Genomic DNA, 57,671 nt, shown 5'->3' on the forward strand with positions numbered 1-57,671 from the left:
GTTAGGCTGGATCATTCTTTGTTCGGCCATTATGGGAGCTTTGCTCATCGTGTTTGCCGATCTGGCGGCCCGTATGATTAATGCAACGGAGGAAACACCAGTAGGCGTGCTGTTAGTGCTTGTGGCGGATACGATTACACGATCCTTACCTTTACAGAAGAAATCCCGACAGGTTTGATCGTGGCGATCATTGGTGCTACATATTTCCTGTATCTGCTGAGTCGCTCCAAGGGATAACATCGCGAAGAAATCATAACTTACTCATACAAGCTATACACGACAAAATAACCTTCAACACCACTAAGGAAATGGGGCTGAAGGTTATTTGCATTTAAAATTTAAATATTCTAATGAGAAAATCAGTCAAAATAGCGGTAGACAAGGATAGGGAGCATTATTTATACTTAAAAAGTGACGAAAAAAACAGCGTATAATATAAATTATACGCTGTTTAGGTTTAAATCGACTTTCATTAGCCCCCACGCATAAGTTGTCGATTGGATTGTCGATAAAAATTAGGCGAAAATGGACGTTTTACAGCATTTTTGGTATTTGGGAATATGAATCGAAACGGAGGTAATCGGGATGAAAAAAGGGGTACGGCAAATGGAGCAGGATACAATAGATGATATTGATGAAGTGTATGCTGAGGAGCTGGAAGCTTTTTTGATCTGGATGAAGGATGCGGGATATACGATACATACACAAAAAAACTATACAGGGGATGTGAAGCAGTTCTTACGTACGCTGCGTGAAAAGCCACTTGATCAGGTGAAGAAAATTCATGTTATGTCGTATCTGTCTAAAGCACGGGAAGGTGGAGCAGGAGATAGTACACGGAACCGAAAGCATGCAGCGGTGAGTAGCTTTTACAAAGCGTTGCAGGAATTTGAATTGTGCAGCACAAATCCGGCATCCGGAATTAAAAAAGCAAAGACCGAAAAGAATCGTATGCCCGTCTATTTGGATGAAAAGGAAATCCAGCCGTTTTTGCTCGCAGTGGAGGGGAAATATGCAAATCGCAACATGGCAATTTTTCTGCTCATGGTATATATGGGATTACGGGTGGGAGAGGTTCATTCTTTGAATGTCTCGGATTTTAGCAGAGAACGGCGCACACTAGATGTGTTTGGTAAAGGGCGCAAGTGGCGTACGCTTCCGGTGCCGGAGGGTGTGTGTGATATTGTGGAACGTGCGTTGGAGGAAAGATTAACCCCGTGGAGGGGGAAGGAGGACGCGATGTTCGTGTCGCAAAAAGGCCGCCGTTTGGCGGTGCGCTCTATTCAGCAGATTGCTACAGAAACGTTCGAGCGATTCCAACAGGATAAGAGTGTGGAACGTCGGGTATCCTACTCCAGCCATAAGCTGCGACATACGTTTGCAACGATGCTTTTACGTAAGGGTGCCGATCTGCGTACTGTGCAAGAGCTACTGGGGCACTCATCCATCCAGACTACCACCGTATACACGCATGTCACGGATCGGGAAAAAGAAAAAGCGATGGACAAGCTGGATATTCAGGTACCTATGATGGAATTAAAGAGGTATGGGCTAACAAGAGAAAAAGGGGAATAAAGTGTTCAACAGTGAAAAATAAAATATTGACAGGGATATGATAAGTACATTAAGGAGAATAAAAAGATTAAGTTTACATAATAATTATTATGTAAACTTAATGGAGTGAAACCCAATTTCATAACTTCATATCAACGAAAAATACCAACATATTAACGATTATATAAGCTTAACTAAAAATGTACTTGGAAAACGGAGGAGGAATGATGCTACAAGAGAAGCACCATCCGTCTGCGAAGTGGCACGATAGGTAACTTTTAAGTTCAGCTTATATAGCTTTGCTTTTGATCTATTTGTTCCAAATGATGTCGCATATGTTGAATATAATCGTTAATTAGCCATCCCAAAGTTTCATTAGTCTTTTCGTCCTTCTGAAACCTTTATTCATAGATGCCTAGTATTTCTTTTTAGACCATTTCTCCGGGAGTAGTTTGGAATTAAACTCAAGTTTTGAGATTGAAAGGGATTATTTTTCTTGATTCTTAACGTGAACCTGCGATTGATTTCAGTTATTAAAGGGAGACTTGAGGGAGAACATACTGTTCAGGAGCGGGTAAATTACGGTTTTGGAGTATTTATCATGTCTAAAAATAGAGGAAGCAGATTAAGTTAACATAATATTTATTATATCAACTTAATCTGCTTTGCAAATTCTGATCATAAGTTGATATGATTGGAATTTGACCTGCAATTGTTTTTACACTTTATCTTCCGGAGGAGATTCAATCATCAGACCTTCAACATGTTTCCGGCTCAGAAGCTTTCGTTTTTCGCGGTTCTCCTTAGTTTCCAAAACGATGTCCAGATCATAGTCGTCGGGATACAACTCGGTAGCTGCAATATGAAGAATTCTTCCAGTAGCGCAATAGAGAGGCCCAACCGTGGCGAATGAGTGCAAGGCTTCGGTCGCTTCGTCAAGACGGATCTGATCGTACGGATGTCAGTAATTGGTTGCATGGAAGCGGCATGGCGCTTACCAAGGTAAGAAAAAGCACATTCGGAAACTCTTGTTTTGATCCGGTCATATTCCAAGCGCTACATTGTGGTTTCATTCATGAATAAATCCCTCCTTTAGTTGTGTAGTGTCAGGATTGTTTAGAACCTTCTCTGTAAAATAAAAAAAGGGCGGAGAATGAACAAATCGTTCATTCTCCGCCCTGAAGGAAAGAGGGAATTTATCGTCAAATAAGCCTATAATTCAGCTTTTGCAGCTCCAATTTATGCGTCCCCAAATCATCCATGAGTAAACCAATTTGTAAGCTAATTAGCCCATGAATAGGAGGTGTTAAAGGAAGTTCACAAAAAATCTGAAAACAAAAAAACCGCGCTGAACACAGCACGGAATAAGGCCTAGAAGAAAATAATCCCTGAGGCAATTTATGATATCCGCATGTTCTTAACTAATGTCAGGGTAAAACACAGTAGCAAACAAACCTGTCCCCGGAGGGCACAAGCGCCTGAACAGTCTTCCCTGAATATGAAGTTGCTTAGTTAAGAACATTCACCGACATCAAAATCTTCTCTTGATTACAGATAAATCCACACTATACGATCAGTCAGCACCGAAGTCAAGCCTAGCTTCTTCAAAAAACAGTAATTAGATTACGTAATATACATTATGTTAACTTAAAAAATCCCAGTGAAAGGATGTAATCATATGGAATTTTTGACTACCGAGCAGGCCATTACAAAAGTTAAAAATGGATTAATATTCCATAAAATATAAAAGCAGTTTAAACTCTATGAGCCATGAAAAAGACCCCATTCAGGCGTCCACGAAACATGAGCATATTTATCATATACCTGAGCAATGGGGAGACGGTGTGCATCGTACGCATTTTTTGCGCAAAGGCTTCGAGCTTTCTTATATGAACGAAGTGAAGATCCATCCGGAAATGCCGGGAAGTAAAGCGATGAATCATATCTAGCAGCGTTTTAATCCTTCGTTGTGGGGCGAACTGTTACAGGAGCTGGGTATCCGTCTGGGGCAATCGTTTGCTTGTATGGAAACAGTGATTACGCCCGGTATGAAAGCGATCTCAGGAACTGTCGTCTCATCCTTATCAGGGCCTGACCCGACAGCTTTTTTTTGGAGAGCAGGGCACTGGAGCTAATGGCACTTTTTCTGCAAGAAACACGCACCGCTTCACCTAAACCGACTATGACGATCAAACCCAATGATGTACGTGTATTCACGAAGCGAGAGACATTTTGCTACGTACGCTGGTTCAGCCTCCAAGTCTGATTCGGCTGGCACAGATGGTACATATTAAACGAAATGCGGACCGCATCGTTGTACTGGACAAAGGAAGGGCTATAGAGCAGGGACGACATGATGAACTGCTGGATGACAACGGTCTGTATGCATGATTGTGGAAAAGACAGCATGAAGGAAGAGAGACATAGGTCGTATGAAATTATGATGAGATCATAAAAAAACCGACCTTAGCGGATAGCAGGATACACCTCCATTCCAATAAGGATCGGTTTTTTGCGTTACTTAGATTCCCCGGATATGACAGCTTGCACAGGGGATTTGTCTCGGAGTAATGGTACCAACAGCATTGCACCAATTAAGAATAATCCGGTGCTGACAGCAAATACGGCAAACAGGGAGGACGCATGCTTGAGCGTCCCGCCAATACTCATACCGACGACCATCATCCCTGTGAACAGGGGAGAGAGGGCTCCGCCGACGCGACCAATGAAAGCTGCTTCGGCATTTTTCATCATCATGGTGTTGATACCGATATAAATGCACGGATAAAATAAGCCGCTGAATACTTGTAGTGCCAGTGTCAGCACAATATTGTGCGACCATCCAATTCCAAAAGTTGACAGTGTACTAACCAAAAGTCCGGCAACCAGCAACATTTGTGGCTGTACTTTTTTGGAAACACCCATAATCATGCTGCCTCCAATCAGCATGGCCGCTCCGTTCGCCATTAACAGCCATTGTAGAAATTCCTTGTTTTGTCCAAGGTTCTCTAAGGCGACAAAGAGCATTAGAGGCTGAATAAGTCCGACCGCCAGCCCAATTACGGTAAAAGTCCCCCCAAGCTTGCGAAGTGTACGGTTATTCCATACATAACGAATTCCTTCTTTAAGCTCTTGAATGAAATAAGTTGGATTATTACCTACCTGAAGCTCTCGTTCATCTTGTGGAATACGAGTCAAAACAAGCGCTGAGATGAAAAATAATACTCCTGTTACAGACAATGAAACGAAGATTCCAAAGTGTTGATAGATAAATGTACCGATGACAGGGCCAATGACCATGAATAAAGCCATTAGAGACTGAAAAAGGGCCATGACTCCCTGAAGCTGTTCCGGTTCTACATGCTGCTTAAATAACTTCATCGCAGATGGCTGAGAAAATTGAGAAAGAATTGCCGAGAAAAAAGTGGACAGTAATAGTACCTGCCATGAGCCGTACCACAACGCCAATAACACGATGAAAATGGAAGCGGCGGACAACAGATCACAACTGATCATGGTCCGTTTGGGCCGCCAACGGTCTGCGAATGTGCCCCCAACGGTCTGCGAATGTGCCCCCAATGATGGCAAACAGAAAAATGGGCGTAAATTCTGCTACCGAAATGAGCGACACGTATACCGGATCATTATGAGTCAGATCAGTTACATACAGCAGGATGGCAAAATTCCGCACCCAAATGCCTAAATTCAGCAGTGCATTGGAGGCAATAATGGTCCTTATATATGGATTTCTAAACAACAATAAACTCTCCTTTCCTGATTTCAGGGTGTCAAACCCTTAAGTTTATTTTTTATATAAACAAAATATATTTTTGTCTATATAATAAATTAACTACTATTTAGTCATTTTTTTTTTTGAATTCAGATGAGATCTTAGCATAGAAAATGAATTCGTTCATGATATTTAAGGATGTGGATCAGAATTATGGAAAATTAACCCAATATAAAACTGTCATTAGGAAATTATATCTAATTGCAAATTAAGTTCCATAATAAATATTATGTTAACACTTATGAGTATCTTAACAATGAGGATTTGCATCCGATGTACGTTTTAAATCCATAGTGATATAATTACGCGTACATGCCTGAAAAGGAGCGTATGGAACGCAAATGAACTTTCAAGTGGACTTTTTATCTTTTTTTGTAATTCAGGTAGACGGAAAAGAAGGACAAGGCGGTAAGTCCTACAAGCATTACGCTACGATGGATGACTATGATTATGACGAGAGCGATGTTAAAAAATTTCTGGACGGGGAATTTGCCCGCATTAGCAAACGGAAGGTCGAGAAAAATCCGAGCACAGAGCAGGCACCGACCAAAATTGGCCGCTTTATCGTCGAACCGGAGCATGAACTGAGCAGTAATCCCAATTTCAATATGTTCGCCCGGCTACGGGCAGCAGAGGATAAGGAAGATTTTAAAAATGCCTGCGACGATCTGGTGCGGATGTATCTGGATACAAGCGCGGTACGCGGTGGAGCGCTGATCATTATACAGGCTACCTTGAATACACACTCCGATGATCCGTTTATTTTTGTGCTCAAATGTGATTTTGAACCTAAAATTGCCCGTATTACCGAAAGCAGTCTGGTCAGCGAGGTCGAAATGGCCATTTCAGCCCGTAATATGAAATCTATCATGTATCCTTACATGCTGGAGGAGGGGATGAACGATGAGTGGGAGCTTAAAATTCACCAGTCCTCGCATGCACGATATTTTGAGGATTTTCTGAAATTTGTGACCTATGAGCAATCCATGCCAGAAATCGTCAATGAGCATGTCATGGGCTTCGTACAGAACTATGTAGAGACGAAATGGCCGGATGCTACCAATGAGGAAAGACAGCAAGAGGAACGTGATCTGGAGTTGTGGGCGGCCAGTGAAAAACGGGATTTGCAAGGGAAATGGGAACCCCTTCAGGTCGTAGAGGCTGCGCAGCATATTGTTGAGCTAAAGCCGGAAATTGAAGTTCGCTTCAAGCTGGATGATACGGCTGTACGTGGACTACTGTCCGACTTTGGGGCCAAGCTGCATATTACGAAACTGCACGATAGATACGCGCTTATCATTGAAGGCGACGCATTTACATTTGAAAAAGGCTTTTCACCGATTGAGTTGCTTCAACCTGAATCGTTCGAAACGGTGGCTGAGCGGCTGAAAGAGAAACGCTTCCAAGAAGACGAATTTGCCGATGGCGATACGCCGCCTTGGTAATCTGAGTAAACTGTTTACGATAAGCTGAACTCTTTATATGACATAATCAAAGGGCCTCTCAACGGTATTTTCGCCGCTGTAGAGGCCCTTTTTGTCTACAATTTCAGTTTGTTCATCTACAAGTTGAGTTTACTGATTTGATCTTTTAGCTTGTCCGCAGATTGATGTAGTCCTTCACGTTCCTTGTCATTCAGCGGAAGATCCAAAATTTTACGTACACCGTTGTGATCTACGATACTCGGAACACCCAGATAAACGTCAGACACTCCGTTATAATCTTCCAGCAAGGTGGACACATTAAGTACAGCCCCTTCGTCCCCCAGAATGGCGGCTACGATTCGGTCCAGAGCCAGCCCGATGGCGTAAGAAGTCGCGCCTTTGGCATCTATAATTTCATAGGCTGCATTTTTGGTGCTTTCAAAAATCTCATTTTTTGCTTCTTCACCCAGCTCCAATGGAGTTCCTGCGATGTTGGCCGTGCTCCATACAGGCAGTTCGGAGTCGCCATGTTCTCCAATAATATGGGCGTGGATGCTGCGAGGGTCAATGCCCTTTTGCTTACCAATCAAATAACGGAAGCGTGCACTGTCCAGCAGCGTTCCCGAACCGATAACTCTGCTCGAAGGCCAGCCACTACGTTTCCAGGAAATGTAGGAGAGAATGTCCACTGGATTGGTTGCGATCAGCAAAATGCCATGTGTGTTTACCTTGACGATATTATCAATAATGCTTTCAAAAATTTCGGCATTACGCTTGAGCAGATCAATGCGTGTTTCTCCCGGTTTTTGTGATGCGCCCGCTGTAATAATGATGATATCCGCATCACGACAGTCTTCATAATCACCCGCCCACACTTTGACACCGCCGAGAAAAGGAAGCCCATGATTCATATCGAGCATTTCCCCCTTCGCCTTTTTGACGTTGACATCAATAAAGACAAGTTCTGACATGCGTTGGCGCAGTAGTAGGGTATAACCGGTCGTTGTACCGACCGCTCCCATGCCGACAATGGCCACTCTGCTTCGTTTGTAAGGTTTTAAGCTCATAAAATCCTCATCTCCTTCTCGGGTTGAATACCTTTTGATTTTAGACTAATTAATTTAAAATTTATCTTTCCAACTAAGTTTACCGTATATGTGTGCTCGACTGCAAAAAAAATATGACATTTCTCCTTGACTTCTAAGCGATACTCGCTAATAATTAATCAAATGATAACATGCACTAAAGCGTTGCAGTAGCGATATTCACTTATGAAATTATGGAAAGAGGATTATGTATATGGATTTATTTCGAAAAAAGACAGGACTACTCGAGTATGAAGAAAGCGGATCTAAAGGACGCTTAAAGAGAACGATGAGCGCCTTTGACCTTACTATACTAGGTGTAGGTTGTATCATCGGTACCGGGATTTTTGTTATTACTGGCAAGGCAGCAGCAGAAAATGCAGGTCCTGGATTGATGCTCTCTTTTGTAATTGCAGGGCTTGCCTGTGTACTGGCAGCCTTGTGCTATGCAGAGCTTTCTTCTACAGTTCCCGCTGCCGGCAGCGCTTATGCGTATGGCTATATTGTGTTTGGGGAAATTCTGGCCTGGGTACTGGGTTGGGACTTAATTCTTGAATACGGGGTGGCGGCCGCCTCAGTGAGCAGTGGCTGGTCTGCTTATTTTCAAGGCTTGCTGGCCGGCTTTGATATACATTTACCACTGGCTTTAACCGCAGCCTTCGATTCAGCCAGGGGAACCATTATTGACCTACCTGCTGTGTGTATTATTATGTTGATCACACTGTTACTGAGTCTCGGAGCCAAGGAAACGGTTCGGTTTAATTTCATTATGGTTTGTGTAAAAGTCGGGGTCGTGCTGCTGTTTATCGGAATCGGAATCTTTTATGTTAAGCCTGCCAACTGGACACCGTTTCTCCCTTATGGTTTCTCCGGTGTTTTGAGTGCCGCGGCAATCGTATTTTTTGCTTATTTGGGCTTCGATGCCATTTCAACAGCGGCAGAGGAGGTGCGTAATCCGCAGCGGAATATGCCAATCGGTATTATTTCCTCGCTTGCGATTTGTACAGTGCTGTATATAGCGGTTTCTGTTGTACTTACCGGAATGGTGCCTTATACGCAGCTGGGGGTAAATGATCCTGTTGCGTTTGCTTTGCGCTTTATCCATCAGGATTTTGTGGCCGGACTCATTTCTATCGGTGCTATTGCCGGGATGACCACGGTTTTACTCGTACTGTTGTATGGTCAGACACGGTTAATTTTCTCGATATCGCGTGACGGTCTGTTACCGGTATTTTTATCTAAAATCAATCCCAAAACTCAAACACCCATCCGAAGCACTTGGCTGGTCGGAAGCATCATCGCATTGGCTAGTGGTTTTTTTCCGTTACATGCTCTGACGAACCTGACGAGTATCGGAACCCTGTTCGCTTTTGCCGTTGTATCGGTTGGGGTGATCGTTCTGCGTAAGAAACGTCCGGATTTGAAAAGAGGCTTTACCGTGCCTTGGGTTCCGTTGCTTCCGCTTTTGAGTGCCCTGGTTTGCGTCGGTTTGATGCTTCAGCTTCATATCAGCACGTGGATTGGATTTATCGTGTGGCTCCTGCTGGGTCTGCTGATTTATTTCTTCTACGGATATCACAAAAGCTTGTTAAACCGTAAATCCTAATTTGTTTAAATGTTAAAAAGCCGGCATCCTGCACTTATGTGAAGGGTGGCCGGTTTTTTTGTATGAGCGCGCGAAAAGTGTCACTTAGAGTCGTTTATGGTATAATTCTGTTTCAGATAAGCTTTTGGCACGGGATTACCGCATGCCATCGAGGGAGGATCTTTATATGAAACTGCGCTGGCGTGCGCTCCTGGGGGGAGTATTGCTGCTGACAGGCATCCTGCTGGCTGGATGTTCTCCCGAACCCGCAGAAACCGTAACCAAACCTCAGATTGAGGAACCGGATGACCAGGGACAAACGATAACTATTAATCCACCATTGACTCCGAAGGTGGGCGATCCCAATACCAAATATGTAGTTCAGACGCGAATAGCTGATTTCCACCTAATTGATGAAAATAAAGGTTTCGTTTGGGGAGTTACTCGTAATGAGCTTCGGCTCTATTATACGCATGATGGCGGAAAGACCTGGAATAATATTTCTCCTTCTGAAAACGTTCAATTTCAAGACAAGCTTGAATATGGGAAGGATATTAGCTTTACCGATTCTCGGCACGGATGGGTTGTCCGTCAAAATCTGGACAAAACCGCAACCGTCATCCTCAGAACCGCTGATGGGGGACAGAGCTGGGATATTTCAGCGCTTCCAAGCGGGGAACATGTGAGCGTGATTCAATATGTAAATACGTCTACCGGATGGATTATGGCTTCTACAAACCTGAATGAGCAGGATCAACAAAAATTGTTGTATCATACCACTGACGGAGGAGCCACATGGCAGAAGGTTGCGCAAAGTTCTGGTATGTCATCCAAAGAGTCAAGCTCGGGCCTGCCCGAACAGGGCAGCATGGCGGGAATGTGCTTTGATGGCAACAAGAAGGGTTTTGTTGCGATTAATCTGGATAACAGTGTTAAGCTTTATAAGACTTCGAATCAAGGGAAGACCTGGACCCCGGTAGCCAACAAGATCCAGGGTTGCCCCCAGGCAAAAGCTGAAGCTCCGCAGTCTTTTAAAGGAAATAGTTCTTCGTACTTGATTCCTGTTCTCTGTTATTTGGACAGCGGTACAAAGTATAGCGGACTGTTTACTGCTGATGTAGGCACGCAATGGAACAATGTGTCTTTGGGGCTGAGCAGTAAAAAGAACTCCATTATTCCCGGACGCACCTTTCTAAGTGATAAGGAAGGGTGGATCGTAACCCCAACCGGAATGAGCCGAACGATGGACGGGGGCAGGACGTGGACAACCCTTACTGGCAGCAAAGTGCTGCCATCGAAGCTTAAGGATTACCCGCGATCGGTCAAGCTCCGTTTTGCTTCTTCTACGGTAGGTTGGCTGCTTCTGGAACGATTGGACGACAAGAAATCACTGTTGCTTAAAACGACGGACGGTGGTACCAACTGGAGGATCCAATAACCTTCACCAGGGCGATTGCCCTGTGCTTTTCCCCTAATTTTGCACGTCCTCAACAGGCCATGCAGATCAGGGAAGAGGCACAGGGCGTTTTATTTTAAAAAAACTTAAATTTTATACGATAATATGTGAAAAAAATCACAATATACTGGATGAACCCCTGTTATACTGAACCTGTAAACAACGATAGGAGTGATAATCATGAGAGCGAATCAAGATCATATGTTAACCCAATACTACCTTCAATTTTGTTACACTTGCCAGGATGCCTACGGTTGCACGACTGAAGAGGATTGCAAGCAGTGCGCAGAGCGTTACGCCGATACAGAAGAAAATGAAGTTCTGGATGAGACACAGCGCTATCTCCAGCTTGTACATGTATAAACAGATGCACCATTCTGATATCGCCATATGTTGAGCCTCCCGGATCATTCCGTGGAGGCTCTTGGCGTTCTTGAGGTTGCTATCAAATTTGGGCAGGAACGTACATATACTATTACAGAAAGCTTAGGTCATGTGAGGATGCCCGGCGGTTTCCCTGTGGAATGCCTGGCGGAGAGGAGTGCGTTGCATGGGATTTGAGTCATTATGGATGTTCGATTGGCTGGGTACGGTACTGCCCGTATTTTTCGTAGTCGTGTTGGGTATTGTCCTATTGTCTGCGGGCAGGGAAGTCATGGAATGGAACCGGAATAAAAGGCAACCTGTATTGACGGTCGGTTCCCGAATTACGGCCAGAAGGACACATCTCCAACAGAGGCGGCAGGAGGAACAAGGGACTCGTACCTATACTTTCTATTATGTAACCTTCGAGGTGGAGAGTGGCGACCGAATGGAGTTCAAGGTAAGCGGGGAAGAATATGGTCAATGTGCTGAGGGAGATGAAGGACGGCTTACCTTTCAGGGTACACGGTATATCGGGTTCCAGCGTCTTAATCGCTATAGCTTGGAACAGGTTAAAATGTAGACAGCAGCTTATGACGCGTAAAATGATTAGCGAGCTATAAGCTGCCTGAACAAATAGTCCCGAATTTCGGGGCTATTTTTTTATCCTTTTTTTCACTGGAAGCTGTCACCCATTGGGCATTTGTACCATAAGATATGGTATGTGATGAAGAGCGAGGAGGGGACGCGGTGGCTGTTATTAATGTCAACTCAGGGGATGTAAGGACACTCGCCCGGCTTATGCGGGCAGAGGCCGAAGGAGAAGGAGAGCAGGGAATGCTCATGGTCGGCAATGTTGGTGTTAATCGGATTTTGGCCAATTGTCTGGATTTTCAGGGAATTCGCCTCATGAATGACATGGTGTTTCAAAGTCCCGGCGGATTTGAAGCTACGCAAAAGGGGTATTTTTATCAAAGAGCCCGTGACCGTGACATTCGTCTTGCCCGGCGTGTCATTAATGGGGAAAAAATACGTCCGGCTTCGAATGCATTGTGGTTTTTCAGACCTTCCGGGGACTGTCCGGATACCTGGTATAACCAGACTAACACGGGGCGTTTCAAGGCGCATTGCTTCTTCAGCCCGACTGTACAGGATTGTCCTGCCGTCTATTAGAGCGTTTCAACAATGAGTTTGGATGATTTAAAACCATTTTAGGAGGAATTCACATGATTTCACAGCAAGCTTACCGTCCTGTCTCTTATCCTACTGGTGGCGGGTATCCCGAATGGCCAAGAGGGATGAATCCAGTCGGAACCATGCAGCCCATCAGCAGCTTTCCCCCTCAGGTTAACAGCGGTAGCGCGATGACACCGGCCGGTATGGTGGTGCAAAGCCAGACTCCGCAATATGAGCAATCATACATTGAAAATATTTTACGCTTGAACTTGGGTAAAACAGGAACCTTTTACATGACGTATGAAAATAACCGGGAATGGAATGCAAAAATATTCAAAGGTATTCTGGAAGCAGCGGGTCGTGACCACATTATTATCAGTGATCCGGCTACGGGCAAGCGAACGATTTTGCTGATGGTGAATCTAGACTATGCTACTTTTGATGAGCCGCTGTTGTATCAATATCCCGGTGTCATCGGTAATCCGGTTGTTTCCCCGGTTCGCTGATGCCTTCATATATATTAGTCCATATCCTCTGCCTGATGGCGGAGGATTTATTTTATTTATATTCTTTCTCGAATATAGTTGCTTCCTTTGTGGTAAGAGGCGAAAAATGAAGTTTTCTGACCTAAATGATAGGGGAAACTGATTTTTCTGACATTGCTTGTGGTTTGACTGTGTAGTGTATAGCTATATAATTGAATATAAGCTAATGATGATTTGATCATTCATGCGGAATATGGCTTTTGGAAGCCGGAAGGAGTGAATGTGTTGGGAAGTTGACGCTGCTTATGATGTGTTATCGTTCTGTCTATGATGAAACTATCCGAAGGAGGTGCGCCTGTCTGCCGTAATGACGGCTGACGGGGAGCATATTGAGTGACCCTTTACCGAGTATGTTCAACTTATTTATTGTTTTTGCATTAGTATTATTAAACGGTTTTTTTGTATCTGCAGAATTTGCAATGGTGAAAGTCAGAAGCAGTCGTATTGAAACATTGGTAGAGGCGGGCAACAAAAAAGCCGTGTACGCCACGAATATGTTACACAACTTGGACGCTTATCTGTCTGCCTGCCAGTTGGGCATTACACTGTCTTCGCTGGGACTTGGGTGGATCGGAGAGCCGGCCATTGTACATTTGATCAAACCTGTATTTACCGCAGCCGGGCTGGGACCGGTATATGTACACGGTACTGCCGTGGTCATTGCATTTATTGTAATTACGATTCTGCATATTGTGCTGGGTGAATTGGCGCCCAAAACGATAGCCATTCGTAAAGCTGAAACCATTACGCTATATTCGGCCATGCTGATGACTTGTTTTTACAAGCTGATGTATCCATTCATATGGGCGTTGAATGGCATGGCAAACAGCCTGCTGCGTTTATTCCGTCTGGAGCCGGTATCCGAACATGACGATTCCGCGCATACGGGGGATGAAATACGCATTCTGATGAAAGAAAGCAATAAGAGCGGACTAATTGATAATACGGAATTGGCGCTTGTTGATAATATATTTGATTTTACCGACACGACCGCCAGGGAAATCATGATTCCGCGTACCGAGATGATCTGTTTGTACAGCAATGAGTCCACAGAGGAAAATCTCGCGATTGCGACGGAGAGCATGAGAACGCGTTATCCAATCTGTGCCGAGGACAAGGACCATATTATTGGCTTTATCCATATTAAGGATCTTCTGCGGGCGAACAAACTGGATACCCGTACGATGATCCGTCCGATTCTTGCCGTTCCTGAATCAACGCAAATTAGCGATTTGCTCAAACGCATGCAGCGTAGCAAGACACAAATTGCGATTCTGATTGATGAATACGGCGGTACATCGGGTATGGTAACGCTGGAGGATATTATGGAAGAGATCGTTGGTGAAATTCAGGATGAGTTCGATCAGGAGCGTCCTGGTTGTGAGCAGATTAATGACGAGGAATTTTCCATTGACGGTATGCTGTTAATTGATGAAGTGAATGATCGCTTTGGACTGGATCTGGATCATGTAGATTATGACACAGTCGGTGGATGGCTGTATTCCCGTGTCGAGGTCATTCCGCCACAGCCGGGTCAGTCTGTAGAATTTGAAGGTTGTCAGTTCGTTGTAGAAGAAATCGAGAACAAGCGGATTTCACGTATTCGGCTGTTGAAGCAGCCAATCCTTTTGGAGAAAGCGGGAGTTTCGTAAATTAGGATTCGCCAAAATAAAAGAGTAAGACATTCTATAATTGAATCATCCCTGAAGCGACCCTTGAACGATAGAGGGTCGTTTTTTTGATTTTGGCTGCTTTACACATAAGACATGAATTGGTATGATGTTTGTATTATTGTCAACCTGTTGTATTTTTATTAGGTTGACAATTAATAAGTAATTTATCCTGAGAAACGTATCTATTTACATGCTCATTTAAATTAGGGAGGTATAAAGTATGAAATGGTCCAATGAGGTTACAGATTGGTACTCGCTGGCAGAGAAAGCGATCCACGGCGGCAATGTAACGCTGGAAGAAGGCTTGGCGGTGCTGGAAGCGGACGATGAGGAAATCTTACCGATTATGCAAGCTGCATTTCGTGTGCGTCATCATTTTTACGGTAAAAAGGTAAAGCTCAACATGATTATGAATGCCAAAAGCGGCCTGTGCCCGGAGGATTGCGGCTATTGCTCACAATCAATCGTATCCACGGCACCTGTCAACAAATACAGTATGCTGGACAAGGAGTCTCTGCTAGCCGGAGCCCGTGAAGCGTTAGCAAGGAAAGCAGGTACATATTGTATCGTAGCTTCCGGCAAGGGCCCAACGAATCGAGAGCTGGATCAGGTAATTGAGGCGGTACAGGAAATTACCAGTACGATGCCACTTAAAATTTGTGCATGCCTGGGAATTCTCAAAGGAGATCAGGCTCGCCGGTTGGCAGAGGCGGGAGTCCATCGCTACAATCACAATTTAAATACGAGCAAGACCAACTATCCGTCCATTACAACCACACATACATACGATCAACGTGTCGAAACGGTTAAAATGGCTCAATCTCACGGGATGTCACCATGCTCCGGCGTGATTATCGGAATGGGAGAAACGAATGAGGAAATCGTCCAAATGGGTTATGCGTTACGAGAACTCGGTGCCGACTCCATTCCAGTTAACTTCCTGAATCCGATCCCTGGAACCCCGCTGGAAGGTGCAACGCGCATATCTCCGATCAGAGCATTAAAGGTACTGGCGCTGTTTCGGTTCATTTGTCCATCTAGGGAAATTCGTGTCGCAGGCGGACGGGAGCTGAATTTGGGGACACTGCAACCCTTATCCCTGTATGCAGCCAATTCGATTTTCGTAGGAGATTATTTAACGACAGATGGACAAGAAGTCACAGCCGATCATCAAATGATTGAAGATCTGGGGTTTGAAATTGAGATGTGTGCCCTTTCATCCGTATAATAAGAATTGTACAAACTTGGAAGGGAGAGTTGAACGATGAGCGAAAAGGTATTATTAGTCCAGGTGAATATGTCTAGCCATTAGGTCATACTGCTCTGGTTATTGCCGACAAACTGGTATGGAGACGAGTTCATGACTACGATACAGGAAATCCACAGCTAGGTTGGATCGAGAATGGATTAATAGAAAACTGCTACGATTTAGCCGCTGCATCTACGACGGGATACTTCTTACGTATTCTCGCCGGCGCTTGGGTTGGGACAAAAGGCTCCTCCGCATGAAAGCGGCGTGAGCCTTTTTTGTCTTTTTAGATCGCCCAGTTTCCTTTGCGGAAGATAGGTTCCTCGGTACCGTCCTCGGTGACGCCGTTAATGTCCATTTCACCTGAGCCGATCATAAAATCGACGTGTGTCAGACTGGAATTCAGGCCGTTGGCAGCCAACTGCTCCAGAGTCATGTCCTTGCCGCCCTTGAGGTTAAATGCATAGGCATTGCCGATGGCCAGGTGGTTGGAGGCATTTTCATCAAACAACGTATTATAGAACAAAATGTTCTTATCCGAAATGGGGGACTGATGAGGCACAAGAGCAACTTCGCCCAAGTAGTGGGAGCCTTCATCCATTTCAATGAGATGCTGAAGAGTCTCCAAGCCTGTTTCAGCCTGCACATCGACAATGCGTCCATTTTCAAAGGTCAGCGTAAAGTTGTCGATAATATTTCCGCTGTAGCTGAGCGGTTTGGTGCTGCTTACCTTGCCGTTCACTCCGGTTTTGAGCGGGGCAGTAAACACTTCCTCAGTAGGCATATTGGCTACGAAGGTATGTCCCTGCTGATTGACGCTTTCGGCTGCAACCCACAGGTGATCTTTAGCCAATTCGATAGTGAGATCCGTTCCTGGGGCCAGATAATGCAGCTTTTTATAGCGCTTGGCATTCAAAATATCTGATTTGCTGGAGAGTGTTTTCAAATGCTCTTTCCAAGCTTCTACCGGATTATCAAGATCTACACGCACGGTGCTGAAAATGGCTTCCCACAGCTTATCCATTTGTTCGGAAGCTGGCAAATTCGGGAATACTTTGGCAGCCCACTCTTCAGAAGGATAAGCAATCAGAGCCCAACTGAATTTATCGGCCATTTGAAGTTCACGGTATTGGCGCAATTCATGTGAACGTACCCGTTGGGCCGCAGTAATTCGACTGGATGGGATGCCTTGAAGCAAGTCCGGATTATCTGCTATGATATGCAGTACTGCTGCGCCGTTCTCGACCTCTTCGGTCATTTCGGCCGCGTACCATTTGGGAGGAATATGAAAAGTCTCATCAGGAGCCAGTTCATACTGTAGGCGAGTGATGGTCTCGTCGCTCCATTTTACCTTAACCAGCTTGGCTCCGACGGTATACGCAGATTTGACAATAAGCCGAACAAGTTCAGCGGACAGGATGGGAGCATGAACGATGAGTGTTTGCCCAGGTTGGACATTAGCACCCACTCGAACGGCTAACTCGGCATATTTTTGCAATTTTTGTTGAAAATCTGACATGTAGCTTTCCTCCATTTCACGAAAAGGCCTTTACAAGGCTGGGGTGCCTGCGCAGTTTTTTTGCAAATTCCACACACGGCTTATATATTGTACAATGTAACAAAAAGGTTCACAAATCTGTATTGGTTAATTTTGGATAAAACGAAAGGGCGGATAGATGAATGGCGGATCAAAATGCACCTCAGGAAGTAAAGGAAGTACATATTCAGCAGGCGCAAATGACTAGAGATGAGAATGGCGCATACTTAGGTCAGGTCGTGTTTGGGGTAGATGGGCAGACTTCTGTATACGAAATTACGTTTCATAGCAAAAGAGGCAAGGAGTGGGATTACAGTCTCCATTTTGCAGGGGAGCCACGGGTAGAGGAAGAGATGCTGCGTATGGATGCATGGATTGAAGAGAATGATGATTTGTTTGATTATTTGCTGGATACGGCGTGGAGTAAATTACCCGAGTAATGTAAACATGGTCTATTTTCGTGACAAGCGGATTATATTTAGCAGTGTCCGCATAATCTGCCGACATGGGGGAAGCCTATAGGTTGATAAAGACAGCAAATTCCATGTGAATGGGGAGGATGACGGTTTGGCAAATCATCTGTTCACCGAAGGAATGATGGCACATGAAGAGGCTGCTCCCGATCTTCTGAGCTTACGGACGCTGTTTGTAAATGTGTGTTTTATCGGGGAGCCGGGAAGTCGATCCTGGGTGCTAGTGGATACGGGGATGGTGGGGTTTACAGACTCGATTATTCGCTTGTCTGAGGAACGGTTCGCTGGCCCTCCCGTTGCTATTGTGCTCACTCACGGGCATTTTGATCATGTGGGATCGATCATTGAGCTGGTTCAGCATTGGGGTACCCCTGTGTATGCGCATCCACTGGAGCTTCCTTACTTGACGGGGATGAAGGATTACCAACAACCTGATCCCAGTGTGGGTGGAGGTCTGCTGTCGAGCATTTCCTTTTTATATCCCAATGATGCCATTGATCTGGATGATCGCATTACCCGTCTGCCTGATGATGGCAGTGTGCCCGGTGCGCCTGGGTGGAAGTGGCTGCATACACCTGGACATACGCCGGGTCACATATCGCTTTTTCATGAACGCAGACGGTTGCTGGTAGCTGGAGATGCTTTTATTACAGTAAAGCAGGAATCGGCGCTGGCGGTCATTTTACAGGAAAAAGAAATACACGGTCCGCCTGCATATTTTACAACAGATTGGCAGGCTGCGCAGCGGTCAGTGGAACGGCTGGCTGGTTTAAAGCCGGAGATTGCTGTTACGGGACATGGTCACTACATGCAGGGGAATGAGCTAACGAATCAGCTGGAACGGCTGACTGAGGATTTTGAGAACATGGCCGTACCCAAGCAGGGACGTTATGTGTAGTACGTTTTGATGACGATGCCTTACGGGGCATCGTTTTTTGTGTTCGGATTTTCCGGAATTCTCGTGTCGGAATGGAGTTTTTTAGTTCAGCATAGTCAAACCAAGATATAAAACGCTTTCATTAACTATCGTCATTCATCAAGGAGGATAATTGATGGCACATCTGTACGCTGCAATTGGTGATCTCTATTATGGAATACCGGCGATTCACCTTAAATTCGGGCGTTATGAAGCGGTAGCCTTGCCGGAAAATGGCGCTAATCTGATTTCTTTTCGTGACAATGAGACGGGATATTCATTTCTCCACGAGCCGGAAGCTGACAGCATAGAGGTTTTTAAACAAAGTCCGTCAGTCTATGGGATTCCTTTTCTGTTTCCTCCGAATCGGTATGAGGATGGCAAATTCCTGTGGAATGGAGTTACATATGAACTGCCCATCAATGAAACGGCGACACACAACCATTTGCACGGTTTTTTACACACTGTCCGATGGGAGGTTGAGGACTACGGATCTGGAGAACAGGGTAGCTATGTGGTAATGAATCAGCATGTGCGGGAAGGACATCCCATGTTCCGCTATTTGCCGTTCACCTTTACCATCAAGCTGACGTACAGCCTGGACGAATTTGGACTGCATCAGCGTTATGTGATTCACAACGAGGGTGATCAGCCGATTCCAAACCTGTTTGCCTTTCACACGGCAATTCGGGTTCCTTTCGTACCGAATAGTTCGCCGGAAGACTACAAAATTAAGGTTACCATCGGTGAGCGTCGCGAGCTGACGGAGCGGCTGTTAGCAACAGGACAGTTCCAGCCATTGTCACCGGAAGAAGAACTGCTAAAGACAACGGGAGTGAGTCCTTACTTTGCCTCGATGGACAATCATTACACAGCAGCTCCGCAAAATGGACGTAACTATATGGAACTGACACACAGTAAGACAGGTGCTACTCTCATATACGATGTAGGCACGGCCTATAAGCATTGGATGATCTGGAACAATGGAGCGAGCAGGGACTTTATCTGTCCAGAGCCGCAAATGAACATGATCAATGCACCGAATCGCCCGGACTTGCCTGCGGAGGAAATCGGGTTGATTGCACTTGCTCCAGGCCATATTTTTGAAGCAACCAGCCGTTTATATTGGGTCACACCTGCACAATCGAAATCCTAGCCTATATTTTATCGGAATAAGCCTGATGAGGTGAGGAAGGGAACATGAAAAACAGGCTGCAGGATGGCAAGCCGCCATAGCATGACACAAAACAGGAGATGATCGGATGAATCAGGAAATGGTGCCTTTTCAAGCCGTCAAACGCAAGCAAATCGCTGATGAAGTGGCTGAACAGCTGTAACGAAAAATAGCTACTGGTGGATGGGATGTGGGTACCAAAATTCCGACAGAGCCTGAGCTGATGAAGCTTTTTGGAGTAGGGCGTTCCACAGTGCGTGAAGATGAAGATCTGCTCGTCCTGATGGATGTGTGGAAGAGGCACAAGTACAGATATTTTGGAAGCCAGCAATATCACCATTAGCTGAACCGACCACCCCGGTTTGTAGCTGACGATACATTCCTCCTCCGGTCTGATCGTAAAAAAGCGTTTGCAAAATATATGATAACGACTGAAATTTAATGTATAATAGGCAAGGAAGTCACTATATTTTGCCTTAGTTACATAGGCCAAGAGGAGGAAATGAGTTGAACTACCGCATTGAAAAAGATACGTTGGGTGAGATCAAAGTACCGGCAGACCGTCTGTGGGGAGCGCAAACACAGCGCAGCAAGGAAAATTTCCCGATTGGCTCTGAGAAAATGCCAGTAGAGGTTATTCAGGCGTTCGCAGTGCTCAAGAAGAGTGCAGCGATCAGCAATTATAAGTTGGGCAAGCTGTCACAGGAAAAGCAGGACGCTATTATTTATGCGGCGGACGAAATTCTTGCTGGACGGGTTGATGATCATTTCCCATTGGTCGTATGGCAGACAGGAAGCGGCACGCAATCCAATATGAATGTGAACGAAGTGATTGCTCATCTTGGAAGCCAATGGCTGCAAGAGCAGGGACAAGATGCAAAGCTGCATCCCAATGACGATGTGAACATGTCGCAAAGCTCGAACGATACGTTTCCGACAGCGCTTCATGTAGCGGGTGTCATTGCAGTGGAGGATCACTTACTGCCTGCTATTGATAAGCTGAAAGAAACCTTTCAGCAGAAATCAGAGCAATTTAAGGATATTATTAAAATCGGACGTACTCACTTGCAGGATGCCACGCCGCTTACACTGGGTCAGGAAATCAGCGGCTGGTATGCCATGCTGGACAAAAGCAAGCGAATCATCATCGACACGGTGCAATATATGAAGGAGCTGGCGATTGGCGGTACAGCCGTGGGCACGGGTATTAACGCTCATCCGGAGTTCGGTGACCGAACCTCTGCGGAGATTTCCAGCTTCACCGGCAAAACATTCACGTCCGCACCAAACAAATTCCATGCACTGACGAGTCATGATGAAGTGGTTGCCGTACACGGAGCAGTTAAAGCACTCGCTGCTGATTTGATGAAAATCGCTAACGATGTTCGTTGGCTGGCAAGTGGTCCGCGTAGCGGCTTGGGTGAAATCACGATTCCTGCTAACGAGCCGGGCAGCTCGATCATGCCGGGCAAGGTCAATCCGACCCAAAGTGAGGCACTTACGATGGTCGTAACACAGGTCATGGGTAATGATGCAGCTATCGGCTTTGCTGCGAGTCAGGGTAATTTTGAGCTGAACGTGTTTAAGCCAGTCATTATTTATAATTTCCTGCAATCCGTGAATCTGCTAGCGGATTCAATTGTAGCTTTTAATGACAACTGTGCGGTCGGCATTGAGCCGGATCTCACCAAAATTGAGCACAATTTGAATAATTCGCTGATGCTGGTGACGGCATTAAATCCGTATATTGGATATGAAAATGCAGCTAAAATCGCCAAACTCGCGCATGCGGAAGGTCTGTCTCTTAAAGAAGCGGCTCTCCGCAGCGGACTGCTGACCGAAGAGCAGTTCGACCAATATGTGATACCGGCGAATATGATTCAGCCCAAAGCATAAAGCGCGCTTTCGCAGCCCAAGTTCTATAAAAACATACAAACCAGCTCATGGTGTGCCGATTAGCACAGCTCATGAGCTGGATTTTTTGGTTATATATATTTTTACCTAAGATTAGTATTCTGCGTGATTTGAGGGTATATAGATAGAAGGCAAAAAAATGAACATCTATTCTCAAGATAGGAGAAGCCGTCATTTGGAACAGACAACTGTAATTAATTTTATAATGTAATTTTCCAAACGGTCCTTCACATTGATGTGGAGGGCTGTTTTAATGTGTTCTTTTTCGGTATGATGAATCTGTTAAAAAATTGACACTATCATTCTACAAAATTAGTTTATGATATTGTGGTTAGATGTCGCTGCCGATATGTTACCCTCAGAGGATAAAAATCAGCAGCATGGCTGTCCTGAACAATAAACCTTATCAGCTCATAGAGAACGGTTATATTCAAGACAGAAGTCAGCATACAGGAGAGATGACGAATGAAACCGGAAGTCTTGCCACAGCGTGCAACTGCCCGCAGGAAGAAAAACAAAAAAAAGAAACGAAAAGGAAAATTTGGTCGCTTTATGGTGCGGCTTTTTATTGTACTACTGCTCGCAGGGGTCGGGGGTAGCGCATGGCTGTTTTTGACGCCATCTGGCAACGACATGCGCTACTTGGCTGCGGATACGCTGATCACAACACAACATCGTCACTGGGCAAAATATTTTATTGGTGAGGCGGAGGCGCAGAAGCGAGTGGCCGAATATTCGGCCCGTTTCGAGCAGATGGGCGAGGAGAAAGACAGACATACGATCAAGCTGCCTGATCTGACACCGACCAAGATGCAGCAAACGCCGCTGGTTGAAGTAGAAGAGGTATCCGGTCGTAATTATCACGGCTATGTGATGACGGTGCATGACCCAACTAAAATCAGACTCGGGATTCCTGCCAAGGTAGGCAAAGGAGAGAGAGTATCCAGTATGGTAGAGCGCCTGGGAGCTGTTGCAGGCGTAAATGGCGGCGGCTTTGCCGATCCCAACTGGAATGGGAATGGCTTTAAGCCGATCGGCGTTGTTATTTCTCAGGGCCAGCTATACTACAATGATATGGGGAAAAACGCTTCTGCCCAAATCGTAGGTATAGATAAGCAGGGGAAAATGGTAGCTGGGCATTATTCACTGTCCGAGTTATCCAAAATGAACGTGCAAGAAGCGGTTACCTTCCAGCCACGCTTGATCGTGAATGGTAAAGGTCTTATTCGCGATGCAAGCGAAGGATGGGGAATTGCTCCCCGTACGGCAATGGGGCAAAGAGCAGACGGCGCGATTATTTTTGTGACCATCGACGGGCGTCAGCCGGGTTACAGCATCGGTGCCAATTTGTATGATATGCAAAACATTTTACTTAAACACGGAGCGGTTATCGGTGCTAATCTGGACGGTGGATCATCGACCGTGCTCGTCAAGGATCATGCCATTGTGAATAAACCTTCTTCTGAATACGGCGAGCGGTATTTACCGACAGCATTCCTTGTATTCGATCATCCAGAAAACGTAATTATTCCTAATATTTGGAAAGGTTTGAATCCTGGAGACATTGATGCAGCCAAGAAAAGATAGAGTTGGACTTGTAAAGTGAGAAAAATATAAAAAGCGTGTACCGCAGAAGTGAAAAATGACTTCCCGGTACGCGCTTTTTTTTGATTCTATTAAGCGTCATTCTCTGCTTCGAGAAATATGGAGATCAGAACACGTGCGTTGTTTTCTCCAATGTTTTTGGCATAATGCGGAATGGCCGCTCTCCAGCTAAAGGAATCTCCCGCTTCGAGGGTAGCCGAATCCTCGCCTTGCTCCACATATAACGTGCCTTCCATAACAAAATGAATCTCATCGCCCGCATGTGCATGCGCTTCTTCTGTGGATGAGCCTGGTGGCATGTTCACCAGCATCATTTTGACGTTACCCTGACCCCCCAAATGGTCAACCTGAAGCTTATTTTTGCCATAGACCGTTTTACGTCGCTCGTCTTTGCGAATCACCTGCATCCGTTCCTCTTCTTTGAGCAGCAGAAAAGCGAGGGGCACCTTAAGTGCATTAGCGATGCTGTCCAGTGTAGCAATGGAAGGGGAGGTTTTATTGTTTTCCACTTGGCTCATAAAGCCTTGAGATAATCCGGTTCGTTCGCATATTTGCTGGATGGATAAATTTTTACGTTTACGCGCGGCGCGTATGTTGCATCCTATACCCATAGAGCGTTCCTCCTTTAAAGAAATATAATGTATACTAATTTATTATTTATCATATCAAATATTTTGTTGACAGACTATAGTTTCTTATGATAAATTCACATGACAAAATAATTATTCCTATTACTAATAATTTGAGTTTGATTCCTACTTATATAAGTTACAGCTTAGAGCAAGATCATTTTATTTTTCAACCAAATTATTAGTAATATAAAATAATTATTAATATGTGCTCGTACGGGTGCAAAAAATATTCAGAATGGAGAGATAAATATGAGTTCAGCAAGCAGAAACATTTCTACAATTATGCGGGTGGCGTTGGGTATCTTGTTTTTGGCGCACGGAATTGCTAAATTTCAAATGGGACTGGGCAATGTGGCTGGCTGGTTTTCCAGTATTGGTGTTCCGGGATTTCTAGGTTATGTCGTTGCAATAATTGAGTTAGTCGGAGGAATTGCTTTAATTCTGGGATTGCTTACCCGTTATGTATCTGGTCTTTTTGTTATTGTATTAATCGGTGCGATTTTCACAGCAAAATTGTCCAGCGGTCTAATGGGTAATGGTCAGGGAGCAGGTTATGAGCTGGATATTGCTTTTATTCTGGTAGCGCTGCATTTGGTATTTGCGCCGCCGACTCGTTTGTCTCTGGATTCTTTGTTTAGCCGTCGTACTTCAACAGAAAAGTAATTTATAATTAGCACAGTCCTCCAATCCATATAGAAAGCGGGAAGTCTCATGACAGCACATATTCATGACAACACCAGAATTGGGCAGGTTTCATTAAAGGTTAGTAATTTGGAGCGCTCTATTCAATTTTATACCGAGGTTGTTGGCTTCCAACTGCTGCGTCAAACGTCGGATACCGCTGAATTGACAGTCGACGGAAAGCATCCGCTGTTAACCCTTAAGTTTATTGAAAATGCAGTTATTCTTCCGCGCCAATCCGCAGCCGGATTATATCACTTTGCTATTCTTGTGCCGAACCGCGTGGCTCTGGGCCTGTCTCTGCGTACTCTGCTTGTTCATGAGATTGAAATCGGACAGGGGGACCATGATGTAAGTGAAGCTCTGTATATCCATGATCCGGATCATAACGGGATTGAGATCTATGCGGATCGCCCTCGTGATCAGTGGAAGAAAGATGCAAATGGGTATTACATTATGGGAACAGATCCTGTGGATGCAGAAGGCTTGATCGCAATTTCCGAAAATGTACCTTGGCAGGGGCTGCCCGAAGGAACGGTAATTGGACATGTTCACTTCCATGTATCTAATTTGCTCAAGGCGCAGCAGTTTTATTGCGATGTGCTCGGTTTTGACATTACATGCCGCTATGGCTCGTCTGCTATGTTCGTATCCGCAGGTGGTTACCACCACCATATGGGCTTGAATATATGGGCAGGGGAAGGGGCGCCCCCAGCTCCCGAGCATGCTGCAGGCCTGGACTATGTTGAGCTGATGGTGCCAGATCAGAAGGAACTGGAGGCCGTTATCGCCCGTTTGACTGCAGCAGGTTATGGAGTGCAGGAACGCGATGGTGCCAAGTATGTAGCTGATCCGTTCCACATTCATATCAAACTGGTTAACGGCGGCCAAACCGTTTAACATATCAGGAAAGTAAAAGAAAAGGGTATTCCCGTAAGCCGCATAGGCTGGGAATACCCTTTTATTCGTGAACTAAAACAAACTCCAATCCAAATCCCGCGACATGGTCTCCAGCAAGTGTACACCCGCCGTACTGTTGCCCATACGATTCAGGGAAGGGCCAACCAGTCCAATGCCATATCGTCCGGGCACCATCGTCATAATGCTGCCAGACACGCCACTTTTGGCAGGCAGCCCGATCTGAATGGCGAACTCTCCGGATGCGTCATACATGCCGCATGTGGTCATAAAGGTTTTGGCGATTTGCACATAGCGGCGGGGAATCAGCGGTACATCCGTGACCGGATCACGTCCATTGTAGGCTAATATGAGCCCCATGCGCGCCAAATCCGTACAGTTCAATTTTATAGCGCAATTCCTGAAGTAAACCTCCAACACGTCCTCAACATGTCCGCGCAGAATTCCCTTTTCCATCAGGAAATAGGCAAGAGAACGGTTCAAATGGCCTGTGGCAGATTCTGAATTGTAGACATCCTGGTCATACTCCAGCGTGTCATTACGGGTAACCAGACGGAAAAATTGCAAGACACGGGCAAGCTTCTCTTCGGGACTGTTCCCACGAATTAAAGAGGACACGGCGATGGCTCCGGCATTAATAAACGGGTTAAACGGGATGCCCGGCTCGACCAGTTCCAGCTTCAGCATGGAATTAAAACGGTCTCCGGTAGGCTCCATACCGACCTTGGAGAAGACAACATCTTCACCATTATCCATCAAGGCCAAAATAAGCGTGAATACCTTCGAGATGCTTTGCATCGTAAAGCTTATATCAGTATCTCCGGCTACCACGGTTTCGCCGGTTCCGTTTATCACGACGACACCCAGCGCGTCCGCTGGGGCTTTGGACAATTCGGGAATATACGATGCCACCTTGCCATGGATATACTGATGACGGCTTTGTTCCACCCATTCAGGCAGTTTGCTCTGTATTCTTTGCCACTCCGATGTCATTTTTTTCCTCCAATCGAGTAACCATCCTGTGGTATTGTTATTGTAGATCAAGATGTGATAGCTATACGCCTATTCTAAAGATATTTCTGGTCAAAAGACAAGCTTTAATTTTTAATTGATTAGATAAAAGGAGGTAGTTGATTTGTCATCTGACAATGAGCTGAATTTTGATTATGCTGTGAAAATAAAGGAGTAAAGCGAAAATAGAGCAAATAAAAAAAACGGCAGTTTGCTCTGTAATCTCTGTCATCTGATGTCATTTCTTTCCCTCCAGTCGAATACCCATCCTGTAGTATCGTAATTGTAGATAAGATCTAATAGCTGTACGCTATTCTAAAGATATTCTCTGTCTAAATTTTGCCCCTATGTTCTTCATTCGCTGTAGCTTGAGCATGTTTCACGATCCAGTAACGGACTGCCCGCAGGAAAAAACGATTCATCAATTATTTGAGGAGCAGGTGGAGTGCACACCGGAGCAAGTGCCAGTCGTATTCGGGGACAAGCACTTAACGTATGCTGAATCTTTGGTATGTACAGTGATAAGTGATGAAAAAGGAGATTGCTGAATGAATCCAAATTCGAACGTCACCTGGCATGCGTCAGACGTTGACAAGCAAGCGCGCCAGCTTCTAAATGGGCATAAAAGCCCGGTACTTTGGTTTACGGGGCTGTCTGGCTCGGGAAAATCAACGGTATCGTCTACATTGGAAAAGGCATTATTTGCACGAGGCATACGCACATTTATTTTGGATGGGGATAATGTTCGGCATGGTTTAAATCGCAATTTGGGTTTCCTGCCCGCTGACCGCAAAGAAAACATTCGTCGTATTGCTGAAGTAGCGAAGCTGATGTCGCATGCGGGGGTGTTGACGATTTGCGCTACGATCTCTCCTTATCGTGAGGATCGTGAAATGGTAAAGGATATTTTACAGCAGGAAGGCTGTTATGAAATCTATATCCAGTGCAGTCTGGAGGAATGCGAGCGACGTGATCCCAAAGGCATGTACAAGAAGGCAAGAGCCGGAGAAATCCGTCATTTTACCGGTATTGATGCGCCTTATGAAGCACCTTTGGAGCCTGAACTCATCGTATCCACTGAAGGCCGGGAGATTACCCAGTCGGTTCAGGATATACTGGATTTTCTCGACAGGGAGCAGCTGTTGCTCTAATCTTCGTCAAACCTTTTTCAAATCTTCCTGAAATCTTCATTATCTAAAATGGAATTCATGTTTAAATAGAATAGACCTCTCGATCTTGAAGCCGTCTGAATTCCCCACTGATTTTTCAGATATTCGGCACCAGAGGCGGGAGGTTTTTTGCTTACAGCACATATCCAACCAATTCATTCAAGAGGTGATTTCAATGATGAGTAAACAGCCAACCAACCTGACTACCAGTTGGGGCGCTCCTGTCGGTGATAATCAAAATTCCATAACGGCTGGATCACGTGGCCCTACATTGATTCAGGATGTGCATTTGCTGGAGAAGCTCGCGCATTTTAACCGAGAACGTGTGCCGGAGCGTGTGGTTCATGCCAAGGGTGCAGGGGCGCACGGATATTTTGAAGTCACTAATGATTTATCTGCCTATACAAAAGCAAGCTTTTTATCTGAGGTGGGCAAACGCACACCGATGTTTATCCGTTTTTCTACGGTTGCCGGTGAGCAAGGCTCGTCCGATACGGTACGCGACCCGCGTGGTTTTGCGGTGAAGTTTTATACTGAGGAAGGCAACTATGATCTCGTAGGAAACAACACACCCGTATTTTTCATCCGGGATGCGATCAAATTTCCGGACTTTATTCATACGCAAAAACGTCACCCTCAAACTCATCTAAAAAACCCCAATGCCGTTTGGGATTTCTGGTCCTTATCTCCTGAATCGCTGCATCAAGTAAGTATTCTGATGTCCGATCGCGGCATTCCCGCCACACTCAGACATATGCATGGGTTTGGTAGCCACACATTCAAGTGGGTCAATGCCGAAGGGCAGGCGGTATGGGTGAAATATCACTTTAAAACAGAGCAAGGCGTTCAAAATCTCGATGTAGATCTGGCTGCCAAAATTGCCGGTGAAAACCCGGATTATCATACCGAAGATCTGTTTAATGCCATTGACAAAGGTGATTTCCCTGCATGGAAGCTTCATGTGCAAATTATGCCTGTGGAGGATGCGGACACATACCGCTTTGATCCATTTGATGTGACGAAAGTATGGTCGCAAAAGGATTACCCGCTGATCGAGCTGGGACGCATGGTATTGAATCGTAATCCTGAGAACTATTTTGCAGAAGTAGAGCAGGCAACGTTCTCTCCGGGTTCATTCGTTCCCGGTATTGAAGCTTCTCCGGATAAAATGCTGCAAGGACGCCTGTTTGCCTATGGAGACGCACATCGCTACCGTGTAGGCGCAAATCACAATTCATTACCGATCAATCGACCGCTTGCGGAAGTACACAACTATCAACGTGATGGTGCATTGCGTAGTGACGACAATGGCGGCAGATCGGTCTATTATGAGCCCAACAGCCTTGGTGGACCCAAAGAGTCACCAGCGCACAACATCGCTCCTTTTGAAGTATCGGGCGAAGCCCAAAGTGTAGCTTATGACCATCATGACCACTACACTCAGCCGGGTGACCTGTACCGTCTGCTCAGCGAAGAAGAGCGTGCGCGTCTGGTACAAAACATCGTGGGTGCGATGACGCCGGTGGAAAGTGATGAAATCAAGCTGCGTCAGATTGGACATTTCTACAAGGCTGATCCTGAGTACGGACGCCGTGTAGCCGAAGGTTTAGGCCTGACCATTCCTCAAGGCGAATAGAGGCATTTGTATACTTTAGCTTCAAAGGTTTCTCCATAAAATAAAAGGATGTCCCAACGCCGTCATATAGATGGTTGATGGGACATCCTTTGCTTTTGAGTATGATGTAAAACAGGTGTTTAATGTGATCCGTCCTCGTAGCGGTCATAGATCCACGCATGTACACATCCTCTAGCACTATAAATTGCTATATTCTCTGCAACCGAGGCAAATAGATCACAAGAAACAGCGACCGCCCTAAAGCAAACACGATGAACGAAAGCCAAAGCCCATGATTCCCATAATGGGGAACGCACCAGAACAGCGCGATCAAAAAGATGACCAATGAAATGAGCATTGAATTACGGATCGGATACGTCACCGTCATGCCTGTAAATACACCGTAGAAGACCAGTCCCAGTCCGGCGGCCAGTGGAAAGGCGACTAGCCAACCGTTATATGGACCCGTAAGGCTGATCACCGTAGCATTATCGGTAAACAGACGGATTAGCGGCTCTTTCAATACGAAATACAGCCCACCCGTTAGCACGCTAGTTAACATCGTCCAGCACCAGGATAAATGAATAACTCTTTGCAGCATTTTTTGATCCCTTGCACCCCGGGCCTGACCCGTCATAATGCTGCTGGCGTTGGCAAAACCATCAAAAAAGTAAGCCATAAGGTAGTGGATCTGCAGCAAAATAGCATTCGCCGCAAGCTGATCGGTTCCAAAGCCCGCACTGCGCGATGTGAATAGATTAAACATCGTCAGCAGGCAGGCTGTGCGAATCATAAGGTCAAGGTTCGTTGCCATGACGTTTTTCAGCTCCGAAGCTCCAAACCACCCCCGCCAATCCCGCTGTCCGCTGCGCTTCCATTCCTTCCAGACCGACGAACGAAGCACCAATACAAAACCCAGCACACATGCGAAGACCTCAGCAACTAGAGTAGCACCAGCCACACCTGCTACATCCCATTGCATGATTTGTGTGAACAAAATAGCCAGCACCATATTGATGACATTCATGGAAATTTGCAAAAGCAGTGTAGCCTTTACGCGAGACAATCCCATTAGCCAGCCGAGTAGTACATAGTTCACCAGCGTGAGGGGAGCTCCCCAAATACGAATATTAAAATAAATTGATGCCTGCGTCGCCACATCCTCAGCAGGATGGATAAGCTGGAGGGAGGCTAGAAGGATCGGCTTTTGTAGCAGAATGAACAACGCACCGATCACCAAAGCAATCCCCATCGGACGCATGAGGGCGGCTATACTCTGGTCGTTATTTTTAGCCCCGGCAGTTTGGGCTGTAAAAGCCGATGTGCTGACTCGCAGAAAGCCAAACAGCCAATATAGAGTATTGAAAATAAGGGTACCCACTGCCACACCGCCCAAATAGGCAGAATGGCTCAAATGTCCGATTACCGCAGTATCTACCGCACCGAGTAGCGGGGTCGTAATCGTTGAGATAATTAAAGGAATGGCTAAAGCAAGATAGGCTCGGTGGGATGGCCACATGTTAAAAAACCCCCAGATACTAAAGTTCAAACCGTTCAACTGATTCAAGAAGAAGGTAAACCTGTCTCTCAAGTAGCGAGAGAATGGGCATCTCCGCGAACACGCTGTATCGTTGGAAGCCGAACACAACCAAGATGGAGCGTTTTTCTAACGGAACGGGTCTGAGCCCTTTTGTTTAATGTCTCCCAATACTCCGTGCTTCTTTATCCATCCTGCGAATGTATCAGCTGGTGAGAGCTTCCTTACTTAAGCAACTTGTGGATTTACCTTAGCTGAGTTGTAAGTTTCCTGGCTCTTAGTCAGACCCACAAGCATTCGAGCGACCTAACCGCATAACTTCACAATAGTTTTCATTTTCTTAGGTTTTTTCAAATCGACATTGTATTGGTGAAGGGCTTTTTGTCATACTGTCTTCTGCTAAACTGGCCCCTCGTTTTTGTGAAATGGCTTCCAATCTCTCCAAATCTGGTTTACCCAGCAATATCAAGAGTTTGTTTGAAGATTTGAGCTACGAAAGTTGAGTGAATTATTAGAAAACCAATAATTCATTGGGTTATGCAACGCTATTTACATAACCTCTCAAAAAAAAGTTTACAAGGATTGAATTTTCCCATTCGAAGTTATATTATATAGCCAAGTGGTTAATTTAGGGTTTATATTCCAGAAAAAATGTTAATGCGAAAGGCGTAACTACATTCCACAAGGGTGTGAACTTCATCATCATCTATTCCTATATTTTGATTTAATGAAATTACTGTCAAACAATAATCTACATAGATTCATCAAATATAAAGACTGTTTTTCGTAAACGATGAAAAGCTGGCTAATCTCAGACTCTTTTATTCTTTGTACTGAAGCGAGAATAAGATGAGCCTGTGAAACTTGAATAGGCTTAGCTCCTTTACGTGAACTTCTTAGCCTTCCTCATTGGTTGCACATAAACGGTCATTTTTCTCACCCCGAATTGTAGTTAATACTAATAATTACCCATTTTGAGGAACTGCGATGTCGGATGGGGCACTAGAAGCGAAAAGGCGGGGAATACAATGAAGAGTATGGACTGGTATGTGCTTTTTGTCAAAACGGAAGGAGAAGACTTAGTTTGAAAGATGATTAATAAGTTTTTTGACGGAACGATCATTCAGGCTATCGTACCTAAAAGGAGAATCATTGAACGCAGGCAAGGGGAGGACTATGAGGTTTGTAAAACCATGTTTCCCGGTTATGTTTTTGTGAAGACACATATGAACATAAAAACTTACTACGAACTTAAGAAAATACCAGGCTATCACCGGCTTTTAAATAAATATAAGACCCACAACATACGCGATATGAAGTCGCACGAGATTGACATTGGGGAATGATGAAGAGGACGCTCCCGGCTATTTGTTTTCTAAAGTTGATAGCGAAGAAATGGACCAAATACTACAGCTTTTAGGTAATGACGATGTGATAGATTTTTCGAACCTGTATGTAGAAAATGCAAGAGTAACCGTGCGTGATGGTCCGCTGAAAGGGAAGGAAGGTAAAATAAAGAAGATTGATAAGCGGAAGAAAAGAGCTAGAATTACTTTGAGATTTATGGCCCGACTGAAGCCACGATCTATTCAACAGTGTACTCTTGCTCGGATCGTGATCATTCATGGACAGTTACGCCGATTGGCAGACCTATATCCAATGTCTATGTCTTGGACAGTCATTTAAAGCCTGTTCCGATTGGAGTGTCTGGCGAATTGTATATATCTGGAACGGGTCTGACTCAAGGTTATTTGAATAATGAGCGTCTTACTCAGGAGAAATTTATAGACCATCCGTTTGAACCGGGTACGAGAATGTATAGAACAGGGGATTTGGCCCGGTGGTCGCCAGATGGTCTTATCGAATATTTGGGAAGACTTGATTTCCAGGTGAAAATCCGAGGCTTCAGAATTGAGCTTGGGGAAATTGAGCATCGTCTTCATACCCATCCTGCTATTTCTGATGCGATTGTGGTTAAGCATGAAATGATAAAAGGAGAAGGAGCGCTGGTAGCGTATCCTGCGGTGGAGAAGCGCTCTGCATCTGCTTGTTATCAGATTCTCTCCATGCTGAAGGAAGGTGTTTTAGAGCACAATGATTTATATGAATTACCGAACGGAATAGAGATATGCGGTGTGAATCAGCAAGACACTGAAGCACTCTTTCGAGATAATTTCTTGCATATGCTCCCAGGTGTTGACTTGAAGGAAGGAGATTGTGTACTGGACATAGGGGCTAATATTGGGATGTTTGGTCTTAGCCTGGCGACCAAAGTTGAGAACCTCAGGATTTATTCCTTTGAAGCCAATGACTCTATTTACGAACGACTAAGCTGTAATAGTCGTATTGCGGACGGTGATGCATTGATCCCAATACAGGCCCAGTTCTCCAATACCATATACGGTGATAAGGAAGGCGAACAAGCTCCAATTACCACAATTTCTGAACAAATTCGTCGTCTGGAACTGAAGTCGGTAGCGCTGCTGAGAATTGCCGACGGTCAAAACAGAATGGACATTCTTGAAGGCATTGAACCTCAGGACTGGGAGAAGATTTATCAACTTGTTATTATGGTTGACTCTGACGATGTTGAAATGAGAAAGCTTCAGGAGCGTCTTTATGCGGAAGGCTTTGAATGCCAGTTGGTTCATCAACGGGCAGAATTAACAGGCGGATTAAGCAAGCTGTCTGCAAAACGTATTAATACCAGGACGGCTCCAGTGAATCTTCAGAGCGGCAGCGTCGGATTGAAGTATTTGGGGCCTAAGAAGGTGCAAGATTTGCTGGTTTCCCATCTGGAGTCCCATTTACCGGCTTATATGATACCATCCAGAATTATGCTCATGACGGAGCTTCATCTCACTAAGGTTGGCAAGATCAACCGTAAAGCGCTTCCGGTTCCTGCCAAAGCCCTTCAGTCATCCGAGAGAAACACGAGGGCCAATAATCAGGCAGAGGAGCTGTTGGTTGCCATCTGGGCTGATTTGCTGGGGATGAAAGAGGAGGAAATCAGTATCCATGCAAGCTTCTTTAGCTACGGAGGTCATTCGTTGCTCGTAACGAAGATGCTGAATCGGATCAAACATAGTACGGGCGTTGAACTTCCCATTAAAACTATATTTGCTAGCCCGACCATTCTTGCAATTTCTTCGGAGTTGAGTCGATTCACGTTAGGGGAATTTGACTATGAGTCTCGGATTGCAGATCAAATATTGCAAGGGATTGAGATGATAGTGGGACTTTCGGAGGATGAGATTAGCAAGATATAGAGAAGAATAAATTAAACAATCATGAACTCTCGTTCGTAAACCTAGCATGAAAATATCAGATCAGTCTGATCAAGGACTGCTGGGAGCACATTGAATACTTGGAGAAATCAAGTCGGTTGATAAATGTGTAAAAAAATTCAATTTTTAAGCCCCGTTGATTTAATCTTATAAATGAAGTGCACCCCTTAGAATGGACATTGGAATAAACCCCTGGTTTATCCGATGAATTTCTAGGGGTTGCATTTTTATGCTAGCGAAAAAAGGACAGAAGTTTAAAGAGTATACGTTTGAAATCCAAGTAGAGGCCATACGGCTTCATATCGAAGAAGGTTGGACATATCGTAAACTCATGGAGAAGTTCGGGATTGCAGATCGACATTGGTTGAAAGAATCGATGCGTTGGAAATCTGGATGCAAGAGATGAGGCGCGCAAGTATGTAACGATTGAGAAGGCCGCTAAAGAGTAAGAGTATCCAGTTAGCGAACTCTGTAAGCTATTACGGGCGCAGAAGGCGTTTCGAATCAGGAATTAGCTAAGTATAAAAAACTATGTGGAAGCAGGAAAATCTAGAGATGGTTTGGAAGCTTCAAAAATGGGTTATAGATACCAGATTTAACAACAAAGAGGAACAAGTTAAAGTATACAACGAATATGTATACACAGGCCGCTCACTTTCCGGCGTAGTCTTAAAAGCTACAAATGAGGAAATTGGTAATTCCGTGAAGGTAAGAGGACACGTTTACGAGAATTAAGATTTAGGATGCAAGGAGATCTGAAGCTTTGCTCTTCGGGTCTTGCTACTTTGTTTTCTATGGAGGTTGCAAATGGTTTTGCTAAAAGATAGTTCTACTAAAGAAGCGATTCGAGAGCAATATGAACAAATTTGGAGTGAACTTTTAAATAAAGATGAGGAAAAAGTGGAACATGTGTTGAAGAAATTGGAATATGAGTTGCTGCCTACCCGTCAGAAAATCCTAAGACCATTGAAAAAAATCCTGTCCCCATTTAAAACTCGTCTTATATGGATTATCCTCTTTAGTGTGATTGCATTCTATCTTGTAGCTTACGTCTTATTTATATATATATCTTTATGGGTTGAAGATTATTAAAGACGTTTCTGGGAAACCGGAAGCGTCTTTTTTTGTTTGACAGAAGTCGCTCGGAGCTGAGGCGTGGGGAGTGGAAAATTAATCTACCGAATTTTTTTCACAATACTTTACTTGGGGGTGTACAATGGGCGACAAGAAGGAGGAAAAAGACATAGTAGAGCATATTGTCTATATCCATAATCAGGAATTACAAAAATCAAATGGATTAAGTGCATTCGCATGGGTATTGAAGAGAAATCGGTAGAGATGAGGGGCTGATGGAGCTTGAACAGAACAGCCATACTGGAGCGTCTTCAATCACAGCTGCACGAGGGTAATCACATCATTGGCGTCTCGACAGGCACGGGGATTACAGCCAAGTATGCAGCTCATAGCGGAGCGGACTTTATATTAATGCTGAACTCCGGCAAGTTTCGCCAGATGGGGAGAAGCTCTCTGGCGGGCTTTTTGCCGTTTTGCAACAGTAATGATATGGTGATGGATTTTGCGTCAAGAGAAATTGTGCCGTTGGTGAGGCATGCTCCCGTGCTCTTTGGACTGAATGCGAATGATCCAACCAGAGAAATGGCAGATTATATTGAGGAAATTAAGGACAGAGGCTTTTCGGGAGTCAATAATTATCCGACTGTCGGCCTGATGGACGGATTGTTCAGAGAGGCTCTGGAGGAAGACGGAATCAGTTATGACAGAGAGGTTGAGACCATACGCCTGGCCCATCGACAGGAGTTGTTTACGGTGGCCTTCGTATTTGACGAGCTTCAAGCGGCCCAAATGATCGAGGCGGGGGCAGATGTAATCTGTGCTCATCTCGGCCTGACCGAGGGTGGATTATTGGGCGCGCGGAAGGTTGTATCCTTAGAGGCCGCCAAATCAAAGGCGCTGCGCATTTTCGATGCCTGCAAGCAGCTTAAGCCGGATTTGATCAAGATGATATACGGCGGTCCGGTAAAGACGCCGGTCGATGTCCAGTACATGTACAGCAACAACACAGACATTATGGGCTATATTGGCGGGTCTGCTTTTGAACGAATTCCTTCGGAGAAGTCAATTACGGCAATTACTCGCGATTTTAAGCGCCTGGGCAAGCTGGAAGAGGACGATTTTATGGCCAAAATGCTGAACGGCATCACCACACACTATGATTACGTTGATTTTGTCAAGGAGTATGTGGCACAAAACTACAGCAGTGAAATTGTTTTTTCGGATCTGGCCAAGGTTGCTCATGTTTCGCGCAGCTATTTGAGCAGCTTGTTTAAAAAGGAGGTTGGCTGCAGCTTTCAGATCTATCTTGTGAGCTTCCGCATAAATAAAGCCGTCACGCTACTCCATGCGCCGCAGTTTCAATTATCCGAGGTGGCTGGGATGGTAGGGTATCCGAATTATGCCCAATTCAGCAAAATGTTTAAAAAGCTTAAGGGCTGCTCTCCCAGGCAGTACAGATCTAACCTAAACACAAAAACATAGAACATAAAAGCGTTTTCACGAATAAACAGGACCAGTATGATGAAGTTATAGCGATCGTACTGGTTTTTCTGTTAGGGAAAAAATCAGCATGCTACCTGCGATCGAGCATTGTTCTAAAAGATCATACGAGGAGGCAGCAGAATGAAGACCATCGCAATAGCTGGAACGTTTGATACGAAAGGCGATGAGTATCTTTACATCAAGAGGATTGCAGAGCAGCTTGGGATGGGGACCTTGATGATTCATACAGGAGTATTCGAGCCAGCCTTTGTTCCGGATGTATCCAATCGGGAGGTCGCCCGCGCCACAGGCATGGAAATGGAGGAGCTTGCGGCAAGGAAGGATCGGGCTTTGGCTACAGAGGTTTTGTCCAAAGGACTGAAGAAGCTGGTACCACAGCTGTACAAGCAGGGTAAATTTGACGGAATCATTTCCTTTGGGGGCACTGGTGGAACCTCACTGGTCGCACCGGCCATGAGAGCCCTGCCAATTGGCGTTCCGAAGGTGATGGTATCGACCGTTGCATCTGGAAATACAGCTCCATACGTAGGCACGAGTGATATTGTCATGATTCCCTCAGTGGTGGATGTAGCAGGATTGAATTCGATTTCTACGAAAATATTCACAAATGCGTTATTTGCGATGGCGGGAATGCTCAAGTTTGAGCATACGCATAAACCGGAGAAGAAACCGCGGGTTGCAGCCACGATGTTCGGAGTGACGACGCCCTGTGTGACAGCGGCAAGAAAATATTTGGAGGAACGGGGCTACGAGGTGCTTGTGTTCCACGCCACGGGTATCGGAGGGCAGTCGATGGAGGCGTTGATCGAAGCGGGCTACATTGAAGGGGTATTGGACTTGACGACGACTGAGTGGGCGGATGAGATCATCGGCGGTGTCTTAAATGCGGGGCCGCATCGTTTGGAGGCTGCAGGCCGCAATCGCATTCCGCAGGTGGTCTCGGTGGGCGCCTTGGATATGTGCAATTTTGGGTCGACAGATACTGTGCCGAAGAAATTCAAGGATCATAAGTTTTATCAGCATAATCCGACCGTAACCCTTATGAGAACCACGGTGGCAGAGAATGAACAGATCGGCAGGAAGCTTGCGGAGAAGCTGAACATGGCAAAGGAAAGCACAGTGCTAATGCTACCGCTTAGAGGCATCTCCGCAATTGATGTGGAGGGGCAGCCTTTCTACGGCCCGGAGGAGGACCAGATGCTGTTCGATACCCTGCGTCAGCATGTGGACATCTCGATTGTTGAAGTGATTGAATTGAATTGTGCCATCAACGATCCGGCCTTTGCAGAGGCCGCAGCTCAAAAGCTGATCGCTCTCATGCATGCATCAAATTCCTAATGAATCCAATAAGGAGGATATACGAAATGAATAAGCTGACCAGATCAGAAATTATGGCCAAATTCAGGGAAGAGGTAAAGAAGGGTAAAATTCTCCTCGGTGTCGGGGCAGGCACAGGCATTACGGCCAAGAGCAGTGAAGCGGGCGGAGCGGATATGCTGATCGTATACAATTCCGGCCGGTACAGAATGGCGGGCCGCGGCTCACTGGCGGGCTTGCTTTCCTATGGAGATGCCAATCAAATCGTCGTTGAGATGGGAGCCGAGGTGCTGCCCGTCGTCAAGCATACGCCTGTTCTGGCAGGGGTATGCGGCACCGACCCGTTTCGAATGATGGAGGTATATCTGAAGGAGCTGAAGGAGCAGGGCTTCAGCGGTGTTCAGAACTTCCCTACAGTAGGCTTGATTGATGGGGTGTTCAGACAAAACCTGGAGGAAACCGGTATGGGGTACGACCTGGAGGTTGAAATGATCCGTATCGCCCATGAGTTGGATTTGCTGACCACTCCGTATGTTTTTGATCCCGCTCAGGCGATGGCTATGGCGGAGGCGGGAGCCGACATTTTGGTTGCGCATATGGGCTTGACGACCAAGGGCACGATTGGCGCAAAAACAGCGCTGACCCTGGACGACTGTGTAGAACGAATCGAGGCGATTATTGAAGCCGGTCGAGCTGTGAACCCGGATATAATGACTATTTGCCACGGTGGACCAATTGCAGAGCCGGAGGATGCGGCTTATGTCATTGAGAGAACGAAGGGCATTGATGGATTCTTCGGCGCGTCCAGCATCGAGCGCTTTGCGGCGGAGAAGGGTATTACACAGCAGACAGAGTCCTTCAAGTCGATTCGGAAATAGCGTGTTAGCAAGTGAAATATGCTTGACGAAGGAGCCATACACCACTTTGTGCAGTGGTGTATGGCTCCTTCGTCTGATTTGCGATTTTCGCAAATTGTACAGTATACGGTGCACTTTTAATGCAAGCATTTTAAGTTCACCGTACAGCAGGTAAGAGAAACGAGATATAGCCCGGAAAGAAGTGAAAGATTTTTGTTTATTGCAGCACCTGTAGGACGCAAAGGTAAGAATAGACGTTTAACACAACGTTCTATCGAAACCTTGTTGAGAAATATGCAACAGCATTCGGAAAGCCAGCTTTGACGATTCATTCTTTGAGGTATTCATTTGCAACGCGTTATCACATTGAGAATAATGATGTTCCAAAATTAAAGAATCAAATAGGGCATTCTTCAATACAAACTACAATGATTTATACGCACTTAACAGATGATCAACAAATGAGAGACGCTGTAAATAACATGGATAAATGATTGAGAAAAAAAACACAGAATTTTGACACAAATAGACACAAAAATCAAAGTACACACATTTAGCTGATGACGATCTGAAGACAGTGGTCAATAAATATTTAAATTTTTTCATGCAATAACTTTAAGTTCAATTGTTAACTCAACAACATTTAATGAAGATAAAGTTATGGGATAGGGGAAATGAATCATGCAATAACTATAAGTTCACTAATTATGTGGTTTTAGAATAATATAAGAAAGGCCCAAGGAAACTTATTACATTTCCCGTTTTATGCTTTGAGCTGAGGGTGAAAGGAATGAGTATAATCATATGAAAGCAATGATGCTAAGAGAATTTGGTAGACCAAACCAACTGAAGCTGGAAGATATAGAAACGCCTAAACCTGGTTCGAAAGAGGTCGTCGTGCGATTAAAAGCGGCAGCTCTTAATCGACGGGATTTGTTAGTCATACACGGCCGATATCCGGGTACCAAGATGCCTGCTATTCTCGGATCTGACTTGTTATATAAACATGACATGAAAAAAATATGCTTTTTTATGTTTTATTGACAAGCATGGACAAACACTAAATTTGGATAATCACGTAATATATATAAAATCTAAAGGGGGATGAATATTTGAAAATATATTGTAGACATCCATTTAATACCTCGAAAAGAGTCTGGGTCACTCAGGGGTGTGGACCTGGTCATATCCCCCCCGGGAAAGACTTGGTGTTTAATGGTATTTCATATTCAGGACAGACCGCACACGGACTGGGCACACCTGTTTATGCCATGGAATCGGGCACAGTACGATTTATAAGGCGAGGTTTACCGCATTGTCCAGATCCGAACAACTGCCCCGGGAATGATAATATGATTCTGGTCGAAGGTAGTGATCGGTACTACACCGGGTACCATCACGTTAGACCGGATTCCAGTATAGTGGAAAATCTGTCAATTCCAAGAGGAAGGTTCCTTGGAACGGTGGACGATTCAGGCCGTTCGTATGGAGCACATGTTCATATTGGACGATACAGTCCCGGTAATTTTGCAACTTGGTGGCATTCGGATAGAACTTCTTGTGATTGGGCTATAGTAGGTGTCGATGCACCTTACGTACCATTAGAGTGTATGTCACATCCACCTACCCCCGGCCATCCTCATCCATGGCACTTACTACCTTGACACTGGTCCAATTCAAATTGAATATTCGTAATAATTTTAATTTTAGAACTCATTTTCTCCAACCTTATATCTCCATAATTTCTAATATAAATATATTAAAAGGATTGGGGAGAAATCAAAATGAAGGAGTTACCTAAAATTAGAGTTACCGAAACAAATAAACCGTCTGCGGAACCGCTTAAAAATTTAGCTGAATATATGGTAAAGTTAACGACTCAATGAGTCGTTTTTTTATTTGGTTAAAAGTAATCCCCAAATTCGCAACAAACGGGGCAGAAGAAATTGTTGCGGTTGGAGATGAAGTCTACGATGTCTTATCGGTAACGAAGTGGTCATCAATCCAGGTTTGATTGTTGTCATAATCTCTAATTAGGCAAACTTGTTGTCAATAAAGGGGTAAACTTATTGTCACTGGACATAAAGAGTTAGTTGTCGCGATACAAAAAAATATTTTTCATCTCGCAATACAACAAATTTTCCGATATAGATATAAATATTATAAATTAAGGATTTTTTATATTTTATGGATAGTAGGTGAAACGGTGAAGACTTTGGGTGAAAAGATAAAGAGTATAAGAAAATTAAATAAGCTTAATCAAACCGACTTTTCATCGATTATTGGTATTTCTCAAGGTACATTAAGCGAATTGGAAAAAGATAAGTACAAACCATCCTTAGAAACCGTAATTGCCCTAAAACTAAATTTCGACATTAATTTAGATTGGTTGTTACTTGAAGAGGCGGTGATTTCTTATAGCGAATTATTTCACGTTAAATTAGATGATCTTGAATCAAAATTAATCTTAGGATTTCGAAAGTTAGACCTGAACGACAAACAGGAAATTGAGGAGATCGTAAATTTGAAGTTAAAGCGGTATAAAGATAAATGAATCTTCGCGTAACAATAAGGGAAACTCAGTATTCCAAAGACTTCTGCAGTTATGTTTTTAAGTGCACCTTAGGCATATGATCATCCGATTTATATTGACGCACACGGTTATCAATATAAATCTGGCAAGACATGAACGTAATTGTATTTGAAACGAGGACGGGGAAGAGGAAGTTGGACGGAGCTATGATGGAACTAGCTAAAACAGATGTACATGAAGCGATGAGAAAAGAACTTCAAGTGAACCAACTGCTCGTCGAAAATAGCGTCGTTTACCGCAACACACCACGACAGATTAAAATTCAAGTGTTTACGGATATGGCGCGTAACGAAGTTCTTCGCCATTTTCTCAATCTGGATACCTCCATGCAGACTCCGAACAGTTTAAAATCCGATCTCCTAATGAGCGAAGAATATCATCATTTATGTACAAAATAGGTGCTACCCGATATGTACATCATGTGAAAATAAAAGCAGAGCATCAATTGTTTCTGGATTACACGCACGCTGATTATAAAAGGAAGAGACATTTCCTCGATGAAGAATTGCCGGAACAACCGAAATTATCAAAGATATGGGGAGCATTTTTAAATGTTGTAGGTGCCATTTTTAGCATGAATAGAGATTATTGGGGACTTCCACTTCTAATCGGATTTGGATTATTGATATATCTTAATGAATCGCCATCTCCCGTGTCCACCAGATCTAGTTCTTCAAGTGGTTATCATTCTTCATCATCAGTAAACGAGTACACAATTGAGATGACTGAAAGTACAAGTATAGGAAATGGAGAAGAAAAATCAGTTTCAGATCTTCCACAAGTAATCGATGATTCTAATCAAACCGGTTTTGAAAACGAAGGAGACAGTGGGAATGATTCTACCAGTCCTGCTGAATCAACACATCGTCGATTCCTTGTTTTTTCAACCAAGTTAGTAGGAAGTGACGGAGTTTGTGCGGTGATAAATACTGAATCAGTCCGGCTTCCTCGGAATACTTGGCCAAAATCTTTCGGATTCCCCGATCCGTGTATTTTTTCTTCCAGGAGGACTCAAATAAATACACAGCATGCGTCTTTTTCATCGAATCTACATGCATGGACAGCAGTTCTTTGAAGGTCTGAGGGAAAGGAACAATCCGATCTATGCTCCCTTTCCCTTTATTGATCCGGATCTGGCAGTAATTTAAATCGATATCCGTCAGTTTTATATGGATTAATTCACTAACGCGGATGCCGGTGTACATCAGGGTTTTCACGATCACCATATCCTGAAAATTCTTTGCATTCCAGACTACCTCATAGTATCGTTTTAACTCTTCTTCAGTCGGGACATAGGGTGATTTTTTAGATGCTTTTGCACTTCGATTTCAAGCTTAACTCTTAGATGCTGAAACAGGCTTTTAAGATAAGCATAATCAAGTCGTTCTGCCCGCAAACTGATTTCACGTCGGAAGTTTCGGAACAGGTAGAATGGCCGTAAGATACCGCTTTATACATCTGCATAATTTTATCTAGACAGAATACGTATGATTATAATCATGTATTAAAATGAGGTGAAATATGCTAGGTGGAGGCTATCTTTCTTTCGCAGGGAAGGGCATTATGCTTGTTCAGTCTCATTTTCACGAGGCTCCTAATCACTTCACATATGAATTTTGGGTGAAGCCTGAAGCGGAAATTATGCTGCCTCTCCAGAATGTAACCGGTACAGAAGGGATGCAAGGACAGAGGTATGTTATCGGCGCTCAAAATGCGGGCGACGTCAATCAGGCCGGAGTAGGCGTTTCTGTTGGCACAAATGGAATTGCTGTCTTTGAGCATACCATAAACCATTTACCGCCGGTACTTGTTTACCCCACTGAAATTCTTGACTGGGTTCACATTGCAATCGTATATGAAGAGAAGACGCCTTACCTGTATATCAACGGGGAATTACGTAAAATAGGGTTTACCAGCTATAAATCCATAGTGTACCCATGCGGTGTGATGGGTGCTCTTCCGCCCTACGGTTATTATACCGGTGCTTTAGACGATTTGCGTATCTGGAAAACAGCCCTGAGCAAGGAGCAGATTACAGCTTTCATGCATGTGGAACTGACAGGTGCTGAAGACGGATTAGTCGGATGCTGGTCTTTTAACGAGCAGACTCCGAATGCTGCATTGGATTGTACGAATAATAAGTATCACGGAACGCTTCAGGGGACACAGTATCGTGTCCGGCATACCGTAGGAGCATTGCGGTGGGAGGGAAGGTACCCGAAATTTATAACTGACAATCTTGATTATTTGGAAAGATATCACTTCACCGGCGACGACCGTGAACAGGTACGCCCAATTGTACGGAATACGAGATGGACCGGTTATCAAACAGATGTGCTTATGTTGTTCAATGTATATCGTAACGACTATTATCAATTATATGCTCCTGTAGCGGATGCATTGGTACGGCAAGGACGCTCCGTTGCGCTTGCCGTGCCCCGAGAAGAAGCCAACGAGCGATCAACTTTTCATCCAAATGTGGCCATCAAAACGCTTCAGGATATAACGGCGTCCCAATCAATCCTGCAGCTGGCGAATGAATACTACAAAGAGCACCTGGCCCCGGCATTATCCCAGTGGTTTCTTGCCGAAGGGTTACCGGCTAAATATCAGATATACCTGAAACAATATTACAGGCAGTATGCAGCTGATTTTATGACCATGACGGCTTTGTTACATGAAATAAAACCGAAGATGGTTTATGCACTGCATTTTATATCTGAACCAGGATATCTCGACGCTATTCGCAACATGAATGAACAAAATTCAATCCGTATATTCCTTATGCAGCACGGATTTCTATTCGGAGATGAAGTCGATAGTCATGATTTTAAAGGAGCCGACCAAGTTCTGTTATGGGGAGATTACCACAAGAGGTTTCTGGATAATAAAACCGACGCACGAGCATCCATCTCTGTTGGAAATCCGAAGCTGGAATATGTGTATGAGCAGTTCAAGCTTAAACAGAATTGGACTGCTGCCCCTAACAAACCGAGAGTTTTGTATATTTCCTCTGATTCGCCTCAGCGGAGCATTAAAAGTAAGGAAAACCTGGAAATAGCTATAGAGGCGTTTAACTCCATATCCGGGATTGAAGTCACCTATAAACTGCATCCTGTGGAGAGCATAACTGATTATGACGAATATGTGAGCCAAAATCGGATTGCCCTTCAGCAATTATCTACACAGAATATGAATGAACTTCTATTGGAAACAGATCTTGTAATCGGAGATAATTCCTCCTCCGTATTTGAGGCTGCGGCTTTGGGTATTCCTGTCATACAAATATCTCTTCCCCACCAAAATGAGACTCATCTCGTATTTACGCGGGCCGCATCAGCCCAAGCTCTCAACAGTATCATACAGAAAGTAATTACGGATTCTTCATATCGTGAAAGTTTGCTCAGTAACCAGAAGCAATGGGCTGATCAAATGTTCGGAGAGATTGCGGGCAGTACGCAGCGGGTCGTCAACACAATTATGAGATTTCTTTCTTAATTGCTTGTATAGCCCCGATAAACTGCTGCGCCCTGGCGTGCCAAGTGTGCGCAGGCACCAATTGAGCTGCTGCATTTGCAATCCATTGCAGCTGGTCGGGCTGCGCTAACAGTTTTCCGATTCGTTCGAAAATATTTTGAGTCCGGTAAGGGATAAGCAGGATGTTCTTTCCATCCTGAAAATTATCTGCCAAAAATTGGTTGGAGTCGGTTAAACTAACCGCACCCGCCTGCATGGCGGTAAAAATACGCTCATGTGCACCGTATACAAGATTAGCTAGTACATTTAAAACGATCTTTGAATCATACATGTGAGCTTGAAGCGTTTTAAGGCTTACAGGCTCACGGTATGTTATATTCCTTCGGTTCGGAAACCCCCTTGGATTGTCCGTAAAGATGGTCATCGGCAAATCACCTAGCATTTCAACGATTTCCAGTCTTCTTCGCCCACGAATGTACAAATCAACTTGCTGCAGCAGTTGAACCAGCCTGCCGTCTTGAGTGTGATTAAACGGGAGCCCGTGAATTCGAAATGTTTGTTCGCAGATTTCCAGAAGAGAGTAGTCGTACTGATACATAGAGCGTTCTGCAACCTCGTCTAACACTGCACCATATTGAAGATCCTGCTTCCACCATTGCCGATGCTGGTCAGGGTCCAAAGACGTGCCTGCGAAGAGAAGATCTATACTTCGCTCACTCATGTCTTTTACCGGTGTTGAAGGCAGCTTATTCAATGCAGGCTGCGTAGAGAATAGCTTCAGTGAACCGTTATTAAAATATTTTTCGAGATAGCGAATATGTTCTTTATCCACGCAGGCAATAATTAGCTGTGGCAGGTTTCGTTCGAACGGAATGCGGTCAACGTGGAACATGGGATGATCGACCAAATAGCACAAAAAGGGAGCTGGCAGCTGGTGGGCATATAAACGGCTGCGAAGCTCATCGATACCATGGCCGTTCATCCCAATAATTAATTGAAGATCTGGCTGCAGGAGTAAATTTTCCAACTTTGCGTATGCAGAGGGTTGAAGTAGATCGATCACCTCAACAGTATAATCTAACTGTATAAAAGTCTTAGTCAAATCAAAGGCGAAATGCCTGGTGGCATCATAAGCGCTGGACTGGATAATTACCCCGATAAGACCTTTATTGGATGTACGGCCGGGTACCCAACTTGCCCCGAGAACATGTGCAATATCGCCATTAGCAACCTGATTGGACTCCACAATCCCGTTACCATCGTCGAATCTCCAATAACCGGTTAAACCCGGTTCATCTCCCTGCAGCTGGCTATGCATGGATAGAGTAATCTCCTGCTCCGTCCGTGCAACATTCCACAAACGAATTTCATCGAGTCCCCCAATAAAAAATCCATAGGGTGAAAGCCCCCCGAATGCGGCAGAAGCATGCACGCTTGCTATTGCGCTTGGACCGCCTATTTGAACCAGCTTCCCATTAATAAAAAGGAGTGGATTCCTCCGACTGTAAACGACCGCAATATGCGTCCATCCGGAAATGGACGCTTGATGCACCAGCACAGCTGGTAAATGGCAGTAGGTATGCTCATAAATGGAGACGCCGTTTGTGCCCACGGAGACGCCTATTCCGGCTTGACCGGGGTGTAGGCCGTGCCCGGGAGCGATCACGTAACGTTTGCCGCTAATACCGGCTGCGCCACTTATGCTAGGAAGGTCGATGTGATGCTCAGCAGCCGGATTGACCCAGAACTCGTACGTAAAATCATTGTAAATGTGCTCAAGAAAGCTCTTTGCCATGATGGTATTTTGAGAAGAAAAATAATAGTAACCATCTCCCATCCAACTGTACAAGCTATCCCCTCCACATCGTGTTAGAATCCGTGAACGCACATCCCACATGTGATTCATAGTATGTAATGCACAATTACTGGGGGAGGGCGAAATGACAATGAATTCGGAGAGAATATTAGTGACAGGGGCAGATGGTTTCATTGGTTCCCATCTGACAGAAGCGCTCGTGAGGAAAGGTCATCAGGTCAAGACCTTTGTGTTCTATAATTCGTTTCACCAGTGGGGCTGGCTCGATGATGTTTCACCGGATATACGTGATGAGATGGAGGTATGCTCGGGTGATATCCGTGATTATCAGGCTGTCCGGGAAGCCATGCGCGGGGTAGATACGGTGTATCATTTGGCGGCGCTCATCTCGATCCCGTATTCTTATCAGGCCCCGGAATCTTATTTGGACACGAATGTAAAAGGTACCTTTCAGGCTCTGCAAGCAGCCAGAGATCAATCCGTGAAAAAGTTCATTCACACTTCTACGAGTGAAGTGTATGGCACAGCCCAGTTTGTTCCGATTCATGAGCGTCATCCTCTACATCCCCAATCCCCATATGCCGCCTCCAAATCCGGTGCAGACCAGATTGCGCTTTCTTATTTCTACACCTATCAATTGCCAGTCACTATTGTACGTCCTTTCAATACGTATGGTCCGAGGCAATCGGCTAGGGCCGTCATTCCGGCCATCATCACGCAAATCGCCAGCGGCAGCAGAAACATTCAATTAGGGGACCTGACGCCAACCCGAGACTTCAATTATATTAAGGACACGGTCAGCGGTTTTATCGCAGCGGGACAGTCAGAACAAACTATCGGCGAAACAGTCAACATCGGCAGTAATTTTGAAATATCCGTTGGTGATACCGCAAAGCTTATTGCCGAGGTCATGAATGCACAGATCGAGATTAAGCAGGATCCTCAGCGAATACGCCCAAGCAATAGTGAAGTGCATAGATTATGGGCCGATAACAGTAAGCTGAAGCAGTTAACCGGGTGGGTGCCGGCCTACGGCGGAATAGAGGGACTCAAGCGGGGGCTTGCGGAGACGGCGGAGTGGTTTACAGATCCGGCAAATTTGCAGAGATATAAACAGGGATTGTACCAAATATGAGAAAGCAGGCTGATATCGCGCAAGTCCTGAATGCCATCAACCAAGTGGTTGCGATGAAGTCGTCTGCAGTTCCCCTGCATGAGCCTCTCTTGGGAGGTAATGAATGGAAGTATGTGAAGGAGTGTCTGGATTCCGGCTGGATCTCCTCGGCAGGCCGTTATGTGATGGAACTGGAAGAACGGATTATAGAGTTTACTGGTGTGAAGTATGCGATCGCTGTAAATAGTGGGACCGCTGCATTACACGCGGCATTGCTGGCGGCAGGAGTGTCCGACAATGACGAAGTGCTGCTGCCGGCTCTCACCTTCGTAGCAACGGCTAACGCGATTCGATACTGCGGTGCGGTGCCCCATTTTGTAGACGTTGAAGAGCGATCGCTTGGCATTGATCCACACAAGTTGAGAGCGTATTTAGAGGACATTGCCGTATTCAGTAAAGAGCACTGGATAAACCAAAATACAGGCCGCCGAATCAAGGCGCTGGTTGTCATGCATACATTCGGTCATCCTGCCGATATGGAGGCACTTACTGCGCTTTGCGAAGCATTTTCATTAGACCTTATAGAGGATGCCGCACAGGCACTGGGCTCTTATTACAAAGGACAGCATGTAGGCGGATTTGGTAGAATCTCAGCAATCAGCTTTAACGGAAACAAGATAGTAACTACAGGAGGCGGAGGGGCCGTTCTGACAAATGATGAATCGCTCGCCTTGTGGGTAAGGCACATTACAACAACCGCCAAGATGCCGCATCCATGGGCATACGAACATGACCAGCTTGGATACAATTACCGAATGCCGAATCTGAATGCTGCTTTAGGATGTGCTCAGCTGGAGCAGCTCCCTGATTTTATCGCAAGAAAACGAAAGCTTGCACTTGCTTACAAGGCTGCCTTCTCTACTGTATCGGGGGTAAAGATGCATACTGAACCAGATTATGCCTGCAGCAATTACTGGTTAAACGCCCTTCTATTGCAGGAGGCAGACCGGGAAGCACGCGATGAAATATTGAAAAAAAACCATGAACAGAGGCTCATGACCAGGCCATGCTGGAACCTGCTGCATAAATTACGGGTATACACTAACTCACCAAGAATGGATCTTTCGATGTCAGAGCAGTTGGAACATAGAATCATTAATCTTCCGAGTAGTGTAAGCTTGATAGTCGAAGAAAGGGCGTAAGGAGAGCTGGCATTGAAAATCGGTGTAGTAACAGGTACCAGAGCGGAGTACGGACTGCTTAGGGGGGTTATGAGAGAGGTTATACACGATGCGGATTTAACGCTTATGACCTTCGTAACAGGAACACATCTGTCTGCCAAGTACGGGTTCACATTGAAGTGGATCGAAAAGGATGGTTTTCACATTCACGCTCGTGTTGCTATAGACTTAGCCGATAATACGCCTTTGGGAATTGCCTCTGCCATGGCGCAAGGAGTTAGCGGCTTGGCCGCCGCCATCACCGAGGCAAAGCCTGATGTAATCGTCATCCTGGGCGATCGCTTCGAAGCTTTGGCCGCAGCACAAGCAGCAATGCTGTTGAATGTACCAATTGCTCATATTCATGGCGGGGAGATTACGGAAGGTGCGGTCGATAATGCCATCCGCCATGCGATTACGAAGCTGGCGCATTTGCATTTCACCGCCGCCGAGCCTTATCGGCGGAGAGTCATCCAAATGGGGGAGAATCCAGGCACCGTGTTCAATGTCGGTTCGCTGGGGGTTGACCATATCCGCGAATATGTGCCTGTTACAAGTTCCCAACTAGAGCAAGCCTTGTGCCATCGTTTGAATGAGCAGTTTTTTCTGGTTACTCTCCACCCGGAAACGCTGAATCCACAGCGAAACGAATTGCTTGTTCTCTCACTCGTTGAGGCTTTCGAACAGTTTCCGGAGGCTTCTATGGTGATCACGATGTCTAATGCGGATGTCGGCAGTCAGCAAATCAACGAGCTGCTCCTTGACTATGCCCACCGCAATCCGACGAGAGTGAAGGCGGTTCCTTCGCTGAATGAGTTGTATCTGAGCGCAGTACATCACTGTACAGCAGTCCTTGGCAATTCGTCCAGCGGTATTATAGAAGCTCCCGCGATGCAAAAGCCCTCTATTAATATTGGTGACCGTCAAAAGGGAAGACTTCGAGCGGATTCCGTTCTCGATGTGAATATAAATGCAGCCGAGATTGCAGAAGCCATCCGAACAGCGATGTCCGGTGCTTTTCTTGAAAGGATTAAGACGATGACGCCGCCATACGGCAGTGGAGGGGCCGCTTTCACGATTAAAGAAATCATCAAACGGACTTCCCTTCAGCCGCTTCTTGTTAAAAGCTTCTATGACCTGGAGGTGAAGGATTGAACAGAACCTACATCATTGCGGAAGCGGGAGTCAATCATAACGGCTCTTTGGACAGGGCAATGGAACTAATCGACGCGGCTAAGAGCGCAGGAGCGGATGCGGTTAAGTTCCAAACGTTTAGAGCCCTTCAAATTGCAGCTCCCTATGTGATGAAAACTCAATATCAGCGGCGCCAAACCGGCGGTGACACATCACAGCTTTCGATGCTGCAGAAGCTTGAGTTAACTGAAGAAATGCATGACCGCCTCAATGCATACAGCATGGAAAAACGTATTGACTTTCTCTCAACCCCCTTTGATCTTCCCAGTGTGAACTTGCTGGTTCATAAATATAATCTTCCGCGCTTAAAATCATCCTCGGGAGAAGTCACCAACGCTCCCTTACTGCTTGCCATGGCAAGCTCTCAAAAACCAATCATTTTATCTACAGGCATGTGCTTGCTCGGCGACATCGAGGCTGCGTTAGGAGTAATTGCTTACGGATATTTAAACTGGGCGAAGAGGGGAATTAGTCCTTCAACAAAAGCATTTCAAGAGGCTTATCGTTCTGATGAGGGTCAACTGCTGCTTCAGGAACGAGTTACGATTCTGCACTGTACCACCGAGTATCCTGCTCCTATCGGGGAGGTTCATTTACGCATGATGAATACGCTCTCTTCTGCTTTTCATTTGCGGGTGGGTTATTCCGATCATACGCTCGGAATCACCGTGCCGATTGCCGCAGCTGCAAGAGGGGCTACAGTAATCGAAAAGCATTTAACATTGGATCGCTCCCTCCCAGGACCGGATCATGCGGGCTCCTTGGAGCCTGAGGAATTCTCAGCTATGGCTAGAGCAATTCGCGAGGTGGAAGCCGCCTTGGGATCGAATGTGAAACGCCCAGTGGCAGCAGAAGTTGTAAATGTCGAGGCTGTTCGCAAGAGTGTAGTGGCTTCCAAGCCGATTCATGCCGGAGAACCTTTTACATTAGATAATCTTACCGTCAAGCGTGCCGGGACAGGAATTTCAGCGATGCGTTACTTTGATTTGCTCGGGAAAACGGCATTACGTGACTACGAGCAGGATGAACGAATTGAAGGATGATGGCTCATCGAAAAAGGGGTGAACATGAATGCATGGGAATCAGCTATGGAATAAAGCCAAGCAGATTATTCCCGGCGGCAATCAGCTGTTGTCCAAACGAAGCGAACGCTTCCTCCCTGATCTGTGGCCTGCTTATTACAAGCGAGCTAAAGGCTGTGAAGTATGGGATCTCGAGGATACGCACTACTATGATTTCGCCCAAATGGGAGTGGGAACCTGCATTCTAGGGTATGCAGATGACGATGTCAATGAAGCGGTACATAACGCCATGCTTCATGGTTCGATGTGTACCTTAAACTGCTATGAGGAAGTTGAACTGGCGGAGAGGCTAATCGCCTTGCATCCTTGGTCCGAACAAGTCCGATTTGCACGGACTGGCGGAGAAGCCTGTGCAATTGCCGTTCGGATTGCCCGTGCTGCGACCGGGAAAAGCAAGGTAGCGATATGCGGGTATCATGGCTGGCATGACTGGTACTTATCTGCGAATCATGTGGACACAGATCAGTTAAATACCATGTTGCTGCCCGGCTTAGCGCCGCGGGGTGTCCCCCATGACTTGAAGGGAACCGTACTGCCGTTCTATTATAATCAGCTTGACCAGCTTGAGAAACTTGCAGATGAACACGGAAATGATCTCGGCGTGATTATGATGGAGCCCAGAAGAGAGACGGAGCCTGTCCCCGGGTTTTTGGAAGGAGTCAGAAAAGTAGCCGACAAGATAGGAGCTGTCCTGATATTTGACGAGATCACGTCCGGCTTTCGTATGAATGTTGGCGGAATTCATCTAACAATGGGCGTGAAGCCTGATATGGCTGTGTTCGGCAAGGCGCTTGGCAACGGTTTTCCGATTACTGCCGTGCTGGGAATCAAAGCAGTAATGGACGCTGCCCAGGAGAGCTTTATCAGCTCCACTTTTTGGACCGAACGAACCGGATACGCCGCCGCACTGGCTGTGCTGACAAAAATGGAATTGTTAGACGTGCCATCCCAATTAATCCGGGCAGGGAAGAGAGTTGCAAACATCTGGGCCAACGCTTCGAAGCTGTATGAGATTCCTGTGCAAATATCGGGCATCGCCCCACTGCTGCACGCTGCATTTCGTACGGAGTCCGCAGAGGCGGTTCAGACTCTATTTACACAGGAAATGCTGGAGAAAGGTATCTTGGCAGGAGCTTCTGTGTATTCGACCGTGTCTTATTCAGATGAAATATTAGATTTATATGAAGCACGGCTTCACGAAGTATTAGAATTGCTTAAACAGGCACTGGCGACGAATTCAGTGATGCAGAGGTTAAAGTCTTCGATTGCCCATGCAGGATTTAAAAGACTGACTTGATCAAGGAGGGAGGAAATGAATAAAGGCAGCGATAAGCAGGGGCAATTCAAGAGGCACATGCTTACACGGCGATCCACCATCAGGGAAGCTTTGGAAACGATTGAACGGACTGGGGAAGAGATCGCATTAATAGGCGAAGAAGGGAAGCTGTATGGGGTTGTTACCGACAGTGACGTTCGCAAAGGCATGCTTAAAGGGGCGACCATGCAAGATCCAGTTGATCGTATTGTCAATACAAGCTACATTTATGCTTTTAATGATGAATCAAAAGAATGGGTCTGGCAACGGATGACAGAGCTTCATATTCGTCAAATGCCGATCATAAACCGGAAAAGAGAAATCGTTGATCTACTGCTCATGAACCGCCGCATTCCATCTCCTGAGATGTCAACAATTCCTGTATTGATCATGGCCGGCGGCTTGGGCACAAGGCTGAGACCGTTAACAGATCAAATTCCAAAACCGATGGTTCACGTAGGCGGCAAGCCCCTTTTGCATACCCTGATTGAGCGCCTTCAGCTAGAAGGCTTTCGAGAGATTATCTTGTCGATTCATTATCGCAAAGAGGAAATTCAGCAATATTTTGGGGTTGGCGAAGCCTATGGCGTTCATATACGTTATGTTGACGAGGAAAAGCGAATGGGTACAGCCGGAGCGATTCGATTAGCGAAGAACCTGCTTCAGGAATCTTTCTTAGTGATCAATGGCGACATTATAACGAAGCTGAATTTCCGCCGATTTATGAGCTTTCATTTACAGCAGAAGGCTTCGCTCACGATCGCGTCAGTGCCTTATGAGTTCCGAGTACCATACGGGGTCATTGAATCGGACGAGGCCAAGGTTAGGTATATAACGGAGAAGCCGCTTTATCAGTTCCTTGTAAGTGCGGGGATGTACTGTATGAATCCTAGCCTGATACATTATATACCGGAAAATGAATACTTTGATATGACTCAGCTTATTGAAGCGGCATTGGCAAACGGCGAGCCGGTTGTTCATTTTCCCATTCATGAATATTGGCTGGATATTGGCAGAATGCCCGATTACGAGAAAGCAAATGAAGACTACAAGCTGATTTTTGAAAAATATGATTCCCAAAGGTGTGCATACGATGATCGAGGGTAAACGAGTCTTTGTGATCGTACCTGCAAGAAGCGGTTCAAAGGGATTGTCAGGCAAAAATATGATGCCGCTTCTTGGCAAACCTCTTCTTGCATGGCCAATTGAAACAGCTCTCGCTTCCCGTTATGTCGATAAGGTCGTTGTATCTACGGACAGTGAAAGCTACGCGTCTTATGCAAGGAGCTGCGGCGCGTCCATTCCGGTTCTGCGCCCCGCATCGCTGGCTACGGATCAAGCCTCCAGTTCGGATGTAGTTGTCCATATGCTGCAACAGCTGGAAGGAGGCGGCGAATCATATGAGATACTGGTACTCCTTGAACCAACCTCACCATTAACGGAGGCCAGTGATGTGGATCATGCATTGGAAAAGCTAGTCGATTATGGGCAAAGAGCCACTGCGATTGTCGGTGTTGGAGTCATTACGGCATCCCATCCGGAATTTGCCATGGCTATCACGGATCAGGGATACCTTAGGCCCTATCAAACTATGTCAAGACAGCCTGGCAGAAGGCAGGATATTACGCCGCTGTATCATCTGGACGGTTCTTTATATATTTCATATACATCCTCTTTTTTAGAGCAACGAACCTTTTACCATGAACGAACCCTTCCTTTCATCATGCCTAAATGGAAGGGACTTGAGATTGATGACTGGGTTGATTTCATTTGCGTAGAAGCCATTCTGGCGCATAAAAACAAGTGGATAATGGAGGAACTTACGGTGCATGAAGATCAGTACATTTCGGCATTGAAGAAAGACGGCAGCTTTGTTATTGACAAATTTAATTCGTTTGTCGGCTCCAAGTCGGAGCAGCAGAAGTTTCTTGAACAGATTCTTGAGGAAAACAACGTACAAATTGAGAATGGGGTAGACATAGCCTGTGCAAGCGGGGCTTTAACCTATTGGCTCAGTAAAAAGTATCCGGAAGCACACTTCACGATGGCCGACCTGAATGACGATTTAATAGAAGAGGCCAAGAAGGTGAATCAAGGAGATCAGTTTTCGTATTATGTTCAGAATATCTATGATCTTTCTGAGTTGAAGGACAATGAATATGATGCAACCTTTTGCTGGCAAACGCTGCTATGTCTCGAGGATCCCCAGAAGGCTTTGGAAGAATTAATACGGATTACACGAAAGAAAGGCAGAATCTATATCAGCTCCTTATTTGATCCTGTTCATGACGTAGACATCTATGCCAGAATGATTGATTTAACAAGGAAATCTGGCGGGGAGGGCCATTATACTCCATATAATACGTTCAGCATGCCAACGATCCGGAAATGGCTAAGCGGTAAGGTAGAAGAAATAAAGCTGTATCCTTTCAACATAAATATCGATTTGCCAGATACTCATAAAGGGCTAGGCACCTACACGGTTCGGCTGGAGAACGGGGAACGCCGTCAATTTTCCGGCAGCCTGCATTTGAATTGGGGAATTCTCGAACTAGTGAAGTAAGGGAGGCAGGCGGGAAATTATGCTTCAGTCAGATTGTCTAATGAAAAAGGTAGCTGTCGTTACAGGTGGTACCGGACTGCTTGGCAGTAATTACTGCCAAGCTTTAGCTGCCTCAGGGGCCAAGGTCATTATTGCAGACCTGCATCAAGAAGCTTGTGAGGCTTTAGCAAATCAGATTCGTCTTAGTCATCCCTCCTCACCCGAACCAGTCGGTCTGGCTGTGGATTTAGCGAATGAGGACAATATTCGAGCCTGGGCGCAACGAATACATGAGATAGCGCCAGGAGGTGTCGATATCATCGTAAACAATGCGGCTGTAAAGTCTTCGAATTTCTTTGAACCACTAGAGTCTTATTCCTTGATGGACTGGAATTTCGTAATGAGCGTGAATGTGACAGCGATGTTTCTGGTGGTGCGTGAGCTTGGACCGGGTATGGTCGCAAAGGGCACAGGCAGCATCATAAATATAAGCTCGATTTACGGTCTAGTGGGGCCGGACCAACGAATTTATGAAGGCTCTTGGCACGAGGAAATAGGCGGACCGATAAATACGCCATTAATATACTCCGTAACCAAGGGGGCTGTCATTGCCATGACGCGTTATCTGGCAACCTATTGGGGACATAAAGGCATTCGCACGAATGCGATAACACCGGGGGGCGTGGCTTCGGGACAGAATACGAGCTTTACTGGGCGATATAGCGCGAAGGTACCGCTTGGCCGGATGGCTCATGCGGATGAATTAGTTGGTGCACTGCTTTTTCTGGCCTCTGATGATTCCTCATATGTGAACGGCCATAACCTGATTGTCGACGGTGGATGGACAGCATGGTAGCACTCGAGAAGCCGGAACTCCCAAAACCGATATTCATCATAGGAAGTGGGGGACAGGCAAGGGAGACAGTGCAGCTAATTATGGACATCAACCGTGCCCTTCCGGAGTGGGCGATCAAGGGATATATTGATGAACGTTCACAGCTCCATGGCGATATCATTTATGGCTATCCCGTCATTGGAAGCATTGACTCTTTGCGGGAGCACTTGACTTCGGAGGGCCGAATCGTTTGTGCGATTGGCCACCCAAAATCGCGCTTCAACGCCATACAACAAGTGGTGGGAGCAATACCCGAGGCCAGGTTTGCCACCTTAGTTCATCCAACAGCAGTTATCGGGGATGATCTTGAAATAGGGGAAGGGACCGTTGTAGGAGCACATGCCGTGCTTACAACGAACGTCCGTATCGGTAATCATGTGCTCGTAAACTATGGTGTTACGATTAGTCATGGTTCGGTCATTGAATCCTATGCATCAATACTGCCAAGCTGCAATATATCGGGGAATACGGTAATAGGGGAAGGGGCCTTTATCGGCGCTGGAACGGTGGTCATTCAACAGAAATCTGTTGGCTGTTGGGCAACAGTGGGGGCCGGTTCTGTTGTGGTGAAACCCATTCCTGATTTTTCCAAATCCTATGGCGTTCCAGCTAAAGTGGTGGAGGAATTTGGAGATAGTAACTCAGAGTGTTAATATCACTTTTATCGAACAAGGCTGCCAGATCGGCAGCCTGTTCAGCTTACGGGAAAAAGCGAGCGAAAGTTATTAAACTTTTGTACAGTGACAACAAGTTTATCCCTTACTAAGTCCTGGTTTTATCAGGACTCTTTTATATTTAGGGGAGACTTGTTGTCACTAAATTGCGACAACAAGTTTACCTCTTTCGAGGAGTTTGTAATATTTAAAGCGGCGGCTATAGTTAGAGTTACTTTGTGGAAAGACATAATTATTTTTTGTTCCAATCTACAATACATATCGATGCTTTGTATCTGCTACATTTAATTTTTCTGTCCAATTAAAGTGAAGAAGATACATGTTCTATCATCCACTACTATGAAAGTATAAAAAAATTCGGTCTACCGTAACTTTTATACTATTCGTCCTAAAATGAAGATTAAAGGCGATCAAAATGCCGCGTAAATACCTTCTTATTCGAATGAATCCATATCATTAACCGTATAATGTTGCTCGTCGTTTCTAATATGGGTGTAAAGTGTGGTTGTTTTGGGATCAGAATGACCGAGTATATCTTGGACAAGTCTCAGATTCTTTTTCTTTTTATACAGTTGAGTTCCAAAAGTGTGCCGTAGTATATGGACACTCAAAGGTTTTCCATAGGCACG

General features: G+C 45.3%; 48 protein-coding genes and 9 pseudogenes (2 of these 57 only partly in view). 47 read left to right on the forward strand and 10 right to left on the reverse strand.

Annotation, left to right across the window (positions count from 1 at the left end; translation table 11 throughout):
- Together ACWGOO_RS11270 and ACWGOO_RS11275 are read left to right on the forward strand one after the other, a co-directional pair.
- Window positions 1-237, forward strand: a pseudogene (locus tag ACWGOO_RS11270) (iron chelate uptake ABC transporter family permease subunit); its annotated part reaches 36 nt to the left of the window's first position; the annotation flags it as partial.
- 348 nt (window positions 238-585) lie between these two features.
- Window positions 586-1,575, forward strand: a complete 990-nt coding sequence (locus tag ACWGOO_RS11275; protein WP_452483367.1) for a tyrosine-type recombinase/integrase — start codon at window positions 586-588, stop codon at window positions 1,573-1,575.
- A gap of 697 nt (window positions 1,576-2,272) precedes the next feature.
- On the opposite strand, the gene ACWGOO_RS11280 is transcribed toward ACWGOO_RS11275, so the two are convergent.
- A complete protein-coding gene (locus ACWGOO_RS11280) occupies window positions 2,273-2,473 on the reverse strand; it encodes a hypothetical protein (protein ID WP_452483531.1) in 201 nt (66 codons plus the stop codon).
- A gap of 844 nt (window positions 2,474-3,317) precedes the next feature.
- Here ACWGOO_RS11280 and ACWGOO_RS11285 point away from each other — a divergent pair.
- Together ACWGOO_RS11285 and ACWGOO_RS11290 are read left to right on the forward strand one after the other, a co-directional pair.
- The gene (locus ACWGOO_RS11285; protein ID WP_452483369.1) at window positions 3,318-3,503 is read left to right on the forward strand and encodes a hypothetical protein; all 186 of its coding nucleotides are present in this window, start codon (window positions 3,318-3,320) and stop codon (window positions 3,501-3,503) included.
- 346 nt (window positions 3,504-3,849) lie between these two features.
- Window positions 3,850-3,945: pseudogene (locus ACWGOO_RS11290) on the forward strand (hypothetical protein); the annotation flags it as partial.
- 126 nt (window positions 3,946-4,071) lie between these two features.
- Here ACWGOO_RS11290 and ACWGOO_RS11295 read toward each other — a convergent pair.
- A pseudogene (locus ACWGOO_RS11295) lies at window positions 4,072-5,311 on the reverse strand (MFS transporter).
- Window positions 5,312-5,685: 374 nt separating this feature from the next.
- On the opposite strand from ACWGOO_RS11295, the gene ACWGOO_RS11300 reads away from it, so the two are divergent.
- Window positions 5,686-6,789 carry a DUF3900 domain-containing protein gene (locus tag ACWGOO_RS11300; RefSeq protein ID WP_452483371.1) on the forward strand — a complete coding sequence of 368 codons (1,104 nt, stop codon included), beginning with the start codon at window positions 5,686-5,688 and terminating at the stop codon, window positions 6,787-6,789.
- A gap of 116 nt (window positions 6,790-6,905) precedes the next feature.
- On the opposite strand, the gene ACWGOO_RS11305 is transcribed toward ACWGOO_RS11300, so the two are convergent.
- Window positions 6,906-7,835, reverse strand: a complete 930-nt coding sequence (locus ACWGOO_RS11305) for an L-lactate dehydrogenase (protein WP_452483373.1) — start codon at window positions 7,833-7,835, stop codon at window positions 6,906-6,908.
- Window positions 7,836-8,067: 232 nt separating this feature from the next.
- Between ACWGOO_RS11305 and ACWGOO_RS11310 the strand changes: the two genes are divergently transcribed.
- The 8 genes from ACWGOO_RS11310 (at window position 8,068) to bioB (ending at window position 15,879) form a co-directional block, all read left to right on the forward strand.
- Window positions 8,068-9,459 (forward strand): amino acid permease, encoded by a 1,392-nt coding sequence (locus ACWGOO_RS11310; protein ID WP_452483375.1) that lies wholly within the window; start codon window positions 8,068-8,070, stop codon window positions 9,457-9,459.
- Window positions 9,460-9,625: 166 nt separating this feature from the next.
- Window positions 9,626-10,876, forward strand: a complete 1,251-nt coding sequence (locus ACWGOO_RS11315; protein ID WP_452483377.1) for a YCF48-related protein — start codon at window positions 9,626-9,628, stop codon at window positions 10,874-10,876.
- A gap of 198 nt (window positions 10,877-11,074) precedes the next feature.
- Window positions 11,075-11,257, forward strand: a complete 183-nt coding sequence (locus ACWGOO_RS11320) for a hypothetical protein (RefSeq protein WP_452483379.1) — start codon at window positions 11,075-11,077, stop codon at window positions 11,255-11,257.
- A 187-nt stretch (window positions 11,258-11,444) separates the two neighbouring features.
- Entirely contained in the window at window positions 11,445-11,840 is a 396-nt protein-coding gene (locus tag ACWGOO_RS11325; RefSeq protein WP_452483381.1) for a DUF2500 domain-containing protein, read from the forward strand.
- A gap of 167 nt (window positions 11,841-12,007) precedes the next feature.
- Window positions 12,008-12,430, forward strand: coding sequence for a cell wall hydrolase (locus ACWGOO_RS11330; protein WP_452483383.1), 423 nt, complete (start codon window positions 12,008-12,010; stop codon window positions 12,428-12,430).
- A gap of 53 nt (window positions 12,431-12,483) precedes the next feature.
- A complete protein-coding gene (gerQ, locus tag ACWGOO_RS11335) occupies window positions 12,484-12,939 on the forward strand; it encodes a spore coat protein GerQ (protein ID WP_452483385.1) in 456 nt (151 codons plus the stop codon).
- Window positions 12,940-13,328: 389 nt separating this feature from the next.
- The gene (locus ACWGOO_RS11340) at window positions 13,329-14,630 is read left to right on the forward strand and encodes a hemolysin family protein (RefSeq protein ID WP_452483387.1); all 1,302 of its coding nucleotides are present in this window, start codon (window positions 13,329-13,331) and stop codon (window positions 14,628-14,630) included.
- Between the two features lie 241 nt (window positions 14,631-14,871).
- On the forward strand, window positions 14,872-15,879 hold the full coding sequence (gene bioB / locus ACWGOO_RS11345; RefSeq protein ID WP_452483389.1) for a biotin synthase BioB: 1,008 nt from the start codon (window positions 14,872-14,874) through the stop codon (window positions 15,877-15,879).
- 307 nt (window positions 15,880-16,186) lie between these two features.
- On the opposite strand, the gene ACWGOO_RS11350 is transcribed toward bioB, so the two are convergent.
- Window positions 16,187-17,419 carry an aminopeptidase gene (locus ACWGOO_RS11350; protein ID WP_452483391.1) on the reverse strand — a complete coding sequence of 411 codons (1,233 nt, stop codon included), beginning with the start codon at window positions 17,417-17,419 and terminating at the stop codon, window positions 16,187-16,189.
- A 161-nt stretch (window positions 17,420-17,580) separates the two neighbouring features.
- Here ACWGOO_RS11350 and ACWGOO_RS11355 point away from each other — a divergent pair, with 161 nt between their 5' ends.
- From ACWGOO_RS11355 to ACWGOO_RS11380, 6 genes and pseudogenes are all read left to right on the forward strand, one after another.
- Window positions 17,581-17,877, forward strand: coding sequence for a hypothetical protein (locus ACWGOO_RS11355; protein ID WP_452483393.1), 297 nt, complete (start codon window positions 17,581-17,583; stop codon window positions 17,875-17,877).
- Between the two features lie 127 nt (window positions 17,878-18,004).
- A complete protein-coding gene (locus tag ACWGOO_RS11360; protein ID WP_452483395.1) occupies window positions 18,005-18,808 on the forward strand; it encodes an MBL fold metallo-hydrolase in 804 nt (267 codons plus the stop codon).
- 154 nt (window positions 18,809-18,962) lie between these two features.
- Entirely contained in the window at window positions 18,963-19,982 is a 1,020-nt protein-coding gene (locus tag ACWGOO_RS11365) for an aldose epimerase family protein (RefSeq protein WP_452483397.1), read from the forward strand.
- A 106-nt stretch (window positions 19,983-20,088) separates the two neighbouring features.
- Window positions 20,089-20,280: pseudogene (locus tag ACWGOO_RS11370) on the forward strand (FadR/GntR family transcriptional regulator); the annotation flags it as partial.
- A 227-nt stretch (window positions 20,281-20,507) separates the two neighbouring features.
- The gene (gene fumC / locus ACWGOO_RS11375) at window positions 20,508-21,896 is read left to right on the forward strand and encodes a class II fumarate hydratase (protein WP_452483399.1); all 1,389 of its coding nucleotides are present in this window, start codon (window positions 20,508-20,510) and stop codon (window positions 21,894-21,896) included.
- 483 nt (window positions 21,897-22,379) lie between these two features.
- The gene (locus tag ACWGOO_RS11380; RefSeq protein WP_452483401.1) at window positions 22,380-23,501 is read left to right on the forward strand and encodes a phosphodiester glycosidase family protein; all 1,122 of its coding nucleotides are present in this window, start codon (window positions 22,380-22,382) and stop codon (window positions 23,499-23,501) included.
- Window positions 23,502-23,590: 89 nt separating this feature from the next.
- Here the strand turns inward: ACWGOO_RS11380 and ACWGOO_RS11385 are convergent, their stop codons facing one another.
- On the reverse strand, window positions 23,591-24,130 hold the full coding sequence (locus ACWGOO_RS11385) for a helix-turn-helix domain-containing protein (protein ID WP_452483402.1): 540 nt from the start codon (window positions 24,128-24,130) through the stop codon (window positions 23,591-23,593).
- A gap of 270 nt (window positions 24,131-24,400) precedes the next feature.
- Between ACWGOO_RS11385 and ACWGOO_RS11390 the strand changes: the two genes are divergently transcribed.
- Window positions 24,401-24,814 (forward strand): DoxX family protein, encoded by a 414-nt coding sequence (locus ACWGOO_RS11390; RefSeq protein ID WP_452483404.1) that lies wholly within the window; start codon window positions 24,401-24,403, stop codon window positions 24,812-24,814.
- Window positions 24,815-24,862: 48 nt separating this feature from the next.
- Window positions 24,863-25,732 (forward strand): VOC family protein, encoded by an 870-nt coding sequence (locus tag ACWGOO_RS11395; protein ID WP_452483406.1) that lies wholly within the window; start codon window positions 24,863-24,865, stop codon window positions 25,730-25,732.
- Between the two features lie 72 nt (window positions 25,733-25,804).
- Here the strand turns inward: ACWGOO_RS11395 and glsA are convergent, their stop codons facing one another.
- Window positions 25,805-26,743 (reverse strand): glutaminase A, encoded by a 939-nt coding sequence (glsA, locus tag ACWGOO_RS11400; protein WP_452483408.1) that lies wholly within the window; start codon window positions 26,741-26,743, stop codon window positions 25,805-25,807.
- 566 nt (window positions 26,744-27,309) lie between these two features.
- Between glsA and cysC the strand changes: the two genes are divergently transcribed.
- Both cysC and katA read left to right on the forward strand, forming a co-directional pair.
- Window positions 27,310-27,912, forward strand: a complete 603-nt coding sequence (gene cysC, locus ACWGOO_RS11405) for an adenylyl-sulfate kinase (RefSeq protein ID WP_452483410.1) — start codon at window positions 27,310-27,312, stop codon at window positions 27,910-27,912.
- 196 nt (window positions 27,913-28,108) lie between these two features.
- Window positions 28,109-29,566 (forward strand): catalase KatA, encoded by a 1,458-nt coding sequence (gene katA / locus ACWGOO_RS11410; protein WP_452483521.1) that lies wholly within the window; start codon window positions 28,109-28,111, stop codon window positions 29,564-29,566.
- Between the two features lie 187 nt (window positions 29,567-29,753).
- Here katA and ACWGOO_RS11415 read toward each other — a convergent pair whose 3' ends face one another.
- Complete coding sequence (locus ACWGOO_RS11415; protein WP_452483412.1) at window positions 29,754-31,064, reverse strand: MATE family efflux transporter; 1,311 nt, start codon at window positions 31,062-31,064, stop codon at window positions 29,754-29,756.
- A 1,109-nt stretch (window positions 31,065-32,173) separates the two neighbouring features.
- Here ACWGOO_RS11415 and ACWGOO_RS11420 point away from each other — a divergent pair.
- From ACWGOO_RS11420 to ACWGOO_RS11485, 14 genes and pseudogenes are all read left to right on the forward strand, one after another.
- Window positions 32,174-32,428, forward strand: coding sequence for a transcription termination/antitermination NusG family protein (locus tag ACWGOO_RS11420; protein ID WP_452483414.1), 255 nt, complete (start codon window positions 32,174-32,176; stop codon window positions 32,426-32,428).
- Window positions 32,429-32,477: 49 nt separating this feature from the next.
- Window positions 32,478-32,597 (forward strand): annotated as a pseudogene (locus ACWGOO_RS11425) (antiterminator LoaP); the annotation flags it as partial.
- A 44-nt stretch (window positions 32,598-32,641) separates the two neighbouring features.
- A pseudogene (locus ACWGOO_RS11430) lies at window positions 32,642-34,351 on the forward strand (phosphopantetheine-binding protein); the annotation flags it as partial.
- Window positions 34,352-34,598: 247 nt separating this feature from the next.
- Entirely contained in the window at window positions 34,599-34,775 is a 177-nt protein-coding gene (locus ACWGOO_RS11435) for a hypothetical protein (RefSeq protein ID WP_452483416.1), read from the forward strand.
- 125 nt (window positions 34,776-34,900) lie between these two features.
- Window positions 34,901-35,104 carry a hypothetical protein gene (locus ACWGOO_RS11440; RefSeq protein ID WP_452483418.1) on the forward strand — a complete coding sequence of 68 codons (204 nt, stop codon included), beginning with the start codon at window positions 34,901-34,903 and terminating at the stop codon, window positions 35,102-35,104.
- Window positions 35,105-35,176: 72 nt separating this feature from the next.
- The gene (locus tag ACWGOO_RS11445) at window positions 35,177-35,461 is read left to right on the forward strand and encodes a hypothetical protein (protein WP_452483420.1); all 285 of its coding nucleotides are present in this window, start codon (window positions 35,177-35,179) and stop codon (window positions 35,459-35,461) included.
- Window positions 35,462-35,725: 264 nt separating this feature from the next.
- The gene (locus ACWGOO_RS11450) at window positions 35,726-36,925 is read left to right on the forward strand and encodes a phosphoenolpyruvate hydrolase family protein (protein WP_452483422.1); all 1,200 of its coding nucleotides are present in this window, start codon (window positions 35,726-35,728) and stop codon (window positions 36,923-36,925) included.
- Window positions 36,926-37,066: 141 nt separating this feature from the next.
- Window positions 37,067-38,284 (forward strand): Tm-1-like ATP-binding domain-containing protein, encoded by a 1,218-nt coding sequence (locus ACWGOO_RS11455; protein WP_452483424.1) that lies wholly within the window; start codon window positions 37,067-37,069, stop codon window positions 38,282-38,284.
- Between the two features lie 26 nt (window positions 38,285-38,310).
- Complete coding sequence (locus tag ACWGOO_RS11460) at window positions 38,311-39,141, forward strand: phosphoenolpyruvate hydrolase family protein (protein WP_452483426.1); 831 nt, start codon at window positions 38,311-38,313, stop codon at window positions 39,139-39,141.
- Between the two features lie 147 nt (window positions 39,142-39,288).
- A pseudogene (locus ACWGOO_RS11465) lies at window positions 39,289-39,614 on the forward strand (tyrosine-type recombinase/integrase); the annotation flags it as partial.
- A gap of 310 nt (window positions 39,615-39,924) precedes the next feature.
- Window positions 39,925-40,164, forward strand: a complete 240-nt coding sequence (locus ACWGOO_RS11470; RefSeq protein WP_452483428.1) for an alcohol dehydrogenase catalytic domain-containing protein — start codon at window positions 39,925-39,927, stop codon at window positions 40,162-40,164.
- Between the two features lie 227 nt (window positions 40,165-40,391).
- Window positions 40,392-40,571, forward strand: a pseudogene (locus tag ACWGOO_RS11475) (hypothetical protein); the annotation flags it as partial.
- A 755-nt stretch (window positions 40,572-41,326) separates the two neighbouring features.
- Window positions 41,327-41,674: a helix-turn-helix domain-containing protein gene (locus ACWGOO_RS11480; protein ID WP_452483430.1), complete on the forward strand. Its 348-nt coding sequence runs from the start codon at window positions 41,327-41,329 to the stop codon at window positions 41,672-41,674.
- A gap of 131 nt (window positions 41,675-41,805) precedes the next feature.
- On the forward strand, window positions 41,806-42,111 hold the full coding sequence (locus ACWGOO_RS11485; RefSeq protein ID WP_452483432.1) for a hypothetical protein: 306 nt from the start codon (window positions 41,806-41,808) through the stop codon (window positions 42,109-42,111).
- A gap of 441 nt (window positions 42,112-42,552) precedes the next feature.
- On the opposite strand, the gene ACWGOO_RS11490 is transcribed toward ACWGOO_RS11485, so the two are convergent.
- A complete protein-coding gene (locus ACWGOO_RS11490; protein WP_452483434.1) occupies window positions 42,553-42,939 on the reverse strand; it encodes a tyrosine-type recombinase/integrase in 387 nt (128 codons plus the stop codon).
- 295 nt (window positions 42,940-43,234) lie between these two features.
- On the opposite strand from ACWGOO_RS11490, the gene ACWGOO_RS11495 reads away from it, so the two are divergent.
- Window positions 43,235-45,211 (forward strand): LamG-like jellyroll fold domain-containing protein, encoded by a 1,977-nt coding sequence (locus ACWGOO_RS11495; protein ID WP_452483436.1) that lies wholly within the window; start codon window positions 43,235-43,237, stop codon window positions 45,209-45,211.
- Here the strand turns inward: ACWGOO_RS11495 and ACWGOO_RS11500 are convergent.
- On the reverse strand, window positions 45,192-46,985 hold the full coding sequence (locus ACWGOO_RS11500) for a glycosyltransferase family protein (RefSeq protein WP_452483438.1): 1,794 nt from the start codon (window positions 46,983-46,985) through the stop codon (window positions 45,192-45,194). The genes ACWGOO_RS11495 and ACWGOO_RS11500 overlap by 20 nt on opposite strands.
- A 145-nt stretch (window positions 46,986-47,130) precedes the next feature.
- On the opposite strand from ACWGOO_RS11500, the gene ACWGOO_RS11505 reads away from it, so the two are divergent.
- Genes ACWGOO_RS11505 through ACWGOO_RS11545 form a run of 9 tightly spaced genes read left to right on the forward strand, consistent with a single transcriptional unit; the run spans window position 47,131 to window position 57,021 of the window.
- Entirely contained in the window at window positions 47,131-48,141 is a 1,011-nt protein-coding gene (locus tag ACWGOO_RS11505) for an NAD-dependent 4,6-dehydratase LegB (RefSeq protein WP_452483440.1), read from the forward strand.
- Window positions 48,138-49,322: a LegC family aminotransferase gene (locus tag ACWGOO_RS11510; RefSeq protein WP_452483442.1), complete on the forward strand. Its 1,185-nt coding sequence runs from the start codon at window positions 48,138-48,140 to the stop codon at window positions 49,320-49,322. Before ACWGOO_RS11505 ends, ACWGOO_RS11510 begins: the two co-directional genes overlap by 4 nt.
- A 12-nt stretch (window positions 49,323-49,334) precedes the next feature.
- On the forward strand, window positions 49,335-50,495 hold the full coding sequence (neuC, locus tag ACWGOO_RS11515) for a UDP-N-acetylglucosamine 2-epimerase (RefSeq protein ID WP_452483444.1): 1,161 nt from the start codon (window positions 49,335-49,337) through the stop codon (window positions 50,493-50,495).
- Window positions 50,492-51,577: an N-acetylneuraminate synthase gene (gene neuB, locus ACWGOO_RS11520; protein ID WP_452483446.1), complete on the forward strand. Its 1,086-nt coding sequence runs from the start codon at window positions 50,492-50,494 to the stop codon at window positions 51,575-51,577. The genes neuC and neuB overlap by 4 nt, the downstream gene beginning before the upstream one ends.
- A gap of 28 nt (window positions 51,578-51,605) precedes the next feature.
- The gene (locus ACWGOO_RS11525; RefSeq protein ID WP_452483448.1) at window positions 51,606-52,913 is read left to right on the forward strand and encodes an aminotransferase class III-fold pyridoxal phosphate-dependent enzyme; all 1,308 of its coding nucleotides are present in this window, start codon (window positions 51,606-51,608) and stop codon (window positions 52,911-52,913) included.
- A gap of 15 nt (window positions 52,914-52,928) precedes the next feature.
- Window positions 52,929-54,038 carry a nucleotidyltransferase family protein gene (locus ACWGOO_RS11530; protein ID WP_452483450.1) on the forward strand — a complete coding sequence of 370 codons (1,110 nt, stop codon included), beginning with the start codon at window positions 52,929-52,931 and terminating at the stop codon, window positions 54,036-54,038.
- Complete coding sequence (locus ACWGOO_RS11535; RefSeq protein ID WP_452483452.1) at window positions 54,001-55,494, forward strand: cytidylyltransferase domain-containing protein; 1,494 nt, start codon at window positions 54,001-54,003, stop codon at window positions 55,492-55,494. Before ACWGOO_RS11530 ends, ACWGOO_RS11535 begins: the two co-directional genes overlap by 38 nt.
- A 40-nt stretch (window positions 55,495-55,534) precedes the next feature.
- The gene (locus tag ACWGOO_RS11540; RefSeq protein ID WP_452483454.1) at window positions 55,535-56,329 is read left to right on the forward strand and encodes an SDR family oxidoreductase; all 795 of its coding nucleotides are present in this window, start codon (window positions 55,535-55,537) and stop codon (window positions 56,327-56,329) included.
- Window positions 56,323-57,021 carry an acetyltransferase gene (locus ACWGOO_RS11545; protein ID WP_452483456.1) on the forward strand — a complete coding sequence of 233 codons (699 nt, stop codon included), beginning with the start codon at window positions 56,323-56,325 and terminating at the stop codon, window positions 57,019-57,021. The genes ACWGOO_RS11540 and ACWGOO_RS11545 overlap by 7 nt, the downstream gene beginning before the upstream one ends.
- Before the next feature lie 455 nt (window positions 57,022-57,476).
- Here ACWGOO_RS11545 and xerS read toward each other — a convergent pair.
- Window positions 57,477-57,671 (reverse strand): annotated as a pseudogene (gene xerS, locus ACWGOO_RS11550) (tyrosine recombinase XerS); it runs 894 nt beyond the window's last position.

It is taken from the genome of Paenibacillus sp. NPDC055715, from assembly GCF_053617595.1.

Excerpts from the sequence above, each read along its gene's own strand:
- ACWGOO_RS11275 (WP_452483367.1), top strand. The coding sequence starts at position 586 with ATGAAAAAAGGGGTACGGCAAATGGAGCAGGATACAATAGATGATATT.
- ACWGOO_RS11285 (WP_452483369.1), top strand. The coding sequence starts at position 3,318 with ATGAGCCATGAAAAAGACCCCATTCAGGCGTCCACGAAACATGAGCAT.
- ACWGOO_RS11300 (WP_452483371.1), top strand. The coding sequence starts at position 5,686 with ATGAACTTTCAAGTGGACTTTTTATCTTTTTTTGTAATTCAGGTAGAC.
- ACWGOO_RS11305 (WP_452483373.1), bottom strand. The coding sequence starts at position 7,835 with ATGAGCTTAAAACCTTACAAACGAAGCAGAGTGGCCATTGTCGGCATG.
- ACWGOO_RS11310 (WP_452483375.1), top strand. The coding sequence starts at position 8,068 with ATGGATTTATTTCGAAAAAAGACAGGACTACTCGAGTATGAAGAAAGC.
- ACWGOO_RS11315 (WP_452483377.1), top strand. The coding sequence starts at position 9,626 with ATGAAACTGCGCTGGCGTGCGCTCCTGGGGGGAGTATTGCTGCTGACA.
- ACWGOO_RS11320 (WP_452483379.1), top strand. The coding sequence starts at position 11,075 with ATGAGAGCGAATCAAGATCATATGTTAACCCAATACTACCTTCAATTT.
- ACWGOO_RS11325 (WP_452483381.1), top strand. The coding sequence starts at position 11,445 with ATGGGATTTGAGTCATTATGGATGTTCGATTGGCTGGGTACGGTACTG.
- gerQ (WP_452483385.1), top strand. The coding sequence starts at position 12,484 with ATGATTTCACAGCAAGCTTACCGTCCTGTCTCTTATCCTACTGGTGGC.
- ACWGOO_RS11340 (WP_452483387.1), top strand. The coding sequence starts at position 13,329 with ATGTTCAACTTATTTATTGTTTTTGCATTAGTATTATTAAACGGTTTT.
- bioB (WP_452483389.1), top strand. The coding sequence starts at position 14,872 with ATGAAATGGTCCAATGAGGTTACAGATTGGTACTCGCTGGCAGAGAAA.
- ACWGOO_RS11350 (WP_452483391.1), bottom strand. The coding sequence starts at position 17,419 with ATGTCAGATTTTCAACAAAAATTGCAAAAATATGCCGAGTTAGCCGTT.
- ACWGOO_RS11355 (WP_452483393.1), top strand. The coding sequence starts at position 17,581 with ATGGCGGATCAAAATGCACCTCAGGAAGTAAAGGAAGTACATATTCAG.
- ACWGOO_RS11365 (WP_452483397.1), top strand. The coding sequence starts at position 18,963 with ATGGCACATCTGTACGCTGCAATTGGTGATCTCTATTATGGAATACCG.
- ACWGOO_RS11380 (WP_452483401.1), top strand. The coding sequence starts at position 22,380 with ATGAAACCGGAAGTCTTGCCACAGCGTGCAACTGCCCGCAGGAAGAAA.
- ACWGOO_RS11385 (WP_452483402.1), bottom strand. The coding sequence starts at position 24,130 with ATGGGTATAGGATGCAACATACGCGCCGCGCGTAAACGTAAAAATTTA.
- ACWGOO_RS11390 (WP_452483404.1), top strand. The coding sequence starts at position 24,401 with ATGAGTTCAGCAAGCAGAAACATTTCTACAATTATGCGGGTGGCGTTG.
- ACWGOO_RS11395 (WP_452483406.1), top strand. The coding sequence starts at position 24,863 with ATGACAGCACATATTCATGACAACACCAGAATTGGGCAGGTTTCATTA.
- glsA (WP_452483408.1), bottom strand. The coding sequence starts at position 26,743 with ATGACATCGGAGTGGCAAAGAATACAGAGCAAACTGCCTGAATGGGTG.
- cysC (WP_452483410.1), top strand. The coding sequence starts at position 27,310 with ATGAATCCAAATTCGAACGTCACCTGGCATGCGTCAGACGTTGACAAG.
- katA (WP_452483521.1), top strand. The coding sequence starts at position 28,109 with ATGAGTAAACAGCCAACCAACCTGACTACCAGTTGGGGCGCTCCTGTC.
- ACWGOO_RS11415 (WP_452483412.1), bottom strand. The coding sequence starts at position 31,064 with ATGTGGCCATCCCACCGAGCCTATCTTGCTTTAGCCATTCCTTTAATT.
- ACWGOO_RS11420 (WP_452483414.1), top strand. The coding sequence starts at position 32,174 with ATGATTAATAAGTTTTTTGACGGAACGATCATTCAGGCTATCGTACCT.
- ACWGOO_RS11435 (WP_452483416.1), top strand. The coding sequence starts at position 34,599 with ATGCTAGCGAAAAAAGGACAGAAGTTTAAAGAGTATACGTTTGAAATC.
- ACWGOO_RS11440 (WP_452483418.1), top strand. The coding sequence starts at position 34,901 with ATGTGGAAGCAGGAAAATCTAGAGATGGTTTGGAAGCTTCAAAAATGG.
- ACWGOO_RS11445 (WP_452483420.1), top strand. The coding sequence starts at position 35,177 with ATGGTTTTGCTAAAAGATAGTTCTACTAAAGAAGCGATTCGAGAGCAA.
- ACWGOO_RS11455 (WP_452483424.1), top strand. The coding sequence starts at position 37,067 with ATGAAGACCATCGCAATAGCTGGAACGTTTGATACGAAAGGCGATGAG.
- ACWGOO_RS11460 (WP_452483426.1), top strand. The coding sequence starts at position 38,311 with ATGAATAAGCTGACCAGATCAGAAATTATGGCCAAATTCAGGGAAGAG.
- ACWGOO_RS11470 (WP_452483428.1), top strand. The coding sequence starts at position 39,925 with ATGAAAGCAATGATGCTAAGAGAATTTGGTAGACCAAACCAACTGAAG.
- ACWGOO_RS11485 (WP_452483432.1), top strand. The coding sequence starts at position 41,806 with ATGAACGTAATTGTATTTGAAACGAGGACGGGGAAGAGGAAGTTGGAC.
- ACWGOO_RS11490 (WP_452483434.1), bottom strand. The coding sequence starts at position 42,939 with ATGGTGATCGTGAAAACCCTGATGTACACCGGCATCCGCGTTAGTGAA.
- ACWGOO_RS11495 (WP_452483436.1), top strand. The coding sequence starts at position 43,235 with ATGCTAGGTGGAGGCTATCTTTCTTTCGCAGGGAAGGGCATTATGCTT.
- ACWGOO_RS11500 (WP_452483438.1), bottom strand. The coding sequence starts at position 46,985 with ATGGCAAAGAGCTTTCTTGAGCACATTTACAATGATTTTACGTACGAG.
- ACWGOO_RS11505 (WP_452483440.1), top strand. The coding sequence starts at position 47,131 with ATGACAATGAATTCGGAGAGAATATTAGTGACAGGGGCAGATGGTTTC.
- ACWGOO_RS11510 (WP_452483442.1), top strand. The coding sequence starts at position 48,138 with ATGAGAAAGCAGGCTGATATCGCGCAAGTCCTGAATGCCATCAACCAA.
- ACWGOO_RS11525 (WP_452483448.1), top strand. The coding sequence starts at position 51,606 with ATGCATGGGAATCAGCTATGGAATAAAGCCAAGCAGATTATTCCCGGC.
- ACWGOO_RS11530 (WP_452483450.1), top strand. The coding sequence starts at position 52,929 with ATGAATAAAGGCAGCGATAAGCAGGGGCAATTCAAGAGGCACATGCTT.
- ACWGOO_RS11535 (WP_452483452.1), top strand. The coding sequence starts at position 54,001 with ATGATTCCCAAAGGTGTGCATACGATGATCGAGGGTAAACGAGTCTTT.
- ACWGOO_RS11540 (WP_452483454.1), top strand. The coding sequence starts at position 55,535 with ATGAAAAAGGTAGCTGTCGTTACAGGTGGTACCGGACTGCTTGGCAGT.
- ACWGOO_RS11545 (WP_452483456.1), top strand. The coding sequence starts at position 56,323 with ATGGTAGCACTCGAGAAGCCGGAACTCCCAAAACCGATATTCATCATA.